At 62.4% G+C, this 57,125-nt stretch carries 52 protein-coding genes, 1 tRNA gene and 1 pseudogene (1 of these 54 running past the window's edge); 28 read left to right on the top strand and 26 right to left on the bottom strand.

What is annotated here, in order from left to right; genetic code table 11:
• From F758_RS50170 to rpmB, 5 genes are all read right to left on the bottom strand, one after another.
• Positions 1-693: the 5' portion of a hypothetical protein gene (locus F758_RS50170; RefSeq protein ID WP_157450306.1), read on the bottom strand. The gene continues 180 nt to the left of window position 1, outside the view; 693 of the gene's 873 nt are visible here — the first part of the coding sequence; the start codon lies at positions 691-693; its stop codon lies off the left edge, out of view.
• 60 nt (positions 694-753) lie between these two features.
• Positions 754-1,992 (bottom strand): class I SAM-dependent methyltransferase, encoded by a 1,239-nt coding sequence (locus F758_RS50165; RefSeq protein WP_157450305.1) that lies wholly within the window; start codon positions 1,990-1,992, stop codon positions 754-756.
• 75 nt (positions 1,993-2,067) lie between these two features.
• Positions 2,068-2,544: a hypothetical protein gene (locus F758_RS0135000; protein WP_024512228.1), complete on the bottom strand. Its 477-nt coding sequence runs from the start codon at positions 2,542-2,544 to the stop codon at positions 2,068-2,070.
• Complete coding sequence (locus tag F758_RS0134995; protein ID WP_024512227.1) at positions 2,534-4,177, bottom strand: Z1 domain-containing protein; 1,644 nt, start codon at positions 4,175-4,177, stop codon at positions 2,534-2,536. The genes F758_RS0135000 and F758_RS0134995 overlap by 11 nt, the downstream gene beginning before the upstream one ends.
• A 68-nt stretch (positions 4,178-4,245) precedes the next feature.
• Positions 4,246-4,554 (bottom strand): 50S ribosomal protein L28, encoded by a 309-nt coding sequence (rpmB, locus tag F758_RS0134990; RefSeq protein WP_024512226.1) that lies wholly within the window; start codon positions 4,552-4,554, stop codon positions 4,246-4,248.
• 412 nt (positions 4,555-4,966) lie between these two features.
• On the opposite strand from rpmB, the gene F758_RS0134985 reads away from it, so the two are divergent.
• From F758_RS0134985 to F758_RS50160, 8 genes are all read left to right on the top strand, one after another.
• Positions 4,967-5,785 (top strand): DUF3108 domain-containing protein, encoded by an 819-nt coding sequence (locus F758_RS0134985; RefSeq protein ID WP_051387132.1) that lies wholly within the window; start codon positions 4,967-4,969, stop codon positions 5,783-5,785.
• A 727-nt stretch (positions 5,786-6,512) separates the two neighbouring features.
• A complete protein-coding gene (locus F758_RS0134980; RefSeq protein WP_024512224.1) occupies positions 6,513-10,004 on the top strand; it encodes a helicase-related protein in 3,492 nt (1,163 codons plus the stop codon).
• 55 nt (positions 10,005-10,059) lie between these two features.
• Complete coding sequence (locus tag F758_RS0134975) at positions 10,060-10,338, top strand: RNA-binding S4 domain-containing protein (RefSeq protein WP_051387129.1); 279 nt, start codon at positions 10,060-10,062, stop codon at positions 10,336-10,338.
• A gap of 153 nt (positions 10,339-10,491) precedes the next feature.
• Positions 10,492-10,830, top strand: a complete 339-nt coding sequence (gene fdxA, locus F758_RS0134970) for a ferredoxin FdxA (protein WP_024512222.1) — start codon at positions 10,492-10,494, stop codon at positions 10,828-10,830.
• Positions 10,831-11,193: 363 nt separating this feature from the next.
• Complete coding sequence (locus tag F758_RS48530; RefSeq protein ID WP_198026638.1) at positions 11,194-11,982, top strand: CarD family transcriptional regulator; 789 nt, start codon at positions 11,194-11,196, stop codon at positions 11,980-11,982.
• A gap of 201 nt (positions 11,983-12,183) precedes the next feature.
• Positions 12,184-12,645 carry a GNAT family N-acetyltransferase gene (locus F758_RS0134960; protein WP_024512220.1) on the top strand — a complete coding sequence of 154 codons (462 nt, stop codon included), beginning with the start codon at positions 12,184-12,186 and terminating at the stop codon, positions 12,643-12,645.
• 157 nt (positions 12,646-12,802) lie between these two features.
• Entirely contained in the window at positions 12,803-13,069 is a 267-nt protein-coding gene (locus tag F758_RS48525) for a DUF3551 domain-containing protein (RefSeq protein WP_084305893.1), read from the top strand.
• Between the two features lie 93 nt (positions 13,070-13,162).
• A complete protein-coding gene (locus tag F758_RS50160; protein WP_157450304.1) occupies positions 13,163-13,333 on the top strand; it encodes a hypothetical protein in 171 nt (56 codons plus the stop codon).
• Positions 13,334-14,302: 969 nt separating this feature from the next.
• Here F758_RS50160 and F758_RS0134935 read toward each other — a convergent pair.
• The 6 genes from F758_RS0134935 to F758_RS0134910 all read right to left on the bottom strand — a co-directional run bounded on the left by F758_RS0134935 (position 14,303) and on the right by F758_RS0134910 (position 20,267).
• Positions 14,303-14,731 carry a hypothetical protein gene (locus tag F758_RS0134935; RefSeq protein WP_024512217.1) on the bottom strand — a complete coding sequence of 143 codons (429 nt, stop codon included), beginning with the start codon at positions 14,729-14,731 and terminating at the stop codon, positions 14,303-14,305.
• A 706-nt stretch (positions 14,732-15,437) separates the two neighbouring features.
• Positions 15,438-16,595, bottom strand: coding sequence for a YXWGXW repeat-containing protein (locus F758_RS45225; RefSeq protein WP_024512216.1), 1,158 nt, complete (start codon positions 16,593-16,595; stop codon positions 15,438-15,440).
• Between the two features lie 232 nt (positions 16,596-16,827).
• Positions 16,828-16,950: a hypothetical protein gene (locus F758_RS52875; RefSeq protein ID WP_283805894.1), complete on the bottom strand. Its 123-nt coding sequence runs from the start codon at positions 16,948-16,950 to the stop codon at positions 16,828-16,830.
• A gap of 218 nt (positions 16,951-17,168) precedes the next feature.
• The gene (locus tag F758_RS0134920; RefSeq protein WP_245286672.1) at positions 17,169-17,561 is read right to left on the bottom strand and encodes a hypothetical protein; all 393 of its coding nucleotides are present in this window, start codon (positions 17,559-17,561) and stop codon (positions 17,169-17,171) included.
• A 357-nt stretch (positions 17,562-17,918) separates the two neighbouring features.
• Positions 17,919-19,379 (bottom strand): M48 family metalloprotease, encoded by a 1,461-nt coding sequence (locus tag F758_RS0134915; protein ID WP_035724152.1) that lies wholly within the window; start codon positions 19,377-19,379, stop codon positions 17,919-17,921.
• 99 nt (positions 19,380-19,478) lie between these two features.
• Complete coding sequence (locus F758_RS0134910) at positions 19,479-20,267, bottom strand: thermonuclease family protein (RefSeq protein ID WP_051387131.1); 789 nt, start codon at positions 20,265-20,267, stop codon at positions 19,479-19,481.
• 158 nt (positions 20,268-20,425) lie between these two features.
• Between F758_RS0134910 and F758_RS0134905 the strand changes: the two genes are divergently transcribed.
• The 5 genes from F758_RS0134905 (at position 20,426) to F758_RS0134885 (ending at position 26,829) form a co-directional block, all read left to right on the top strand.
• Positions 20,426-21,631 (top strand): ABC transporter substrate-binding protein, encoded by a 1,206-nt coding sequence (locus tag F758_RS0134905; RefSeq protein ID WP_024512212.1) that lies wholly within the window; start codon positions 20,426-20,428, stop codon positions 21,629-21,631.
• Positions 21,632-21,791: 160 nt separating this feature from the next.
• The gene (locus tag F758_RS0134900; RefSeq protein ID WP_024512211.1) at positions 21,792-22,586 is read left to right on the top strand and encodes an enoyl-CoA hydratase; all 795 of its coding nucleotides are present in this window, start codon (positions 21,792-21,794) and stop codon (positions 22,584-22,586) included.
• Position 22,587: 1 nt separating this feature from the next.
• Positions 22,588-23,352, top strand: a complete 765-nt coding sequence (locus F758_RS0134895; protein ID WP_024512210.1) for a VOC family protein — start codon at positions 22,588-22,590, stop codon at positions 23,350-23,352.
• 219 nt (positions 23,353-23,571) lie between these two features.
• A complete protein-coding gene (locus F758_RS0134890; protein ID WP_024512209.1) occupies positions 23,572-25,689 on the top strand; it encodes an acetate--CoA ligase family protein in 2,118 nt (705 codons plus the stop codon).
• 201 nt (positions 25,690-25,890) lie between these two features.
• Positions 25,891-26,829, top strand: coding sequence for a class I SAM-dependent methyltransferase (locus tag F758_RS0134885; RefSeq protein WP_024512208.1), 939 nt, complete (start codon positions 25,891-25,893; stop codon positions 26,827-26,829).
• Positions 26,830-27,100: 271 nt separating this feature from the next.
• On the opposite strand, the gene F758_RS0134880 is transcribed toward F758_RS0134885, so the two are convergent.
• From F758_RS0134880 to F758_RS0134870, 3 genes are all read right to left on the bottom strand, one after another.
• Positions 27,101-27,901, bottom strand: coding sequence for an enoyl-CoA hydratase/isomerase family protein (locus F758_RS0134880; protein ID WP_024512207.1), 801 nt, complete (start codon positions 27,899-27,901; stop codon positions 27,101-27,103).
• Positions 27,902-28,003: 102 nt separating this feature from the next.
• Entirely contained in the window at positions 28,004-29,164 is a 1,161-nt protein-coding gene (locus F758_RS0134875; RefSeq protein ID WP_024512206.1) for an acyl-CoA dehydrogenase family protein, read from the bottom strand.
• Between the two features lie 15 nt (positions 29,165-29,179).
• The gene (locus tag F758_RS0134870; protein ID WP_024512205.1) at positions 29,180-30,247 is read right to left on the bottom strand and encodes an acyl-CoA dehydrogenase family protein; all 1,068 of its coding nucleotides are present in this window, start codon (positions 30,245-30,247) and stop codon (positions 29,180-29,182) included.
• A gap of 290 nt (positions 30,248-30,537) precedes the next feature.
• Between F758_RS0134870 and F758_RS0134865 the strand changes: the two genes are divergently transcribed.
• Positions 30,538-31,323: an SDR family NAD(P)-dependent oxidoreductase gene (locus tag F758_RS0134865; protein WP_024512204.1), complete on the top strand. Its 786-nt coding sequence runs from the start codon at positions 30,538-30,540 to the stop codon at positions 31,321-31,323.
• A 96-nt stretch (positions 31,324-31,419) separates the two neighbouring features.
• On the opposite strand, the gene F758_RS0134860 is transcribed toward F758_RS0134865, so the two are convergent.
• Together F758_RS0134860 and F758_RS0134855 are read right to left on the bottom strand one after the other, a co-directional pair.
• Entirely contained in the window at positions 31,420-31,695 is a 276-nt protein-coding gene (locus F758_RS0134860) for a GlsB/YeaQ/YmgE family stress response membrane protein (protein ID WP_024512203.1), read from the bottom strand.
• Positions 31,696-31,741: 46 nt separating this feature from the next.
• Positions 31,742-32,311, bottom strand: coding sequence for a YidB family protein (locus F758_RS0134855; RefSeq protein ID WP_024512202.1), 570 nt, complete (start codon positions 32,309-32,311; stop codon positions 31,742-31,744).
• 164 nt (positions 32,312-32,475) lie between these two features.
• On the opposite strand from F758_RS0134855, the gene F758_RS0134850 reads away from it, so the two are divergent.
• Positions 32,476-32,691 (top strand): hypothetical protein, encoded by a 216-nt coding sequence (locus tag F758_RS0134850; protein WP_051387128.1) that lies wholly within the window; start codon positions 32,476-32,478, stop codon positions 32,689-32,691.
• Between the two features lie 212 nt (positions 32,692-32,903).
• Here the strand turns inward: F758_RS0134850 and F758_RS0134845 are convergent, their stop codons facing one another.
• Entirely contained in the window at positions 32,904-33,473 is a 570-nt protein-coding gene (locus tag F758_RS0134845) for a hypothetical protein (protein ID WP_245286671.1), read from the bottom strand.
• Between the two features lie 411 nt (positions 33,474-33,884).
• Between F758_RS0134845 and F758_RS46800 the strand changes: the two genes are divergently transcribed.
• Positions 33,885-35,540 carry a tetratricopeptide repeat protein gene (locus F758_RS46800; RefSeq protein WP_024512199.1) on the top strand — a complete coding sequence of 552 codons (1,656 nt, stop codon included), beginning with the start codon at positions 33,885-33,887 and terminating at the stop codon, positions 35,538-35,540.
• Positions 35,541-35,734: 194 nt separating this feature from the next.
• On the opposite strand, the gene F758_RS0134835 is transcribed toward F758_RS46800, so the two are convergent.
• The 4 genes from F758_RS0134835 to F758_RS0134820 all read right to left on the bottom strand — a co-directional run bounded on the left by F758_RS0134835 (position 35,735) and on the right by F758_RS0134820 (position 39,453).
• Positions 35,735-36,802 (bottom strand): MBL fold metallo-hydrolase, encoded by a 1,068-nt coding sequence (locus tag F758_RS0134835; RefSeq protein ID WP_051387126.1) that lies wholly within the window; start codon positions 36,800-36,802, stop codon positions 35,735-35,737.
• 137 nt (positions 36,803-36,939) lie between these two features.
• A complete protein-coding gene (locus tag F758_RS0134830; protein WP_024512197.1) occupies positions 36,940-37,905 on the bottom strand; it encodes a M28 family peptidase in 966 nt (321 codons plus the stop codon).
• A gap of 13 nt (positions 37,906-37,918) precedes the next feature.
• The gene (locus F758_RS0134825; RefSeq protein ID WP_035724145.1) at positions 37,919-38,533 is read right to left on the bottom strand and encodes a fused MFS/spermidine synthase; all 615 of its coding nucleotides are present in this window, start codon (positions 38,531-38,533) and stop codon (positions 37,919-37,921) included.
• Positions 38,530-39,453 (bottom strand): spermidine synthase, encoded by a 924-nt coding sequence (locus F758_RS0134820; RefSeq protein ID WP_024512195.1) that lies wholly within the window; start codon positions 39,451-39,453, stop codon positions 38,530-38,532. Before F758_RS0134820 ends, F758_RS0134825 begins: the two co-directional genes overlap by 4 nt.
• An 806-nt stretch (positions 39,454-40,259) precedes the next feature.
• Here F758_RS0134820 and F758_RS52870 point away from each other — a divergent pair.
• The 5 genes from F758_RS52870 (at position 40,260) to F758_RS0134795 (ending at position 44,632) form a co-directional block, all read left to right on the top strand.
• Positions 40,260-40,385 (top strand): hypothetical protein, encoded by a 126-nt coding sequence (locus F758_RS52870; RefSeq protein WP_283805893.1) that lies wholly within the window; start codon positions 40,260-40,262, stop codon positions 40,383-40,385.
• Positions 40,386-40,618: 233 nt separating this feature from the next.
• The gene (locus F758_RS45215; RefSeq protein ID WP_157450303.1) at positions 40,619-41,221 is read left to right on the top strand and encodes a thioesterase domain-containing protein; all 603 of its coding nucleotides are present in this window, start codon (positions 40,619-40,621) and stop codon (positions 41,219-41,221) included.
• A gap of 372 nt (positions 41,222-41,593) precedes the next feature.
• A complete protein-coding gene (locus tag F758_RS0134805) occupies positions 41,594-41,782 on the top strand; it encodes a hypothetical protein (RefSeq protein WP_024512193.1) in 189 nt (62 codons plus the stop codon).
• A gap of 198 nt (positions 41,783-41,980) precedes the next feature.
• A tRNA-Arg gene (locus F758_RS0134800) sits at positions 41,981-42,057 on the top strand.
• Positions 42,058-42,298: 241 nt separating this feature from the next.
• Positions 42,299-44,632 (top strand): Tex family protein, encoded by a 2,334-nt coding sequence (locus F758_RS0134795; protein ID WP_024512192.1) that lies wholly within the window; start codon positions 42,299-42,301, stop codon positions 44,630-44,632.
• Between the two features lie 188 nt (positions 44,633-44,820).
• Here F758_RS0134795 and F758_RS0134790 read toward each other — a convergent pair whose 3' ends face one another.
• Positions 44,821-45,660: a universal stress protein gene (locus F758_RS0134790; RefSeq protein ID WP_024512191.1), complete on the bottom strand. Its 840-nt coding sequence runs from the start codon at positions 45,658-45,660 to the stop codon at positions 44,821-44,823.
• A 220-nt stretch (positions 45,661-45,880) separates the two neighbouring features.
• Here F758_RS0134790 and F758_RS45210 point away from each other — a divergent pair, with 220 nt between their 5' ends.
• Positions 45,881-46,645 carry a trypsin-like peptidase domain-containing protein gene (locus tag F758_RS45210; protein ID WP_198026637.1) on the top strand — a complete coding sequence of 255 codons (765 nt, stop codon included), beginning with the start codon at positions 45,881-45,883 and terminating at the stop codon, positions 46,643-46,645.
• 370 nt (positions 46,646-47,015) lie between these two features.
• Complete coding sequence (locus F758_RS0134780; protein WP_157450302.1) at positions 47,016-47,747, top strand: class I SAM-dependent methyltransferase; 732 nt, start codon at positions 47,016-47,018, stop codon at positions 47,745-47,747.
• Between the two features lie 129 nt (positions 47,748-47,876).
• Here F758_RS0134780 and glk read toward each other — a convergent pair whose 3' ends face one another.
• The 4 genes and pseudogenes from glk to F758_RS0134765 form a co-directional block, all read right to left on the bottom strand.
• Positions 47,877-48,857, bottom strand: coding sequence for a glucokinase (gene glk, locus F758_RS0134775; RefSeq protein ID WP_024512189.1), 981 nt, complete (start codon positions 48,855-48,857; stop codon positions 47,877-47,879).
• Positions 48,854-49,003 (bottom strand): annotated as a pseudogene (locus tag F758_RS50155) (beta-glucosidase); the annotation flags it as partial. The pseudogene F758_RS50155 and the gene glk, both read right to left, overlap by 4 nt.
• A 95-nt stretch (positions 49,004-49,098) precedes the next feature.
• Positions 49,099-50,178, bottom strand: coding sequence for an HD-GYP domain-containing protein (locus F758_RS0134770; RefSeq protein ID WP_024512188.1), 1,080 nt, complete (start codon positions 50,176-50,178; stop codon positions 49,099-49,101).
• A gap of 196 nt (positions 50,179-50,374) precedes the next feature.
• Entirely contained in the window at positions 50,375-52,060 is a 1,686-nt protein-coding gene (locus F758_RS0134765; RefSeq protein ID WP_035724156.1) for a methyl-accepting chemotaxis protein, read from the bottom strand.
• A gap of 580 nt (positions 52,061-52,640) precedes the next feature.
• On the opposite strand from F758_RS0134765, the gene F758_RS0134760 reads away from it, so the two are divergent.
• The 5 genes from F758_RS0134760 to F758_RS0134740 all read left to right on the top strand — a co-directional run.
• Complete coding sequence (locus F758_RS0134760; protein WP_024512186.1) at positions 52,641-52,964, top strand: STAS domain-containing protein; 324 nt, start codon at positions 52,641-52,643, stop codon at positions 52,962-52,964.
• Entirely contained in the window at positions 52,964-53,329 is a 366-nt protein-coding gene (locus tag F758_RS0134755; RefSeq protein ID WP_024512185.1) for a response regulator, read from the top strand. Before F758_RS0134760 ends, F758_RS0134755 begins: the two co-directional genes overlap by 1 nt.
• On the top strand, positions 53,326-55,449 hold the full coding sequence (locus tag F758_RS0134750; RefSeq protein ID WP_024512184.1) for a chemotaxis protein CheA: 2,124 nt from the start codon (positions 53,326-53,328) through the stop codon (positions 55,447-55,449). The genes F758_RS0134755 and F758_RS0134750 overlap by 4 nt, the downstream gene beginning before the upstream one ends.
• Positions 55,450-55,920, top strand: a complete 471-nt coding sequence (locus tag F758_RS0134745; protein ID WP_024512183.1) for a chemotaxis protein CheW — start codon at positions 55,450-55,452, stop codon at positions 55,918-55,920.
• 35 nt (positions 55,921-55,955) lie between these two features.
• Positions 55,956-57,125, top strand: a 1,170-nt coding sequence (locus F758_RS0134740) for a methyl-accepting chemotaxis protein (RefSeq protein WP_024512182.1), incomplete at its 3' end; no start/stop codon positions are given.

Below are 57,125 nucleotides of genomic sequence, written 5' to 3'. Positions count from 1 at the left end.
TTCTTCGCCCGAGTCGGCGATGCCAGTGCGTCGTCTTATTGCTGATCTATCTTCAAGCCCAATGTAAATCCTATGTACGGTTTGCCCCAGATTCCTTTGGCCGCTCTCCATTCGCGAGGCGATGTCACGAGCTATCGTTTCAGGTTGTGCATCTCGGAGTGGGGCCGGTTCTGAGCAGATATGAACACTACTTCGATCGTAGACGATTCGATGCGGCCCGTCCGGCGAGCCTTTCGAGACCAGCGCTCCTCGAATTTCACCTGGGGGGACCATCACGGAGCGTTGCAATACCTCGCCATTCTCGAAAAAACTAACGTACTTCGGCCAATCAGAAAAGCGTGGCGCAACGTAATATGCCTCGGCGCCGTCTACTTGGGCTTTCAATAGCGTCTCATATTGTCCGTCGGGCTCACCTGTATCTATGCTGAACCGAAAAAATGGTTTTTCAAGTGCTGGGGCGGGATAACGCTTATCGACACGGACAAATCGGTGCAACGACTGTCCAAGTTTGAATTGGAGAAGAAGTGGCACGCCTCTACTACCGAAGCCGACATCGAAGCCGATCTGCTTCTCTTGGAGAAGACTTGGCATGAACGGTACAGTGCGAACGCCAACATCGGCGAGGAGCTGCTCCGTCTCTCGAGTTACGCCGTAGCAAGAAAATTCTGAAAGGCGCTCGTGCAGATCGATCATTGTTTCAATCGTTTCTTCAGCGTCTGAAGACTGCGTCTCTCCTAGGAGGAGCGACTTCGCTCATGGAGATTTGCAAAACGATAGGATTACCTCGCGCCGCATTCGGCCGTTAAGTGCGACCCGTGCACTTCGGGTCGACGGCGGTGGTAGGTATCTGCGGTTGGCGGGAAGCGTGCGCGCTCGTCGATTTTCAGTAGAGAGACCTGATTGCTCGGCAACAGCAACTACGATCTTCGCGTTCGGAATGAACGTGCCGCGAATCGTGTTCTCACCGACTACGTATACCGCCTTTCCCCCAGGAGAGAGGACGCGTGCGGCTTCTCGCACTGCGCTCCGCATGTCTTTGATGTAGTGGGCAAGAATCGCTTCATGTCGCCCAGAAAGCTTGGGACTTAGTTTCAGATCTGAGATAATTTGTTGGATATCCTTGTCGTCCTGAGCGGATTCATCACTAGTCTCGGAGCCGACACTTTCTGTGCGAATATCTCCTAGTGCTCCAACTGTGTGTCCCATCCAAACAAGTGAGAATTTGCTACATCGCATGTAGTCAATCGCATTTAGATAGGGCGGCGAGGTCAAGACCAGATCAATCGTCCCGGTCGCGATCGGTAAGCTGCGGGCATCTCCCAGAGAGACTCGCGTCGCAGGACCTCGCTTCAGCTGATCAATCCGAATGGTATTCTTGAGTACATGGTCAACCGCGGCAACAAACTTGTTAAACGGCTTGATAGGGGCCCGTTGAAACGCTTTATGCGGCCGACTGTGAGATAAATCCAACGCCAAGGATGCTCCGGCCTGCTTTGTTATGATGAGTCGCGAGAAGGCACACCACAGCGCGTCGCGAATGTGACTATCTCTGACACGATGTATTGCGTCCGCGAGCGCCGCTAGTTGACGGCGCGCATAATCGTCAAACCAATATCGAACAAAACTCCGCGTGTCTGCGTCTGCATGGGAAGGATAAGCGTCGCTGGCGCGGCGAACGCTAAAATCGCCCTTTGCTCGCTCAAGTACCGCGGCTGCTTGAGCCTTAACTTTGGCTGGGTCCACCGCGGTAGTCCAAACGCGCGCAAGAAGAACTGCAAGAGGGTCAATATCGATGCCAAAAGCCATATGACCCCGCGCACGCGCGACGGCTAACACGGTTCCCGAACCCATCATCGGGTCAAGTACTCGGATGGGTTCGGGCTCGGCAGCAAGTACGTCGAGCGCAATTCCAGGAGCCATTCGGGCTGGAAATGGATGGACGGGATCGCGGCCTAGCGTTTCATGGATAGTCTTCTTATAGGCCTTACTCATCGTAATCCTCTCGACCCGAGGATCGGCGCGTTTGAGCGAGAAGAGCGTCCATCGCCGCCCCCTGAGGCGATGGCATTAAACCGCTGCATATCGTTCCCTCGCACGGACCTTCAGAGTCTCAGGAATTGTGCCTATTCCTCTGGAGATCTTATATTTCAGCTCTCCTCTGTTCCCGGCCAGCTCGTATTGGGTGCGCGGCGGCCGCGATATACTTACCCAAGCGTTCTCACTCTCCTGAAAGCTGACGATCGAGTGCAAGTCTGCAAATGACAACGTTACGAGCCCATCCGTCCCACAGACAAAGACAACGAATGAGTCGGAGAATTTGTGCTCAAGATCGAGTAGGTCGGCAGCCTGCTCGATCGTGAACGTGAACCGCCACGGCGACATCCTCTTGGAGGAATGTTTGATGTAGACCCCGAGCCTGCCGTTCACCACAAAGGCATTGATGCGTCCCTCACGGACAAATGGCCGAAATGAGACGGAATAGTCGGCCTCGAGGGCCAAGTGCCGGAGAACCACCCCCTGATAGAACTCGTAGTCATCGAGCATTTTTTTGGTTCTTCAAGAAGCTGATATTGCCGTTGAATTTGTAGATTAGTCGCGCCTTGTCTTTCGAGTTGTAAAAAATCTTGAAGTGGTGCACTGCGTCAGGAAAGTCACGTTGAACCTGACCGAACAACCCCTTAGTTCGCTCGATTTTGTCCTTATCAGCGTCTTTCATGTTCTCGATCGTGCTAGATGGATGAAGTGCTATAGAGCTCAGTCCATTAGGAAGGATTCGCTGAACATACCGTATCAGATAGTCTGGAAGAGCGTCGTTTCCGATCTTGGCTTGCAGTAGCTTGAGCTTGCTCAATGAATCGCTGTTTCCGCGAGCGATTCGCTCGACTTCAGGCGAATAGTCGAAGATGGGGAAGGACATCTCGCCTTTGTCCAGAAGTACATTTGCTTTGTCGATGCTGCTTGATGCCACGGCGGCAATGCGCTGATCCGCGAGCCAGACAGGAGATCCTTTCTTCGTCTTAATTGCTTCAAGTGCAAGTTTGTGAAAGACGAAGCACCGGTGCCAATCAAGATAGAGCTGCTGGGGTATAGTCAGTTCGAAGTGAGGAAGATGCTTCTTCCTTGATCCAAACATACGAGCGCGCTGGATGTACGTGTCCTGCTGTATCTTGTGCTTCGAGTCTCGAGTGAAAAACATCGACAGTAGATTGTCGAAGGTGACACCCCGCGACACGATGTTGCCGCCAATCACGAATGTAAACATAGCTGCAGGGGAGGTTGCCGACTTGAAGTCGACGTTCTTATCCCTCTCGCTGTTCATTATGATTGTAGTGGTCTGATCACAATATTTGACAATGTAGGCAAGGATTCGGGCCGCTTGCTCCGCGCCGTAAAGTTTGGTCGCAATTCTATCGATCTCGTTTGTGTACGCTTCAAATTTTTTCGAATGAAAGTCAGCCAATGCATTCATAACGTCGTCAATAGGCTTCTTATCCGACTTGTGGTCGAGCTTCTTGCCGCTCGTGTGTATAAGCATCGAGAAATTTTCGTCGACGCCGGTGGATAGGTTAAGTGCAGCCACCCGGACCAGAAATCGGAAAATCGCCTCTCGCAAATACTTCGGGCTATCGTCGGTGTCGGGTAACGTGTGCAGTGAGAAGCTGACCTCTGCGTCGAGAGGGAAAAATACGTCCTGGCCAGTGTAAGCGTCGTGAGGTGGAAAATTGACCCACTTCTCGTTGTCGTTATCGAAAGTGTTGTTTAGGTCCAATCGCGCCGGCGTTGCGGTTACGCCGACATAGATCCCGTCATCGTTGATGAGTTGCTTGATCAACGCGTTGATTCGCGTCACGTCACCTTTATTGATCAGTGCATTCGGCGTAGCGAAATCGGCCTCATCATCGATTATTACCTTGTCTCGGATTCTTTCCAGCTTCTGATTTAGCTTTGTCAGGTCACTTGCATTCTTCTTGCAAAAGATCACGTGAAAGCCAGAGGAGAGTGAGTATTCTGGATCGATTACGTCGGAGAAGTTTCGGGCTGCGGGCGACAGTTTTGACCGTTGAAAGCGGTCTAAGTTTTGTTGAAGCCGGGTGTTTGTTCCACCGCAAGAGATGTCCTTTAGGACCTTGGTATTCCCTAAACGCAAAACGGCCGGGTCTTTCGACCCGGCCGCCACTTAGAACTCAACGCTTAAGCCTACGCGACTAGACGCTACTTGCCCCTAGCCCCAGCTCGTAAAACTCTTCAGCTCGCCTGCTGCTGCGGCTGCGCTCCGCCGACCTTCTTCTCGATCTGGCGCTTGATCTCGAGCGCGCGCGGGGAGAGGGTGTCGGCCTTGGCTTTGAGGAGATACGCGTCAAGCCCGCCATTGTGGTCGACGCTCTTGATCGCGCTGGTGGAGACGCGCAGGCGCACGTTGCGGCCGAGTGCATCGGAGATGAAGGTCACGTTGCACAGGTTCGGCAGGAAGCGCCGCTTGGTCTTGATGTTGGAGTGGCTGACCTTGTGGCCCACCTGGGGACCCTTGGCCGTCAGTTCGCAGCGCCGTGACATCGCAAAATCCTCTTCCATCCCAGCCAGCTCACAGCCCGTGATCGGGCGGCCGCAGGGGTCAAAATTCATCGGTCCTACCGGGAGTGCGCGGACGTATAGGGCGCAATGGCCGATCCGTCAAGTTTTCGAGCCCGCAAGGGTTGCGAAATGGCCATATCTCGCAGGCATTTCCGATGCTTAACGGATCATATAAAGGGCGCATTCGGGACCGATCTTCGCTTCCGAAATGTTCCCGGCGCTGGACCCCTGTTGGACCGATTTTGGCATAAGGCCGCCGGCCGCCTTGGTTTTTTGCTCCGTTTCCTGTGTTGATGACAGTTCAAACCAAACGATCGCGCCGGCAGCAGGATTGCCTTCCGTGACCCCGGAACGTCCGATCTCGGCCCGGCCGGCCCGCCGCTGGTCGGCGTTCCTGCTGCTCGCGAGCGTCTGCGCAAGCCTGGCCTTCTCCGGCGCGCTGCCGGGCGCCGCGCATGCCCAGGCGCGGGTGGATGCGCAATATGAGGCGACGCTGGCCGGAATTCCCATCGGCCGCGGCTCCTGGACCATCGACATCGGCGACGACCAATATTCGGCCTCCGCCTTCGGCGGCACGGCCGGGCTGTTGAAAGCGATCGCCAACTCCTCCGGCACCGGTGCCGCGCAAGGGCGCGTCGTCAACGGCGCCCTGGTTGCGACCAATTACACCGCCTCGACCACGACCTCGAAGAAGACCGAGGCGATCCACATCGTGCTCAACAACGGCACCGTGAAGGAATACGGCATCGATCCGACCCCGCCGGTCGATCCCGACCGCGTTCCGGTCACCGATGCGCATCGCAAGGGCGTGTTCGATCCGATGACGGCCTCGCTGCTGCGCGTATCAGGCACCGGCGATCCGCTGTCGCCCGATGCCTGCCGCACCAGCGCCGCGGTGTTCGACGGCCGCATGCGCTACGAGCTCTCGCTCGACTACAAGCGCATGAGCATGGTGAAGGCGGAAAAGGGCTATTACGGTCCCGCGGTGGTCTGCGCCATCTACTTCAAGCCGATCGCGGGCTACATCCCGGACCGCCCGGTGATCAAATATCTCTCCACCGCACGCAACATCGAGGTCACGTTCGTGCCGATCCCGGGCACGCGGTTCCTGGTGCCGTTCCGCATGGTGGTGCCGACGCCCTTCGGCACGGGTGTGCTGGAGGCGACGCAGTTCATCACCCAGGCCAATCCGAAGAATCCGAAGACGCAGTAGCGTTGCTGCGCTTGGCGCCGCCTTGGCGCGGCCAAACCTCCGCACCGTCATTCCGGGGCGCTCGCGGCGGCGAGCGAACCCGGAATCCGGAGGTTGTGGCGCGAGATGCACACCGAACCCGGAATCTCGAGGTTCCGGGTTCGATGCTTGCGCATCGCCCCGGAACGACGGTGCCTGCGGTAGAGTCGGAATCCTGTTGACTCTTTGCCGCTTCTGATTCGACTCCGGCGCATCAAGAATTTAAGAAATTCGCAGCCAAAATCCGCAGCTGTGGGCGGCGGCAAAACCTCATCTAGTGCGGGGTTTCGGTTCCCTCCCGAGATGTTGCGGTGAACGAAGCCGGAAATGGGATGGAGTCAGCGATTCGGCCGCGATTCGTTCTAGACTCGTTCCAGAGCTTAAGCGGGGACCCTATATCCGTAGCAAAGTGAGACAGTTGCGGGCCCGGAGCCCGCATCGTATTCGCAATTTCCGGATTTGCTCCCCATCTTGTTTCTTGATGAAGTGCCAGGGCACGAGCGTGTTAGATCGAAAAGGATTTCCAACTATCCCCGTCACCCTGATGAGGCCGCAACGCGGCCGTCTCGAAGGGCGACGGCCCGGCTCTCGCAGCGGGGCCGTTCATCCTTCGAGGCTCGCTCGCACCTCCAGCGACAAACGGCTGGCCGTTTGCGCGGGGATGACGGATTTGGCGTAACGCCAGCACCAGCGGAATACCTCACACATTATGGCCCTTTCTCCTTCGTCCTCGTTCACACCGGAGCGCGCTGCAGGCTCCGGCGTGACAGCCGTGCTCGGCCCGACCAACACCGGCAAGACGCATCTTGCGATCGAGCGCATGCTTGCGCATTCCTCCGGCATGATCGGGCTGCCGCTGCGGCTTCTGGCGCGCGAGGTCTATAACAAGATCGCCGATCGCGCCGGCCCCGAGGCCGTGGCGCTGGTCACGGGCGAAGAGAAGATCAAGCCGCGCAATCCGCGCTTCTGGGTCTCGACCGTCGAGGCGATGCCGCGGGATCTCGATGTGTCGTTCCTTGCGGTCGACGAAATCCAGATCGCCGCCGATCTCGAACGCGGCCACGTCTTCACCGACCGCATTCTCAACCGGCGCGGGCGCGACGAGACGCTGCTGCTGGGCGCCGCCACCATGCGCCCGATCATCGAGCGGCTATTGCCCGGCGCGTCCATCGTGACGCGCCCGCGGCTGTCGCAGCTCTCCTTTGCCGGCGATCGCAAGATCACCCGTCAGCCGCGCCGCACCGCGATCGTCGCGTTCTCGGCGGACGAGGTCTACGCGATCGCCGAATTGATCCGGCGCCAGCATGGCGGAGCGGCGGTGGTGCTGGGCTCGCTGTCGCCGCGCACCAGAAACGCGCAAGTGGCGATGTTCCAGAACGGCGACGTCGATTATCTCGTCGCGACCGACGCGATCGGGATGGGGCTCAATCTCGACGTCGATCACGTCGCGTTCGCCTCCGACCGCAAATATGACGGCTATCAGTTCCGCAGGCTCAATCCGGCGGAGTTCGCGCAGATCGCAGGAAGAGCGGGACGCGCCACCCGCGACGGCACGTTCGGTACCACGGGGCGCTGCGCGCCGTTCGAGCCCGAGCTGGTGAATGCTCTGCAGAACCACACATTCGAGGCGGTCAAGGTTCTGCAATGGCGCAATTCGAAGCTTGATTTTTCATCCCTCGGTGCGCTGCAGGTGTCGCTCGCACTGCCGCCCGGTCACGAGGCGTTGACGCGGGCGCCGATCGCCGAGGATCTGCGCGTGCTCGACCACGCCGCGCGCGACGTCGACGTGCGCGACATGGCGCATGGCAAGGCCGCGGTCGAGCGGCTCTGGGACGCCTGCCAGATACCGGATTACCGGAAGCTGTCGCCGGCGGCACATGCCGAATTGGTGACGACTTTGTATGCCTTCCTGATGAAAGGGGGGCGGATCCCGGACGGCTGGTTCGCCGCCCAGGTCGACCAGGCCGATCGTGTCGATGGCGATATCGACACGCTTTCGGGCCGGATCGCGCAGATTCGCACCTGGACCTTTGTCGCCAACCGGCCGGATTGGCTGGCCGATCCGGAGCATTGGCAGGGAATCACGCGCGAAGTTGAAAATAAATTGTCGGACGCGTTGCACGAACGGCTCACGGAGCGTTTCGTTGATCGCCGTACCAGTGTATTGATGCGCCGCCTGCGGGAGAACGTCGTTTTGAATACGGAAATCGGCAAGACCGGCGAAGTCATTGTTGAGGGCCATGCGATCGGCCGGCTCGACGGATTCACTTTTGCACCAGACGCGGCGGAGGCGGGGTCCGACGCCAAGGCGCTGCAGGCCGCGGCGCAACAGGTGCTGGCGCGCGAGATCGACGCACGCGCCGAAAAGCTTGGTAATGCGGCCGACGACCAGTTCGTGCTCACCTCCGACGGTACCATTCGCTGGACCGGGGACGCCGTGGCAAAGCTGGTCGCGGCCGACGACGCCCTGCATCCGCGCATTCGCATCATCGCCGACGAACGATTGACCGGGGCATCGCGCGAAAAAGTGCAGGCGCGGCTCGATCTGTGGCTGAAGACGCATATCGAAAAGCTGCTGGGACCTTTGTTCGAGCTCTCCAAGGCCGAGGACATCACCGGCATCGGGCGCGGTATTGCCTTCCAGCTCGTCGAAGCACTGGGCGTGCTGGAGCGAGCCAGAATCGCATCCGAGATGAAGGATCTCGACCAGCCCTCGCGGGCGGCCTTGCGCAAATATGGCGTGCGGTTCGGCGCCTATCACATCTATTTCCCGGCGCTCTTGAAGCCGGCGGCGCGCGCGCTGGCCTCGCTGCTCTGGGCCTTGAAGCACGACAATGTCGATCTGCAGGCGGTCTCCGGCGCGCAGCACATGGCCTCATCGGGGCGCACCTCTTTCCCGGTCGACAAGACCTTGCCGCGCGATGCCTATCGCGTGCTGGGCTATCGGCAATGTGGCGAGCGCGCCGTGCGCGTCGACATTCTGGAGCGGCTTGCCGATCTCATTCGCCCGGCGCTGGCCTGGCGCGAGAGTTCTCCCGGCGAGAAGCCGGCCGGCGCGTTCGACGGCCGCGGCTTCGTGGTGACGCAGGCGATGACCTCGCTCACGGGCTCGGCGGGCGAGGACTTTGCCTCGATCCTGCGCGCGCTCGGCTATCGCATGGAGCGCCGCCCGCCGCTGCCGCCGAAGCCTGCCGTGGTGACCGAGACGGTCGCCCCCGAGGCGCCGCCGGCTGAAGGCGCCGCCGCGGCACCCGCCGACACGCCGGCGGAGCAGCCTGAGGCGGCCACGGAGCCATCAACAACGGATGCGCTGGTCGAGCCAGTGCTGGAGACGGCGGAACAGCCCGGTAATCTCGCGCCCTCGGCCGCGCTGCTGCCGGAAGTCTCGCCGGTCCCGGTCGGCGAGGAGCCGGAACCGGCGGTCGCGGCAGAGGAAGAGGCTGCGTCGCCCGCATCTGCGGAGGCCGCCACGGCTGCTGACGCAGTTGCGGTTGCCTCCCAAGAGCAGGCACAAGCCGCCGATTCGACCGACGAGGTGGCCGCGATCAGCGAGGCTATGCCTGCGGAAACCGCCGCGGCTGTCGAGGCCGCGACGGCCGAAGCGCCTGTGGCGGAAACCGCGCCCACGGCGGAAGCCGCGCCTGCGGCGGCGGCCGAGCCGCAATTGGTCGAGGTCTGGCGACCCGGCGGCCGCATGGACGAGCGGCGCCCGCGTCACCGCCACCATCGCCATCAGGATCGCAAGCCTGGCGAGCAGGTCGACGCGGCAGCAGCAGGCGAAGCCGGCGAGGGCGAGAAGCGCCAGCATCATCGCCATCACGGGCGGCGGGATTTCCGCAAGAAGGACGGCGCGGAGGCGGCCAGTGGCGCCGAGGGCGCTCAGGCGCGCCAGGGGCGCGAGCGCCGCGACGAGCGTGAGCATCGCGGGGACGGGGAGCGGCCGCGCGAGCGTTTCGGCAAGGATCAGAACCGCGACAAGAAGGGCAAGTTCGGCGGCGAGCGCGACCATGGCGGCCGCGAGCGGGGCCCGCGCGATCATGGCCGCGACAAAGGCGGCCGCGACAAGCGCGACGTCGGTCCGTCGCATCGGCCCTATGCCTCGAGCGCGCCGCGCGAGCGAGAACGCGCCGTCGATCCCAATTCGCCTTTCGCCAAGCTCGCGGCGCTGAAGGAACAGCTCACGGCCAATCGGAAGGACTAGCGTTTTTAAGCGTCGCGGAAACCGGTTCGCGTGAAGACAACGCGTCAAACAGAGGATCAAGTCCACGGACCGCCAGCGCATTGATAAATGGCTATGGCACGCGCGGGTCGTGAAGGCCCGCACCAGCGCCGCCGCGCTGGTCGAGGCGGGTCATGTCCGGATCAACGGCGTGCGCGAAACGGCGCCCGGTCACAGCGTGAAGCTCGGCGACGTCCTTACCATCGGGCTCGACCGCAGCGTGCGCATTCTCAAGGTGATCGGCTTTGCCGAGCGGCGCGGCGACGCGCAGGCTGCGCGCGTCTTGTTCGAGGATTTGCAAGGCGGCCCAAAATGATTATCTGAGCGGAGCAATAACTTGCTAACTTGCTCGGATTAGGCCGTTCGCGAGGCTTGGCTTCCCTTGCAGCACGCATGTTCCTGCGCTACGCAAGCCAAAACTCGCCAAGAAAATTCCAGCCAAGAAAATCGAACCGTCTCGGAGCCTTGGATGACTTACGTCGTCACTGAAGCCTGCATCAAGTGCAAGTACACCGATTGCGTTGAGGTCTGCCCGGTAGATTGCTTCTACGAGGGCGAGAACATGCTGGTCATCCACCCCGACGAATGCATCGATTGCGGTGTGTGCGAGCCCGAATGCCCGGCGGATGCCATCAAGCCCGACACCGAGCCGGGGTTGGAGAAATGGCTGTCGCTCAACAATGAGTACGCCAAGAGCTGGCCTAACATCACCCAGAAGAAGGACCCCCCGGCGGACGCCAAGGATTTCGATGGGATGGACGGCAAGTTCGAGAAATATTTTTCCCCGAATCCGGGGGCCGGTGACTAAGCAAATACCGGCCAAACTTAACCCTAATAGCGGCGAATCAGCCAAAAACCGCCCCCGAAAAGCTCTAAATCATTGATTTTTGCGGGAAATGTGTTATATTGGGCACATTTCAAGCTTGAACCCCGTCAGCCCGCTTTGGCCCCTCAGGGTTCCCGTGAAAAACATTCAACAGGGGCGTGGCAGTTCCGCGCGCAGGCTGTGTCACAGAAAACGCGTAAAACGAGTGCTTCGAAGACCACCAAGAAAGCTGCCGCGGCCAGCAGCCGCAGCGCAACCAAAAGCCGTGCCCGGGCATCCCTAAGGGACACCCGGACCGCCCACAAGGCGGTCTCGGCCGCAAAGTCCTCTAAGAAAAGAAGCGAAATGCAACATAAGTCTGCTGCCAAGACTGCCGCGAAAGCGACGGTCGCCAAGACCACTGCCCCGAAAGTTGCTCCCAAGGCTCCGGCGAAGGCCGCCGCCAAGCCGGCCGCGACCAAGCCGGCCGTGGCCGCGAAGCCCGCACCTGCGCCCAAGGCGGAAGAAAAGAAGGTCGTGACCCAGCGTCAGGGGTTCAAGGCCAACGAGTTCGTGGTGTACCCGGCTCACGGTGTTGGCCAGATCCTGGCCATCGAGGAGCAGGAGATCGCGGGCGCCAAGCTGGAACTGTTCGTCATCAACTTCATCAAGGACAAGATGACGCTGCGGGTTCCGACCGCCAAGGTCGCCAATGTCGGCATGCGCAAGCTGTCCGACCCCGCGCTGGTCAAGAAGGCACTGGAGACGCTCAAGGGCCGCGCGCGCGTGAAGCGCACCATGTGGTCGCGTCGTGCCCAGGAGTACGAAGCCAAGATCAATTCGGGCGATATCGTCGCGATCGCGGAAGTGGTGCGCGACCTCTATCGCTCGGAGTCGCAGCCCGAGCAGTCCTATAGCGAACGCCAGCTCTATGAAGCGGCGCTGGACCGGCTGTCGCGCGAGATCGCGGTGGTGCAGCACTCGACCGAGACCGAAGCGGTCAAAGAGATCGAGAGCCAGCTCGCCAAGAGCCCGCGCCGCGGCGCCGCCAAGGCCGAGACCGGAGCCGAGGGCGAGGCTGACGCCGAGGGCGATGTCGAGGACATTGATGACAGCGACGGTGATGACACCGCGGTCGCGGACGAAGCCGCGTAAGCGCGCTGGAGTTTTTCGGAAAGACAAAGGCCCGGTCCGAACGACCGGGCTTTTTGTTTGATGGGCATCGCTCGCAGCGGCGCCGACCTGCTAGCGAAGCCGTCGGCGCCATCTCCCCTCGTGGGAGTGTGCAGGTCGGGACAGTGAAGCTAGAGCATCACGAAGCAGGTAAGCAAGATTGCCCGCTGCCAGGAGATCTCGATGACCGGCGTTCAGACGTTCATCATTGAGCCCGGGACACCGGAGCTGGCCATTTGCGCGCGCTGGCGCGTCGATGCCTTTTCGGTTCTCAAGACCTCCTTCGAGAACGAATTGCGGGCGCTCGAGCTCTTTGCTTCCGATCAAAGCCATGGTGTCGCTCTGGTTGCCAAGGCCGATGGCGAGCCGATCGGGACGTGTCTTCTGGTGGAGTCGGAGATTGAGCCGAACCACGATGTGTCGCCATGGCTGGCGGGCTTGTTCGTTGTGCCGGAGCATCGGCGAAAGGGAGCGGGCGCCGTCTTGGTTCGAGCCATCGAGGATCAAGCGCGGCAACGGGGATTTTCTCGGATCCACCTCTACACCACGGATGCTGCCGGCTATTATGAGAGGCTCGGTTGGGTGGTTCATGATCGCACCAACTGGAGAGGCCTGGAGACGGCTTTCATGGTCCGCGATCTCTAGATGTCGCGAAGGAACAAAGTCAGGAGCTTGCAGCTCCCCTTATCGGATGATGGGCTCAGGATGGTGATGCGCGGCGCGGACAACACGATCGGCAGCGGGCGCGAGGAGGAAGAGGATGAGATGGACCGGAATTGGACGTTCGGGTGTGAGAAGTCTGATGCGTATTTTTGTGTTGGTCGTTCTGGCGGCAGGGACGGTTCTTAGCGCCGCGCCGTCACAGGCTCAGACCTACGATCCGAACTACCCGGTCTGCCTCCAGGTCTACGACGATATGGTGCACTACTACTTCGAGTGCAGCTATACATCGATAGCCCAGTGTCAGGCCTCCGCGTCGGGCCGGGCGGCCCAGTGCGTCGTCAATCCATATTTCGCCAAGCCTTATCCCAAATCCGGGGCTCGCCATAAGCGGCGGCACAACCATTGAAGATCATTGCAATCCGACGAACTGGCCCGTCCGCCCGTCGGTACATGTCCGGCAGGAATGCACCCGGGATGTTGCGGGTCGCAGCCCCAGAGCATGATCTGGAAAAGTGGAGACCGGCTTTCCGAAAAGCTCGTGCTCAAACAAAGAGAATTAGATCATCATCTGATTGCGTCCAATCGGATCATGATGTGCGGCGTGGTGAGTTTGTCCATCCGGCAGCGTGAGCCAATGCTGCGCGCCAAGTTCTGCAACGTCAGCAAGTGATCCTTGCTCGCCTGGGAAATCTCGAACATCCCTGGAGATTGCATTCGGACGCCGCGAATATCTCGCGAGGCGGACAATAGCGACGACGCTGACGCTTCGCGCAAACAACAAAGATCAGACCGGAGCATAGACTTTGGTGGAAGCGAGCGGCTGTAAAAATGCCAAACTCTGAGCACAGGGTCCCTGCTCTGGCCGCGCAGGACAGAATTGCGCCGTTCAAGACAACCCCGCTCAGGGGACCGTAATGCGTACCTCCGCAACAGACGTTCGACTGAAACGAGTTGAGCAGTATGAGACCTCGGCGTCCGAATGCGAGACGCTCGCGCAGATGGCTGGTGATAGCGCGACGCAGACAAAGTACAAGCGCCTTGCTGCACACTATCGGCATCTTGCTGCCGGCTTTCGCAAGGCGCTCGCAATCCATAGTGCTGCATTGGTCAGCTTAACGTTGCACTAGTCCTACTGCGTCATAAGCAGCTCTATCCCCTCATCTTGAGGAGCTTGCGGAGCAAGCGTCTCGAAGAACGAGGCTGTCAGCGATGCACAGCAGATTTGCCGCGGCTTTCCGCAGGCACCATGCGCGGAATAGCGATCCGATCAGGCCGGCAACTCTACCTCTACCCGGGCATTTTGGATTTCAGCGCGAATCGCACTCCATCTTGATCAGTTCACCGCATTCGCAGATGAACAAGCGCACGGTTCCGCCCTGTTTCGGGTCGAGCATTCTGCCAATAAAGCGAGGCTTGTTTCCGCACCTTTCACAGGTGGGAGCCTCCTCCTGCAGCTTCATCGTGAAAAAAGCTCATGGTGGCCTCGCATCCCAACGAGGGAGTAAAATAGGTCGGTGCCGGCTCGCGCGAGCGTGCTTGCCGTTTGCGACCCACCGCCCTGGATCGCGTACGAATCCGTTCCGCAAACGGACCTGCGGAACGGGCCGCCGTTGGTGGTCTTGCGTTGGGCGGGATGGCCTCAGTTGGCGTTCGGGCCGTCCATCATCCTGCGTTTGACCTGTTCGCAGGTCTTTCTGACGTCTTCGGTGAACAGCGCACAATCTTCAATGCGCTTGAAGATCTTTTTGGCTTCCTCACGATATGCCGCTGCCGTATCGCGCATATAGGCAATCGCGTTATGGACCTCGGCGGTCATCGCCTCGCATTTTTTTGCCGCATCGATCAGTTCCGCTCCCATGGCCTCGATCTCTTTCGCAGCGGCCTCGTAATCGCGGACCACTGCCTCGGCACTGAGGGCGCCGACGCGCGGGACCCCGTCCTGGTGCTCGACGTAATCAGGCAATGCAATCGAGGCTAATGAACTGCTTGGACGCCCCATCGAGATGTCCGCTTCGAGTTGAGCCAAACTGACTTCAGGAGTCTTTCGAAGTTGTTCGATATTCCCCATATATCTGTCCTCCGAATACGACGGTAAGCACCCCCAGACGGCAAAGGCATATCAGAGCTATACTGTGGATAATCTCAGCTATGTTTTTGACAGCCCCTAAATTGCCATAATTTCAGATCGCCCAGCAAACAGCCTGCGCCTGGACGATGCGCGCGATCGCGGCGGCTGCAGCGAAGTTGACGGAATTGGCGAATTGACCTCGTCGAATTGACGGGGCGGGCAATGCCCTAGACCATGATCTGGGAACTGTGCCGAGGCTTTCCGAAAAGATCATGCGCAGAGAAAAACCTTGAGCGCGATGCTCCACATCACGAAAGGCTCACGGAAGCTCGTTCATGTTGCGTAGCCTTCCGGCGCTCATTTGCGTGAGGGCTCCGGCGACGAGGTTCGGGAACCCAGCCCTCCCGAACCTCGTCTTTATTTCTACTCCGCATCACGAGCGGGATCACGCGTTGGCGCGCGATGAGATCAGGTTGAATCCTCATCGCGCGTCTCGAGTTTTTTGTTTGAGCGTGATCTTTTCGGAAAGCCGCTGCACACTTTTCCGGATCACGCTCTAATCTTACTGCGTCATATGCGGCTCTATCCCCTCATCCAGAGAAGCTTGCGCAGAAAGTCTCGAAGGATGAGGCCGGGATCGGGGCCTCATGGTTCGAGACGGCGCATTCGCGCCTCCTCGCCATGAGGATTTACTGACGCAGTAAGACTAATGCGCTTCATTGTGCGGCGCGGTTTTGGGTTTCGCCGCGGGCGGATGGGGCGCGGGATGCGGCGCCGCGGCGACTTGTCGGGGTGGCGCCGCACCTGGATGCTGGGGCGGCTTGGGAGCAGTCGCCGTGGCCGCAGGCTTTGCTTCGACATTGGCCGGCCTCGCTGCAGCATTCAGCGGCTTGCCGTCCGGTCTGACCGCCGCGCCTGCCGGCTTGGGCAACGCGCCGTTGGTTGTCGCAGTGTGCTCCGGGCCGGCCGATCCCTTGTTGTCAACGGGCCGGCTTTCGACTGTGCTGTTCGCAGCCGAAGGATTGTTTGCGAGAGGCTTGTTCGCTGGCGGGTTGGCTGTCAGCGGCTTGTTCTCGAGCGACCTGTTGGTGAGAGTATTGTTGGCAGGCCCTTTGGGAGCCGCCGCCGCGACCGGCTGCGGCAACGGCGCTGGCCCCGGTTTGGCTTCCCGAGCAGCGACAACGCCTTTGCCGCTGAATTCGCCCGGCTTGGCTGTCGCGGCGATAGCCGGGCGGCCATGGTTCTCGGAGGCAAGCAGTGCTCTGTTGGTGCTCGCCAGATGTTGCTGCTGGAGTTGCGCGGGCGCGGGAGCGATGTGGCGGTCTTGCGCAGCAGCCTGCTCTTGCGGCGTCGGCTGGACCGTGAGCCCGCCATTGCCGCCGTTGAAGCTGACCCGCGTGATGTTGTTGTTGATGACAGTCTTCTCGTAGACGTTCGTGACGTTGACGCTGCCGAAATTGTTTACGGTGCGGTTATAGGCGAACACGCCGTTGTCCCAGTGGCCACCCTCATAACCGACGCCGCCATAGCCGAAGCCATAGTTGACGCCACCGTAGAAGCCGACACGCGGTCCCCAATAGCCGGCATTCCACGTGTAAACGCCGTCACGCCAGCCCCAATAACCGGGCGTCCACAATAAGCCGGCGACCGGCGGCTCAACCCAAGTGCCCGGCACCCAGTAATATCCGTCCGGGCCGTAAGCCCAGTAACCGGGCGTCCAAATATAGCCGGGCGCGGGAAGCGGCGGTTGCTCGTAGACCGGAAGCTCGGGCGGAGCGATCGTAATGCTGAGGATTTGAGCTTGGGCGATGGGCGAAATGAGCAGCGTGGCAAGTAGCCCGAGGACGTACCGAAAGCGTCGCATGTTTGTTCCTTCCGCAGGAGCAAGTTCCCCGGCCGGAGCGATATCGAGCCAATGACGCGATATGATGGCTTCATTGTGCGTTCATTGCGAATCGACTGATCACGATACCAAGCCAACAGATTTGCTGATCCCGGTATCGACCAGCGCTTCGGCGAAGCTGCGCCGCTGAAGATCGACTTGTCTGCAGGAGCAAGCGATGCGGGTGGCACGTCAAGCCACGTGCACGGCAGGTTCAGGAGCAAAGCCAGATGATCAGGAGCGCGATCGGAACTCCGGTGCCGAATGCGCCGGCGATCATCAAGGCGAATGCCAGAAGCAAATGCGTTGCGGCGATCGGCATCTCACGAACTGACATGCGATGGCTCTCCGGTGAACGCGAGCATTGATTCGCGGTCAGGCCCAAGGTTGCAGGAACCAACGGGTTCCCGCCTTAACCTGGATTATCCCGGAGAACGCCCTGGCGATAGTTGATGGTGGCCGGCCACCCGCACTCGGATGAGAGCGCAACGTGGCGGCCGCCATCACGCCAGCATCGCAGATCAAATCATTTGGCCGTGAAAGATGACAAGGCCGTCAATGTTTGATTTCGCGGAAGACGATCGTCGTGCCTGTCAGCTCAGGTGCATGCGGCGTCAAACTGGTAAGGGTCGAGTCGGTCCAATCCGCAAGACTGACCACCTCGCCGGATTGAATCTCCATCTCCGGTGCCTCGGCCGGCTCCAGGACCTTGAGACCACTCTCGTCGAGAAAGAACGTGTGGTCCCCAAAGACATCGGTCAATTGCGTGACCGCTGGATGGTCGTCGGGAAGAACGTGGGCATTCATTTGGTTCAATGTCTGCTCCACCTGGGTCGAGTTCAACTTCATCGGCTGCTCCCACTTCTTCGAAGCATCAAGTGGAACGAACGGATCCAACCGGGGAAGCGTTCCCGAATTGTGATGATCCCGAGTAGATTTGTCGCGCAAGCGGTTCCGCCTGTGGATATCAGCGCGCTTCGTTCCGGACGTCGCGCGTTGCGGGGAACCGTGGTCTCGGTTTCATTCCTCTTGTGAAGCGAGGAGTTCTCTTGCACGTCATCATTGCGGAACGCCCGAACCATGCCGCGGAGTCTATCAGCGGCACACGCGTGTCAAAGCCGACGTAAACCAACAACCGCGTGTAGTTATAAACCAACAAACCGCATGTGGTTATGGGTGGTTCCGGGTCGCGCTTCCGCCTTCGCTCTTCGAGCTACGGCGGATCTCTTGCACGGGACGACGAGTCTTAATCCAGGCCGACATTTTCGGATTCGGCCGCGCATCCCCGACGTGACGTGACGCGCGTCAGTCCACCACGATCTTTACGCGATCGCGGACCTTCACCTCCGCATGCGAGCTGAGGCCGTTGAGCATGCGGAAGCGCTCCATGGGATGATCGACGCCGGCCATGCGGTGGGAGAGCGACTCCACGGTATCTCCGGGTTGCACCGTGATCACCTTGAGGCGTAAAGGGCGTGCGGCCTGGATTTCATCCAGCGTCAGGCGGCGGAAGGAGTTGACGGTCTCGCGGGCGTTGCGCTCGCTCTCCGTGGTCTTCTGCTTGGTCGCGAAGATGAAGCGATAGACGTCGCTGCCGAAGCGCAGCGCGTAGATCTTGAAATGCCATTGATCGCCATCCGCGGTGGCGGACGCGGCCGGAAAGCCGTTGATGCTGAGATCCTCGGTCGAGGCCTTGTTGACGTTCTCCATCCAGCCCGAGTTGAGATAGTCGCCGAGCGATTGTTCCGCCGGCACCCGCACAACGTCGAAGCGCATCGCCTGCGTGCCGCCTTCGCGCACGCCGATCACCGCCTGCGCGGTGTTGTCGAGGGTGAAATTATCCGGTGCCTGGAAGGTGAAGCCGAGCTTGGGATGCAGAAAACGCCGTCCGCGCACAAAGCCTTCGCTCGGGTCCTCGCCGTAGACGATGTTGTCGATCGCCGAGAGATAGGCCTCGCGATCGCGTTCGCTGTTATCAGGCGAAGTATATTGCCGGGCGATGCTCTGCGCGTTCTCGACGCGCTCGGGCGTTGCCGGATGCGAGGAGAGGAAATCCTGGGCGCGCGGATCGAACGAAGCCTTGGCGGCCTTCAGTTCGGCATTGCGCTCCATCGAGGTCAAAAAACGCGCCGCGCCGTAGGGGTCGAAATGCGCGCGCGCGGCAATCGCAACGCCCATGGCGTCCGCCTCGAACTCCTGGTTGCGCGAGAAGGTGGCAAGCGTCAGCTTGGTCTTGGCGAGCGCGAGCGCGGTGAGATCGGGATCGGTGCTCATGTCCGTGACGACGCGGGTGACGATCGCGGCCTGGCGCGCCTGATCCTCGCGGATCGCGGCGTGCCTGGCGATCACATGCGCCATCTCGTGGCTCAGCACGGATGAGAGTTCGGAGGTGTCGTTGGCGAGCGCGATCAGCCCCCGCGTCACATAGAGCTGGCCGCCCGGCAGCGCGAAGGCGTTCACCGCGCCGGAGTTGAGGATGGTCACCTTGTAGCCTTGGTCGGGGCGCTCCGAAGCGGCGACCAGGCGGTCGACCGTCTTGCCGATCAGCGCTTCCAACTGCGGGTCGTCATAGGCGCCGCCATAGGTGGCGAGGATCCGCTCATGCTCCCGCTCGGTGGCCGGCGTGTTCGTGACCACAGGCTTGGGCTTCACCGGCGCGGGCGCAGGCGCAGGCGTGGCCAACTGCAGCCGCCCCATGTCGCCGCAGGCGCCAAGCGACAGCGCAAGGCCAAGCGCCGCCAGCGCAGCCCAAAGGCGGCGGCTCATTGCCGTGTCGCGCGGTCCCGCAAACCCATCCACTCGCGGCTACTCTTGAATTGTCACGTCTTAAATTGCCCTTGGGATTGCCCTTGAACTACCCTTGGGTCAGTTCCCACCCAGCACCTCGATCTGCCCCACCCGAATCACCTCGATGCGCGGTCCCGGGCGCGCCTCGACCCAGCCCCGGATCCGAATCCGCCGATTCTCCAAGGACTTAAGGGTGATCCCGGCCGCTGCAAAGGCCGGCAATACGCGCCTTGGAATAGTCGCAGCGAAGTCCTGTGTCCAGTGACGTCCGAAGTTCAGGTAAGTGGTAGCCCCCGACTGCCGTACGGACAGAACCTTGCCTTCGACGACCGTAAAGTGCCCCACGCCCGCCAAAATATCGTCCGCACTTTCCGCGTTTTTTATGACATCGTTAACGCTCCAGGTTCCCCGTTTGGCCGCTCGCGCCTCCGCTTCGGCCGCCATCAGGGCCGCCACGCAATCCCTATTCTCGATATCGGGCAGGACCAGCGCCTGGCCTTGTGACACGAGCTGTGCCTGAACAGGCACCTCCGAAGCCGCGAGAAACACGAAGGCCGTCTGCCTCCCGTAGCGGTCGGGCGCATCGTCATCGCCGCGCAGGCTCACGTCACGACCAGCCACAAGCGCCGATAGCGCGTTGACGCGCTCCGCCTTGGTGATGCCGGCCGGTTCGATGCCCGCGAGCCTGATCTCGCGCCCGTCGGTGAGGCGAAAACTGCGGCCATCGATGATCTCGGCGACGCGGCCCTCGCCCTGTGGCGGCGGCGCGCAAGCCGCGGCGAAGGCCGATTGCGCGGCAGCAGCGAGCAACAGGCAGAGGCATACGGCCGGGCAGCGCGCACGTTGACGTCGAGATATCACAGGCATCCAAAGCATCGCGAACATGCTCGCACATTTCATCCATTCCGCTTAGCGGAAAACCGCAAGGCGCGCCCCTTCGCTTGCCGCTGTCCGATGCATGCGGCATGATCGCGCGCAACTGAATAAGGCCGCCATGCAAATCGCGGCCGAGAGGGAGGATTTTGATGAAGACGTTTCTTTCGGCAATTTTTGCTGCCGCGCTGGCGCTGACGGCGAGCGCCGCGCCGGCGCAGGATAAGCCTCCGCTCAAGATCGGCGGCATTTTGGACATGTCGAGCCTCTATGCCGACATCACCGGCCCCGGCAGCCTGGAGGCCGCCAAGATGGCCGCGGAAGATTTCGGCGGCGAGGTGCTGGGCCGCAAGATCGAGGTCATCGCTGCCGACCACCTCAACAAGGCCGATCTCGCCGCCAACATCGCCCGCGACATGATCGACAACCAGGGCGTTGAGATGATCTACGACGTCGCGGCCTCCGCCACTGCGCTTGCGGCCGGCGAGATCGCCAAGGAGCGTAACAAGATCATCATTTTCAATGGTCCCGGCTCGATCCGGCTCTCTAACGAGGCCTGCGGCCCCTACACCGTGCATTACGTATTCGACACTTACGCGCAGGCCAATGTGACTGGCCTTGCCGCGGTCAGGCAAGGGCTCGACACCTGGTTCTTCCTGACCGCCGATTACGCTTTCGGCCACGATCTGGAAAAGGACACCACCAACGTCGTGACCAAGGCAGGCGGCAAGGTGCTGGGCAGCGTCCGCCATCCGCTCAATACCTCGGATTTCTCGTCCTTTCTCTTGCAGGCGCAGGCCTCGAAGGCAAAGGTGATCGGGCTCGCCAATGCCGGCGGCGACACCGTGAACGCGATCAAGCAGGCCGCCGAGTTCGGCATCATGAAGGGCGGCCAGAAGCTGTCGCCGCTGCTTGCCTTCGTCACCGACATCGATTCGATCGGGCTCGACACCGCGCAGGGGCTGCTGCTCGCGGAGGCCTTCTATTGGGACCTCAACGACGACACGCGTGCGTTTTCAAAGCGCTTCATTGCGCGCGTGAAGCGGCCGCCGACCTCGGCGCAGGCCGGCGTCTATTCCTCCGTGATGCATTATCTGCAAGCGGTGAAGGCGGCCGGCACCACCGATTCGGCGGCGGTGATGAAGGTAATGAAGGCAACGCCGATCAACGATTTCTTCGCCAGGAACGGCCACATCCGCGCGGACGGCCGCATGGTGCATGACATGTACCTGTTCGAGGTGAAGAAGCCGTCGGAATCAAACGGGCGCTGGGATGACTACAAGCTGCTCGCCACCGTCCCCGGCGACGAGGCGTTTCAATCGCTGGAGCAATCACGCTGTCCGCTGGTGAAGAAATGACGCAGCGCGCGTCATCACGAGCGGTGCGTTAAGTTTTCCGTCATTCCGGGGCGGTGCGCAGCACCGAACCCGGAATCTCGAGGTTCCGGGTTCGCTCGCTTCGCGACCGCCCCGGAACGACGGTGCAAGGTTCAACAAACAACAACAAAGGCAAAATCCTATGAGCTCAACTGACATGGTCCTGCAGCATCTCGAGTCCGGTCTGCTCACCATCACCATGAACCGCCCGGACCGGCGCAATGCGCTCAACCCGGACATGACGCGCGGGCTCGTCGAAGCCGCGCGGCGCGCCGCCGAGGATCACGATGTGCGCGCCGTGCTGATCAAGGGCGCCGGCGGCACCTTTTGCGTCGGCGGCGACGTCAAGGCGATGGCGGACGGGCGGGCGCCGCTCCCCTTCGAAGCCAGGCTCGCGAACCTGCGCCGCGGCATGGAAGTCTCGCGCATCCTGCACCAGATGCCGAAGCCCGTGGTGGCGCAGCTCGACGGCGCCGCGGCCGGCGCCGGCCTTTCCATCGCGCTCTCCTGCGATCTTCGTGTCGCCAGCGAATCCTGCAAGATCACCACCGCCTTCGCCAAGGTCGGCTTCTCCGGCGATTATGGCGGCACCTACTTCCTCACCCAGCTCCTCGGCAGCGCCAAGGCGCGCGAACTCTATCTGCTGTCGCCGGTGCTGAGCGCCAGCGAAGCGCTCGCGCTCGGCATGGTGAACCGGGTGGTGGCAGATAGTGAAATCGATGCGGCAGCGCGTGAGCTCGCAATGGAGCTCGCACAGGGCCCGTCGGTCGCGCTCGGCTATATCAAGCGCAACATCAACAATGCCGAGCATCTCTCGCTCGAAGATTGTTTTGATGCCGAGGCCATCCATCACACCCGCGCCGGCGAGACCGCCGACCATAAGGAAGCGGCCAAGGCCTTTGTCGAGAAGCGCAGGGCGGTGTTCAGGGGCGCCTAGGGTGACCGGTGCCATTCGATTGCGGCAGGTCTGCCTGGTCGCGCCGGAGCTCGAGCGGGTGATTGCCGATATCGCGGCGATCATGGGTCTTTCTGTCTGCTACCGCGACGGCAACGTCGCCAAATATGGCCTCGTCAACGCGCTGTTACCGGTCGACACCATCCTGCTGGAAGTGGTCGCGCCGTTCCGCGACGGCACGGCGGCCGGCCGCTTCCTTCAGAAGAGCGGTGGCCGCGGCGGCTACATGGCGATCTTCGCCTGCGACGATCCCGATGAGCGCGCTGCCCGCGCCAATGCGCTCGGCGTGCGCACCGCCAATGTCATCAGGCATGCGCCCTATCATGGCGTGCAGCTCCACCCGCGCGATTGCCGCGCCGCCTTCATCGAATTCAATCACACCGATGGCAGCGACGACATCTTGGGCGCCTATCCGCCGGCGGGACCGGATTGGCAGAAGTTCATTCGCAACGACGTGACGCGGACATTGACGGGCGTTGAGATGCAAAGTCCGGATGCGCTCGGCTTGGCCGAGCATTGGGGCAGAATCATCGAGGTGCCGGCTACGCGCGGGCAGGACGGGACGCCCGAACTGAGACTACCCAATGTCGGCTTCCGCTTCGTGCAAGGCGAGGCGGAGATCATGCGCGGACTCGATTTTCGCGTCGCCAATGTCGCTGCGGTTTGCGAGGCAGCGCAGGCCAAGGGCTATGCTGTGACAGGTAGCGCATTTCTGATCGGGGGCGTGACGTTCAAGCTAAGGCAGTGATTCGCGCATCTTGGTCCCGTCACCTTGGTCTGGTCACTCTGAGGCGGTCGCGCGCGCGAAGCGCGGCGCGATGACAGGCTCCGCGAGCCTCGAAGGGCGGCGGCCCGGCTCTCGCAGCGGCGCCGTTCATCCTTCGAGGCCTCCGCTGCGCTCCGGCGCCTCAAGATGACGGGGATACAGCGCCCATGTGCCAATGAAGAAAACAAGGGGAAATAACGAATGCTCCATCCGCTCGACTCCTTCTTCGCCCCCGAAAGCATCGCGCTGATCGGGGCCTCGCGCGATCATGAGAAAATCCCGGGGCGCCTCTTGGCAATGCTGCGCAAGAACGAGTTTCCGGGAAAGATCTATCCGGTCAATCCGAACTACGACGAGATCGACGGGCTGACATGCTTTAAACAGGTCGCCGAGATTGGTGCGCCGATCGATCTCGCCGTCATCATCATTCCGGCACGCGGGGTGCTGGCCGCGCTCGAACAATGCGCCGCCGTCGGTGTGAAGAATGCCGTGATCATCTCCTCCGGCTTTGCCGAAGAGGGCGGCGACAGCGCGGCCATGCAGGAGGCGATCGCGGCGCTGGCCAAGCGAACAGGCATGCGCATTTCCGGACCCAATGCGGAAGGTTTTTACAGCGCGGTGCCGCGGGTTGCCGCGACCTTCAGCCCGGCGGTCGACGTCAAGCCGGGCGTGCCGCCGCTGGTCGCGACCAGGAAGCGGATCGGCATCGTCGCGCAAAGCGGCGGCATCGGCTTTGCCTATTATCATCGTGCGAAGGCACTCGGCATCGCCGTGAGCTATGTCGTCAGCGCGGGCAATGAGAGCGATCTCGGGGCCGGCGAGTTCTTCGATTATATGGTGCAGGATGGATCCACAGACGTGATCCTGCTGTTCATCGAGGGTATCCGCGACGTCGAGAAGTTCTTGCACGCAGCCCGGCGCGCCGCGGAACTGCGCAAGCCCGTGATCGTGACCAAGGTCGGCCGCTCCGGCGCCGGCGAGCGCGCGGCGGCCTCACACACTGCGAGCATGGCCGGCTGGTCGGCGGCGTATGACGCGGTGTTCGCGAAATACGGCTTCATCGTCTCCAATGACCTCGACGAGGCCATCACCATCGCAGCGGTGCTCTGCACCAGCCCGCTGCCGAGGGGTGATCGCGTCGCCGTGCTCACGGTCTCCGGTGGCGCCGGCATCTGGGGCGCGGACGCGGTGTCGCAGCAGGGGCTGCAGGTGCCGGAACTATCGGCGCCGATCCAGACCGAGATCAAGAGGCTGCTGCCGTCCTACGGCACGGCGCGCAATCCGATCGACGTCACGGCTCAAGGCGTGAACAGCGGCGGTCTGCAGAGGAGCATCGACCTGCTCAGCACGTCCGATGAGGTCGATGCCATCCTGGTGATGCTCTCAATGTCGAGCGAGGTGCGGATGCCGTTCAGACAACCTGAGCTGAAGCCGGTGCTGGAGGCGCAACACAAACCGGTCGTGTTCTATTCCTATACGCTGCCGTCGGATTTCGCGCGCCGCGAACTGGCGGCATCGGGTGTAGTGGTGTTGTCGGGGCTGACCCAGGCCGCCACGGCGCTGCGGCGGCTGGTCGATCATGCGAAGTTCAGGCTACCGCCGGCTGCTGTCAGCGCAAGCCTGCCCGACCGTGATCTCTCCGACTATCTGAAATCGCCACGTCTGTCGGAAGCCGATAGCAAGGCGCTGTTACGCGCCGCCCGCATCGCGCTGCCTGAGGAAGTGCTGGTGACGGACAAAAGCGGTTTGGATGCCGCGATCGCGCGGGTCGGTCTGCCGCTGGTGATGAAAGTGCAGTCGCCTGACATTGCGCACAAGAGCGAGGTCGGCGGCGTGCGCTTGAATATCGCCACCAAGGGCGAGGTGTTTCTCGCCTTCGATGCATTGCTCAACAATGCGCGCAAAGCGCGACCCGACGCCGCGATCCAGGGCGTGCTGGTCGGCCCGATGGCGAAAAAGGGTGTCGAGATCATCATCGGGACCCTGCAGGACAACACTTTCGGGCCGATGGTCATGGTCGGCTTGGGTGGCATTATCACGGAACTGTTCCGCGACGTGGTGTATCGGCCGGCGCCGGTTGGCACGGAGGAGGCGGCGGCGATGCTGGATGAGCTGAAAGCCGCGCCCCTTCTGAAGGGATTTCGCGGAGCTGCGAAGGCGGACGTCGCGGCGCTCGCGCGATTGATCTCCGAGCTCTCGCAACTCGCCGTGCGGTTGCGCGACGAGGTCGTCGAGATCGAAGTCAATCCGGTGTTGGTGCACGCGCAAGGGCAGGGCGTGACGATCGTGGATGCGCTGGTGGTGAAGCGCCGAACTTAACCTATGCTGTCGTTTTAAGCAGTCGTTCCGTTGCGGCTGACGTCAAGCGTCGCGTTCGCGGTTCTGCCCCGTCGCAAGCACGGGACTCGCCAACAATTTGCCAAGAGAACGCCGAGCTTTCCGCACAGAAAAATTTCTTCATAGACGGACAGCAATGCGTTTCGGCCAAGAAATGAAGTGTGCTGAAGGGAGACTTCGCAAATGGACTCTCAGGTCACACGGTTCCCGATCATCTCGCAATGTCCGTTCTGCTCGTCTGAGGATATCCACGATACGAATCTGCGCGCGCTGGAGGATGCGAGCGGCCGGCTTTATCTGGTCTACGAGTGCGGATCGTGCACCGGACGTTTCGTGGCCGATCGGCCGACGCGAATTGAAAAGGTCGAGGAAGAGGCAGCGGAGACCTTTGCCACGCCGGAACGCGTCGCCCAGCAACGCGCGCACTTCGCCTGGAAGCGCATTTTCGACGAGAACGACTATCCCTATTCGCTCATCCCCTTGATCGAACGCTGGGCGCCCGGGCGGAGCGTCCTCGATCTCGGCTGCGGCGCCTCGCAGCTCTTGCCGATGTTGAAGCAGCGCGGCTTCGACGTGGTCGGCTTCGAGGGGGATCCTGCGCGCGCGGAAGTGGCGCGCGAGAACGGCGTGACCATCGTATCAGGCGACTGGCGCAAGATCGGCGAGGTGCTCGGCGGCAAGCGCTTCGATTGCATCGTCTCGGACCAGGTCTTCGAGCATATGCTCGATCCAGTCGGCACCTTGCGCTCGCTCAAGTCGCTGCTCGCCGAGGACGGCGTGCTGATCTTCCGCTTTCCCAACGAAGGAAGCTGGCGCCGCAAGACGGAACTCGCCTGGGCGTGGCTGCGCGGCAACAACCGGCCGTTATCCTACTTCGTCGATCACTGGAACTATTTCAACGAGCGCGCGGCGCGCACCTGCTTCTCCTCCGCGGAATATGAGGTGCTGCGGATCAAGAAGGATTTGAGCCTGCATGGGTTCCTGGTCCGCAAAGTGTTTCCGAACCTCGCCGCCGTGCCAGGCCTGCCGCAGTTCATTGCGCGGACCATCGCATCGATCGACAGCAATGCGCTGTCGAATGGTCTGACCGTGGTGTCGCGGCCGCTGCAGCGGGTGGCGTGATGATGTTGAGGCTGGCGCACTCGCCGAGCTGAGCGAATCGAGGAGATGCGCGCCCAACCTCCGGCGTCATTGCGAGCGCAAGCGAAGCAATCCAGACTTTCTCCGCGGATGCAGTCTGGATTGCTTGATCGCTTTCGCTCCTCGCAATGACGGGTATGCTTGAAGACGCTCGTCGGGGTCTGCAACTTGATCGCCGGACGCTCTCGCGGGGCAGCGACACCCCGCCCCTTGTGGCGTCTGAGTTTGCGGCGGGCAGGTTAAGCGGCTGGTGCTATCTTCCCTTGAAGTTCGCCACGCGACGCTCGGCTGTGGCCTTGACGCCTTCCTTGAAATCTTCCGTTGCGCGCAGTCTTGTTTGTTCGACCAACTCGTGGTTGGTCGCGGCCAGCACGCGGTCGGCGAGACCGGCGCGCATGGTGGCGCGGGTCGAGACGAGGCCGAGCGGCGAGCATTCGGCGATCTCGCCGGCGAGCTTCATGGCGGCGGCGCGCACCCGATCCTGCGGCACCAGCTCGTTGGCGAGACCCCAGCGATAGGCTTCCTCACCGGTGACGCGGCGACTGGTATAGAACATCAGCTCCGCATTGTTCTTGCCGATCAACTCCGGCAGCGTGACCGTCAGCCCAAAACCGGGATGGAAGCCGAGCTTGGTGAAGTTGGCGGAGAACCGCGCCTCGGGGCAGGTGACGCGGAAATCCGCCGAGACCGCAAGGCCGAGGCCGCCGCCGATGGCCGCGCCATGGATCGCGGCGACGATCGGCTTCTTGTTGCGGAAGATGCGTACTGCCTGAACATAGAGATGATTGATCGGCAGGTTCGCGGCCGGATCGGACGCCGCGCGCTCTTCCTGTTCGTGCCGCGCCGGATCGTTGAAATTGGCACCGGCGCAGAACGCCTTGCCTTGCGCGGCGAGCACGGAGGCGCGGATCTCAATGTCGCGATCGAACTCTTCGAGCGCATCGGCGATCTGGTTGATCAGCGAGACGTCGAAGAAGTTCAGTGGCGGCTTTCGGATCTCGATCAGGCCGACATGGCCGTGCTTCTCGACGCCGACATCTGTGTATTTGCTCATCCGTTATCTCCAGTAATCAAGGTATCTCGGCGACGGCACGGTTCGCCTCTCCCCACCGGGGAGAGGCGGAGCGAGAGTGCGGCGCGACCCTTCTCGTTCACATCAACGCAGGCCTAGTCCGCGCGCGATGATGCCGCGCAGCACTTCGGTGGTGCCGCCCTGAATGGTCAGTTTCGGCGCGGTCTTGATCGCGAACGACAGTTGTTTCTCCAGCGTCTCGCGATTGCCGACGTCCTCCTCGACGAAAGCGGCGAGGTCGCGCACGCGGTGCGGCAATTGCTGCTCCCAGACCGTGCCGATATCCTTGACGATGGCCGCCTCCACCACCGGCTCCTTGCCGGCCTGCAACATGCCCGCCACCGAGACCGACATTCGCCGCATCGTATGGAGCTGGGCGACGAGGCGCCCGATGCCCTCGGCGCTGCGCGTATCCGGCTTCTCGCCGACGGCGCGCACCAGTTCAGTGAGCACGTAATAGGTTTCCAGGAAACGCTCGGGGCCGGAGCGCTCATAGGCAAGCTCGCTCGTCGCTTGCTTCCAGGCGCCGTCGATCTCGCCGAGCACATAGTCATCGGGAATGAAATGGTCGGTAAACACCACCTCGTTGAACTCGAATTGGCCGGTGATCTGGCCGATCGGATTCACCTTGATGCCCGGCTGCTTCATCTTGACCAGGAACTGCGTCAGCCCGTGCCGGCGGTTCTCCTTGGTCGGCGGCGAGGTGCGGAACAGCGCGATCATGTAGTCGGCGATCTGCGCTGAGGAAGTCCAGATCTTGGTGCCGTTGATGAGCCAGCCGCCGTCGGTCTTGGTCGCCTTGGTCTTCGCCGCGAATAGGTCGGAGCCGGAATTCGGCTCGCTCATGCCGATGGCAAAGCAGAGCTCGCCGCGGCAGATGCGCGGCAGGATGTCCATCTTGACGTGCTCCGGGGCGTATTTCAGCAGGATCGGTCCGCTCTGGCGATCGGCCACGAAAAAGCGCCGTGTCGGCGCGTTGGCCACCCGCATCTCTTCCGTCACCACATAGCGCTCCAGGAACGAGCGCTCGTGGCCGCCATACTTCTTCGGCCAGGTCATGCCGATCCAGCCGCGTTCGCCGACCTTGCGGGAGAAGGCCGGCACGTCGGTGTCCTCGCGGTTGGGCTTGAACGGGTTGAAAGTGCCGGCCGCGATTTCCTCGGCAAGGAAGGCGCGCACTTCCTTACGCAGCTCCTCACATTTGGGCGGCAGGCGGATCGGATCGAAACGCAGCGCTGCTGTCATATCGAAAACCTTCGTTTAGCGCGAGGCCACCAGGGGCCACAATTCGTCGGCGCCGCGCGCGGCGATCCGTTTTCCCAACTCGACGGCCCAGTAGCTCTCGGAGCCGAAATCGTCGCGCCAGGACAGTGCGCGCAAGGAGTAACGGTGCAGGATGTGTTCGATGGTGAAGCCGATCGCGCCGTGCACCTGATGCGCGATAGCGCCGCCCTTTTCGGCGGCCTCGGCGCAGCGGATCTTTGCCGCGACGGCTTCGAGGAAAACCGCGTCCTCAGTGAAGGACGGGTTGGTGGCGATCGTATCGGCCGCCGAAGTCGCGGCCGCCAGCGCCGCGGCCGACTCGCCGGCAAGCCGCGCGAGATTGTGCTGCACCGCCTGGAACTTCGAGATCTTCTTCTCGAACGCCACGCGCTCATTCGAATAGCGCACGCTGATGTCGAGCATGGATTCCAGGCTGCCCGCGATCTGCAGGCTGCGCACCACGCCGCCCATCAGCATCAGCGCGTTCTGGTCGAAGCCTTTCGGCGCGGGTTTTGCGGTGATCGGCTGGACTTTGTCGAAGGTCACGACGTCGCTGTTGTCGTTCGCAAGATTGAGGCCTGGTTCGATGCGCAGCTTGGCGGCGTCGACGAGTGCAATCGAAACGCCATCCGCGCCGTGTGCCAGCACGGCAATATGCTTGGCGGCCTTGGCGAACGGCACGCCGCGGGCGCGGCCGGTGAGCGTGCCGTCGGCGTTGAGCGTGATGCGGTCCTTCGGGCTTGTCGGTGCCAGCGTCATCTCGCCCGCGGGCGAGGCGATCCTGGCCTGCGCCAGCAGCCAGCCCGCAAGCATGGTCTCCGCGAGCGGCACCGCGATCGCAAACCGCCCGGCCGCGCCGAGCACGCCAAATCCGTCGACAAGCGAGGCGCCTGAACCACCGAGGTCTTCATCAACCCAGGACAGCGGCAGGCCGGCCTCGCTGAGCGCCTGCCACAGCGGCGCTCTCCAACCTCCAGTCTTGTCGCTGTTGATGGTTTGCGCGTCGGCGAGATCGGTGAAAATCTTTTCCGCGGTCTCGACGACGATGTTCTCACTCTCCGCCACAGCGTTCCTCGCTTTAGGGATATTGGCGCGTCCGCGCCCGGATAGAAGGGGGCCAGACTGCGAGCTTTTCTTGCACCGGATGATGGGGAAAAGCCATGGCCCTGACAAGCGCTGGTCGCAGGGGCGCTTGCGGTGCGGGCATGATTGCAGCCGGCAGCCGCCATCGCGGTGCGGCTTCGGAACATGAAATTCCGCGCAATGGAGTATTGGAGATTTGCGGCGATTTTGCCGCGCGATATGGTAAGCGCGGCTTGGCCGCCGATGGCCTGAAAACTAATCAAGGGGAAGCGATGTCGAAGGATGGTTTGTGCGCGATCGTGACGGGTTCGGCGTCGGGGCTTGGCGCCGCGACCGCGGGCTTGTTTGCCAAGGCCGGCGGGCGCATCGTGGTCAATTATTCCAATAGCCAGAACGAGGCCGAGGCGACTGCGGAAGCCTGCCGCAAGGCGGGCGCCGCCGAGGTTCTGGTGGTGCAGGGCGACGTGTCGCGCGACGAGGATTGCAAGAAAATCGTTGCCGCGGCGACGCCCTGGGGCAAGCTCGACGCGCTGATCAACAATGCCGGCACAACCAAGCATGTGCCGCATGACAATCTCGACGGCCTGTCAGCCGAGGATTTTCAGCGCATCTACGCGGTCAACACCATCGGGCCGTATCAGATGATCCGCGCCGCGCGATCGCTACTGGAAGCGAGCGCGAAGGCGTCGGGGCGCGCGGCCACGGTGGTCAACGTCTCCTCGGTTGCCGGCATCAGCGGCGGCGGCTCGTCGGTGGCCTATGTCGCCAGCAAGGGCGCGCTCAACGCCATGACCTTGTCGCTGGCGCGTGCGCTCGCGCCCGCCATCCGCGTCAACACGGTTTGCCCGGGCTATATCGACACGCCCTGGTTCACCAAGGGGCGCGGCGAAGCCGGTGCCAAGCAAGTGCGCGATGCGGTGGTGGCGAAGGTGCCGCTGAAGGTCGCCTCGACCGCCGAGGACATCGCGCAGCTCGTCTATTTTCTAGCGACCCCCGCCTCGAGCAACATGACCGGCGAATGCGTCCGCATGGATGCCGGCATGCATCTGATTTTTTGAAACTGATGCACGTCATTGCGGGGCGCGCTGGCGCGAACCCGGAGTCTCGAGATTCCGGGTTCGATGCTTTGCAGCGCCCCGGAATGACGGATCGTGCTAGCGATTGTAATCGCGGATCACGCCGCTGGCGACCAGGCGATTCCAGATGAACAGCACCACCAGGGCGCCGATGGTGGCGGTGATGAAGCCGGCGCCCTGCTCCGGGCTGTAATGGCCGATCGCCTGGCCGACCCAGGTTGCCAGAAATGCGCCGGCGATGCCGAGCACGGTGGTCAGGATGAAGCCTGACGGATTGTTCGGTCCCGGCGACAGGAAACGCGCGATGATGCCGGCCACGAAGCCGACGACGATGATGTAGATTATGCCGCCCATAATTGCTGTCCCTTTCCCAACAACAAAAATGCAGTGGCCGCGGCGATCAGATGCGTTCCGACATCTCATCCTCGGTCGGGAGCCGTCCCTCCGGCGTCAGATGATCGACCACGCGCGGCAGATATTGACTGAGGCCATTGAGCAAATCGTCGCGCGACAAGCCGCTCTGTGCCGAAAGCTGATCGATCTGGTCGGCGCCAAGGGCATTGGCGAGATCGCCCGGCGCGATCTGCTTGTTCGGCCCCGGGCTGACCCAGGAATTGGCCGTCTCGCCATGACCGGCCTGCTGCAACTGCCTGAGCAGGTCGGACAGTCCACCCGAAAGCACGCTGCCTGCGGCACCCCCAGCGAGCGCGCCGCCCAAGGGGCCCCTCAAGATGTCGCCGAGGCCACCCCCGCCGGGTGTGCTTGAGGGAGGTGGCGCAGGTGCAGGCGTCGGCGCCGTGCTTGGCGCGCTCTGTTGATTGCCGGTGAAATGCTTGAGGGCCTTCCAGGCCAGCAAGCCCAAGATAGCCATGGTAAGCGGCGACATTCCGCCGCTGCTCTGCTGCTCGCTCGGCCCTGAAGGGCCGCGGGGACCGTGCTGCATGCCGTTGAGGACGTCGAGTAAACCCATCGTTCGCTCCTACCGCCAGGCTGCCCCACTGTGAGCGGAACCATAGCGGTGCCTGATGACGGTTACAAGGCAAGGACTTGCGGCGTTGAAACGGCTGCGCTTGGATGTCGAAGGAGTGGCGGCGTGACCGCCGAGATCAAGGGGGGAAGACGATGCGCCGATCCATGGCTGCAGCCATCCTGGCTCTCACGACCGCAAGCTTCACCGTCGCCGCGCATGCTGCGCCGCCCACGGTGACGCCGTCGCCCGGTTACGACGCGCGGTTGCAGGAGCAGAGAAGGGCGACATCGACGACCTTTACGGCCGGCCCGTCATCGGTCCCGGCCAATCCGCCGGCCCCGCTGCAACGCCATCATGTGAAGCGGACGCACGGGCATTAAGGGAGATTGCTCAAGTCAAAGGACTCCCAACCATCGCCGTCATCCTTTGAGGCCGCCGCGGAGCCTTTCATCGGGCCGAGCTTTGCGCGGACCCGTTGGCGACGGCACCTCAGGATCGCGGCGATGGTTGGGAGCCCGCCTCAGTACAGAGCGATGCTTTCGGTTCACGTGTCCCTCTCGGTCCGCAAGCGCGGACCGGCGCCCAGACGCCGTCAGCTCTTCTTGCCCTTGGTCGGCGTCGTTGCGCCGAACAGCCTTTTCTTCAGGTCGTTGATCGTTTCCGACAGGCGCGGCCATTCGCAGGACAACGACGGTTTCACGCAATCGCGCGTGCGCGAATTATTTGCGGCCTGATTGGCGATCAGCTTGCTCGGCCGCGCCTGCGGAAGCGGCACGCGTTCCGTTGGCGTTCGCAGCGACACCGGCTGCGGCTCTTGCTCCTGTTCCTGCTGCTTGGCGGCGAAAGCGGCCACGATGTTGCTGCGCCGCTGCCGCTCGAGATAGAGCGCATATTGCTGGTCGATATATCTCTGCTCTTCCGGCGTCGGATTGGGACCGGCGATATCGAAGCTGCGGTCCTGCAGGAAATCATAATAAGTATAGCCGCCGCCGGGCTTGCGTCGGCCGGCGAACTTGGCATTGCAATCGGCGAGCGCGGACGTCCGCTCTTGCTGGGTTGCGGCCTTGCCGGCGAGCTCGGCGCATTCCTCGAAATCGGCCGGCGCGCGGTTCCACCAGCCCGCAACCGCGCGCGACGGCTGCAGCACAAACACGACGGCCATCGCTGCTGCCATCAGTGCAGCTTGACGCGATCCGAACACTGGCGCTGGTCCCCAAACTTTACAGGTAACAATTGGTTTTCCGATTGTCGCCATTTTGTGGCAGTCGGTCATGAAATTGGCGCGACAGTGTCCGACTCGTGCTGTCTGCGGCTAACTCGATCTACGGCTTGACTTTTTCCCGGCGTGGGCCGGAGGGCGAAAGAGTTCCTTAACGATTTTCATGGGGCCTCGCAGGCCCCGATCGCGTCCCGTTCGCGCCGATTCGCGCGTTTCCTGGTCGCGTTGCCACAATCGAGGGCGCCCGCGAAGGCGCGACGGCAGCGGCTGTGGCGCGGCCGGCGATCTCCGGCGGAACGGTTTGTTTACCAAACCGTGGGCATGGTTAACCATTTCCTGCCGAGAGCCTTCCCTGTGAATCTTAGTGCGCTACCCGTCGCCCCTTCCTCTGTCGAAGAGGTTGCGTCACACATCAACCGCCAGATCCTGATCGGACAACAGCATTACGCTACGGGCCAGATCGGCCAGGCGATCGCTGCTTATAGAAGCGGGCTCGATCACGCCGAAACAATCGGCCTCGATCAGATCGCCGTTGACATCCTGGCCGAGCTCTACGCCAGGCTCGGCAACGCCTATATGGTCGGCCGGCAGTTCTTGTCCGCAACCGAGCAGTACAAGAGTGCGCTGCGGCTGAAGCCGACGCTCACCGCTTGCTGGTGCAATCTCGGCAATGCGCAGTTCGAGACCGGCAACGCGCAGGCTGCGATCGCGCTCTATATCGAAGCACTGAAGCTGAACCCTGGGCATTGGCCCTCGCGCACCAATCTCGTCCAGGCCTTGATGGCGACCGGGCAACATCTCGTGGCCAAGGCCCTGTTGTCCGAACTTGCGGCGGAGCGGCCGCAGGACGCGCAGCTTCGCCACCAGCTCGGCAAAGCCTGCTTCGCGCTGAACGAGACGAAGGAAGCGTTGTCGCATTTCCAGGCGGCGGTCGACGTCAATCCGCGTGATGCCGAAAGCCTCTATTGGATCGGCGGGATCAGGCAGGACATGGGCGAGGCCGACGCCGCCCGGCTCGCCTACGCGCAAGCCGCGCAGATCCAGCCGCTGATCCGGCGCCGCGCGGCGAAATCGCCTGCGGATTTTCGCCTGCTCGCCCTCTACGCGCCCTTCGGCGGCAATACGCCATCCAACTATCTGTTTTCGGACGCGGCCTATGATGCGGATACGCTGGCGGTGTTCGAGGAGGGCACGGTGGATGTCGCTTCGCTCGGCGATGTCCAGCTTGTGGTCAACCTGATTTCGGACCCGGACCAGGCCGGCGCGACCTTGTCCTTGGCCGCAGCATTGGTCGCAAAGCTCGACAAGCCCGTCATCAATGATCCCGCAAGAATACAGCGCACCACGCGGGATGCCGTCGCGGAGCTGCTGCCCGGTATTGCCGGCTGCCGAATTCCGCAGATCCTGCGCCTCGATGCCGGCGCCGATGTCTCGCCGGAGGCGCTGGCGCAAGCACTGCCGTTCGCATGTCCCGTGCTGGCGCGGCCGGCCGGCACGCATGGCGGCGATGACTTCGAAAAGGCCGCGAGCCTCGATGAGCTCGCGGCCTTTCTGACGCAACATCGCGATGGCGACCGCTACCTGATCGAATATATCGATTACGCCTCGGGCGACGGATATTTCCGGAAATACCGCTTTCTGTTCGCTGGCAACGAGATCCTGCCCTATCATCTCGCGATCGGAAGCGATTGGAAGCTGCATCACGATAATACCGATATGGGCGATCGCCCCTGGATGCAGCAGGAGGAGGCGGCGTTTCTCGCCGAGCCCGGCACCGTCTTCACGGAAGCAAATTTCCAGGCGCTGCGTACGATCCGCGAGCGGATCGGGCTGGATTATTTCGGCATCGATTGCGGCCTCGACCGCGACGGCAACCTTGTCGTGTTCGAGGTCAATGCCTCGATGCTGGTGCACAACGACAATCCGGACTTCCCCTACAAGGACCCAGCCGTCCGCGCCATCAAGCACGCCTTCGATGCGATGCTGCGGGAGCGGGCGGGGCTCGCTTAGAGTGCCGTCGCTTGGCTGAAGCAAACGACCGTCCTGCCCCGTCATTGTTCGAGTCTCGCGACAGCGATGAACGGCCTCGCTGCGAGCGCCGGACCGTCGCCCTTTGAGACAGGCGCTAACGCGCCTCCTCAAGGGGGAACACTGACATTTGCCTCAGTGCAGGACCATCCTGCGTTAGCCTTCGCCTGGCTCTGCTAGATCACCATCAGGTCTCTCGCCACGATAATCTCGCCCTTGAAATTCTTGGCCGCGCCGTCGCGCCAATCCTCTTCCTTGATGCTGTCGAGGCCCGGCGTCAGATGCGAGAGCACCAGCGTCTTGACGCCGGCTTCCTGGGCGATGCGGCCGACATCCTCGACGGGTGCATGATCGGCCTTCATATGCGCCATGAACGCGTCGTATTTGACCGGAAAGCCCTTGGCGATGCGATCGCGCAAATAGGCGTCGAGCGCCGGCAAATAGAGCGCCTCGTGCACCAGGACATCGGCGCCCTTCGCGATCTGCGCCATGGCCTCGACCGCCGTGGTATCGCCGGAGAAGGCGATCGAGCGATCCCTGAAATCGAATCGATAGCCGAGCGCCGGCGTCACCGGCGGATGGTTGACGATGGTGGCGGAGACCTTGACGTTGTCGTCCTGCATCACCGGGCCGACGCTCGAGATCTCCTGCACCTCGAGCGAGGTGAGCGGCGCAAGGTGGAAGTCTTCCGACCAGAACTCGACCGTCTGCTTGTAGGCGCGCAGGAAATCCTCGGTCATCTGTTTCAGCGGCGGCGGCCCGAAGACGCGGACGGTGAGCGGCATGCCCTGCACCCAGCCGACGATCAGCAGCGGGCCGTATTCGACATTGTGGTCGGGATGATGATGGGTGAGAAAAATCGATTTGAGCGCGCTGAAGGGAATCCCGGTGCGAGCATACTGATTGGTCACACCCAGCCCGCAGTCGAGCACATAGGCCGCGCCGTTGCTGAGCATGACATGCGAGGTCATGTGGCGGGTGCGGCCCGGCAGCATCGGCGCCGGTCCCCCGGTGGTGCCGAGGATCACGAGCTTGGTGCCGCTTGCGTTCTTCAGCGCGGTCTGCGCCGCTTGCACGGCATCGGCCGGACCCGCTTCGGCGGCGACGGCCGGCTGCATCTCCGCCGCGGCGACGGGAGCCGCCGCCAGCGCTGCGAGCAGGGTTCGTCGCGACAGCCCGGCATCACTGCTTGCGTTGATCCCGCCGGCGTTACACGGCGTCGGCGTCGTAAATGTCTTGCTCATCCTCTCCTCCCAGCAAATTGCTTTGCGTGCGGCGCGGCAAACGCCTCCGCCTTGCATGTCCCTTTTTGCGTAACCGCCGGAGAGATCAAGGTCCCCCGCTGGGTTCTCCATCGTCCCGGGCGCGGGAGAGGGCGCAGTTACGGCAAATACAGATACTGCAGCAACGTCCGCCCGACTGCCTCGAGACTGCCGGCCGAGCATTTGTCGATCGTATCCTGCGTGGTGTTGAAATAGGGCTCGTACTCGAAATCGATCACGAGAAAGCTCGGAATGCCGGCGGCCGCGAGTGCGGTGTGATCGTCGCTGATCGGATAGCTCGTTGTCTTCGTCGAAAACGCCTTGGGCGCGATCGCAAGTCCTGCGCTCCAGAACTTCTTCACCTCTGGCATGGCGGAGGCCAGCGAGGAAGGTTCGGGCTTCAGCTCGAGATCCCGGTCGCAGACCATGTCGAATACCACGGCCTTTTCCGGCTTGGCGGTCGGATAGTAGTCGTGCAGATGCGCGGTAAAATAAGGCGAGCCGATCGGGTGCCAGTCGGGATCGCCGGCCCCGAGCGCCTTCGGCCCTTCCTCGCCGTCGAAGAAGATCATGTCGATCCCGACGGCGGGCTTTGGCAGGAGCGACAGCACGCGCGCGGTCTCGAGCAGCACGGCGACGCCGGAAGCCGAGTTGTTGGCGCCGGGCATCCGCGCCTTGGGATTTTGGGCGTCGCGATAGGCGTGCACGATGCTGTCATAATGGGTCGCAACGATCATGCGGCGCGGATTGGCCGGTTGAAAGCGGGCGATGATGTTGGTCATCGCATGCGATTTGCCGGCCTCATCCTTGTAGTCCCAGCGCTGGGTGGTGACCGCATCCGCGCTGGTTTTGGCCATCTCGGTCTTGATGTAGTCGATCGCCTGCTGATGGCCCGGTGTATCGATCGCGCGCGGGGTGAAGCGCAACAGATCGGCAATATGCGCGAGCGCGCGCTGGCCGTCCCACAATTCGATTTTTGCGTCGCCTTTGTCCTGTGCGCCCGCGGCCGCCGAGAGCACGAGCGTGGCGGCGGTCGCAAGCGCCGCGATCACTCTTTGCGACCGAGATGAGCTTGTCTGCCGCATATTATGCCAAACCTCACACGGACCGCTTGACGGGATTGAGAAGCAGGGCACCGGCACAGACCGCGAGCACCACGGCAAAGTAATAGGTGATAGCGCGCGAGCCGACGGTCGGGATCAGCAGGAATGTCGTGAGCAGCGTGCCGACGACATTGCCGATGGTGGAGACGCCGTAGACCAGTCCCGCCACACGTCCGGCCTCATCGGCCGAGCGCGTCAGGAGGCTGACTGCGATCGGCGAAAAGGTGCCGAGCAACGTCAACGGCACCAGGAGCAGGGCGGTCGACGCCAACAGCGTCGCCGAGGCGCCGTCCCCAAGCGAGTTCAAAATCGTCTCCATCACCGGATCGGCGGTGGCCGGCACGCAGGCGAGATAGGCGGCCGCGATCAGGATCGCGAGCGCAATCGAGCGCTGCGTCGGATGGCGCGCCACGATCGCGCTGCCGGCGAAATAGCCGATCGCGAGCGCGCACAACACCGTCGAGATCAGGCTCGCCCACGTGCCGATGCCGCCGCCGAAATAGGGAAACAGATAGCGGCTGCCCAGCATCTCAAATCCCATCAAGACGCCGCCGACCAGAAAGGAGCAGGCGTAGATGGAAAACGACAGCGTTGCAGACAATGGCTTCAAGGCAGCTTCCTGTTGTGGCGCTCGATGCTCTTCAAGGCTTCGACCGGCGCGAAATCGTCCGTGAGGACCTTGGCATTGGCGTCGATGACCTTGCCGCTTGCGATATCGATACGCCGCCGCTCGTTGAGCATGTCCGCAAGGCTGTAGCGCAGGCCGTAAGCCTTGTCGCGGTCGTGGGCGAACGCCGCGAGATCCTCACCCCTCCGCTCGGCGCCGTCATAGGCAACCGTGACGATGTTGCCGTCGGCCCGGTAGAAATCAAGCTGCGGGAACACCGCATTGATCGTCTTCACCGCGGAATCGAATAGCATGGTCGAAGGCTCGACGTTTTGCGCGACCACGCCGCCCTCGGCGAGATGGTCCTTGACGATCTGATAAAACTCCTTGGTCAGGAGGTGAAACGGCACGAACGGACCGCGATAGGCGTCGATCAGGATGACGTCGTATTTGTCCTTGGATTCCTGCAGGAACAGCCGGCCGTCGCGGTTGACGACCTGGAAGTTCGGCTCGTCCTTGATGCCGAAATATTTCTTCGCGAGCTGCACCACCGTCGGATCGAGCTCGACCGAGGTGATCGGGACATTGGGCAGGAAGCGGTGCAGATACCAGGCGGTGCGGCCGCCGCCGAAGCCGATTTCCAGGATCGAATGCACGTCCTTGGCGTACATCAGGCTCGCGGTCATGTAGCGCGTGTAGTCGACCGGCAGGTCCTTGTCGTCGTGGGTGTTGTAGACGCTTTCGGTGTAGATGCGCCGGTTGTGGCCGAACGTCATGCTGACGTAAGGCGGCTGTTCGTACACATAAATATTGTTGTAGAGCGATTCCTTGGACTCCAGCAGGTTGCGATTGTCCTGCGCGTGCGCGGCCGCAACCGCCACCGCGCTGGCGAGCATGCCGAAAACGAGCGACCTGATGATCATCTATGTCCCTTGATCTATTCCCTGGGGATGGAAGATAACGAGAACGCGCTTGCTTGCGCGGCCGGTCAGACGAGGGGATTAAACGCCGCTTGCTGACCTTGCGATGACATTGCGCCGCCCGCCGGTCAAGAGAGCCGGCGCGGCCCGCGGCGCCAAGCGTCAACAACTTATCGCGGCCGGCTCGGCCGAACCGGTTCGAATTAAAAAGCGTTCATCTCCGAAACGGGGCTTGATTGTGGCGGGAAGCGCCGCGATCGTCCGGGCCGGACGCCGGAACCGGTTCTGACGCCGGCACAAGCCACTTCGGACGCTGTACCATGAAGCCGTTGAGGGTCGTCGCGCTGGCGCTGACGCTGGGGCGAGCCGAGCAGCACCCAATCGGCGGCCGATGAAGGTGATTGCGGATGCACCCATCTATACGGTGGCGATGGCGGCGCGCGGCGGCGGCACACCAAGTCGCCATCGGACGTCGCGGATGTTGGCCATGACGGCGACAGGATGCTGACGTTCGGCTTGCGGGCTCGCCCCGGTGTTCGACCTGACCGGCCGCGCCGTTCAGTGGTGATCACGCCGCCGCGATTTGCGGGTGATTGTTTGTCCACACGAAATAGTCTTTTCGCCCGTCACTCATTTATTTCGCGCGGGCAGCGCCTATTTAGTCCGTAGCTCACAGGCGGACAGCAGCCGCCTCTTGAATCCTACCTGCGCTGTAACGTCAGGCGGCCGGATTGCGTATATCCGGTCGAGTACGTCCATCTCCCGCCGGTCTCGTCCGGCGGCAATCAAAAACAAGAAGGAGTTCAGCCATGTCGGCTTTGCTCAACCTTATCTACCGGGAATATTGTCGGGCGCGGCTTGCCGAAATGCGGCAACCGCAGCTTTTGATGCTGCCGGCCCAGCTTACGCCATCCGCGCCATCGTCGCAGGATTGATAGCGGCTCGATCCGACGCAGCGCGCTGGCTCACATTTTTGGCGTCGCTGTGCTCTATAATCTCTATCAGCGCCCATCTCCGTAAGGGCGCCGTCGAATACGACGTGAAGCTCGCGGTCATCTGACGGCAACGCACATTGCGATTCGTCAGGGCGCTGTTGCCAAGCGATCACTTCCGGCCTCCGTTCGATTGCAATAAGATCGCAGCAGGAACGGAATCTGGGATGTCTGCGATGGCGCGTGTTGCTGCTTTCCTCTTTGTCGCACTGTTGGCCTGCCTGTCGGCGCGCGCCGGCCTGTCGCAATCGCAGCCTCACTCGGCCGGCCCGCCACGTGAAAAGGTCTTCCTGCTGCGCGGCTTCACCAACGTGCTGTCGCCCGGGATCGACCAGCTCGCGCAAGAGCTCAAGGAAAGGAATATCGAGACCGAGGTCGCCAATCACATCTTTGCGCTGTCGCTTGCCAACGAGGCCATCGAGGACTGCAGAAGCGGCCGGGTCGGCACGATCGTGCTGGTCGGCCATTCCTTCGGCGCGACCGGCGCGTTGATGATGGCCGATCGTCTCAACAAGGCCGGCATGCATGTCGCACTGATCGTGACGCTCGATCCCGTGATCAAGGGCGCCGTCCCCGCCAATGTGCATAGCCTCGAGAACTTCTATGTTTCCGACGGGGTCGGCACGACTGTGCAGCCGGGCGATCATTTTCACGGCTCGCTCAAGAATGTGGACATGAAAAGCAACCCGGAGCTTGGACATATTTCGGTGACCACCTTCCCGTCGATGCAGAAGCAGGTGCTCCACGACATTCTGTCGGCAAATACGCGCTGCGGCTAAGTGATGAGCGCGCGGACGGCGCGAATCGCAGACGCCAGGAATTGAGCAATCGATTGAGGGCGGCACGGTGCCGGCCCGTATCGGAATGCCGTGCCGAAAGAGTATCGGCACGGCATTCCGTCCTCTTAGGATTGCGCCAGATACCCTGCCGCTTCCTATGGCAGGATGGTTGTCAGATTAACCTATGTGAACTGGCGCATCCCGCGATAGCGCTGATTTCCGCGGCAAATTGATTGCGCCAAGTGTTCGCTGCATAGCCGCTCTAATTTCCCCTTGGAACGGTCCAAATTTCGACGCCGACTCAGCCCACGTTCCCGACCATCCGTAACAGACCTGACTCGGCGGAGTTCAGTTGGCCAGGGGATGTCAGTCATGGGAAACGTTTATTCGCCGTCGACCAAGGATCGGGTTCTGCCGTCGCGGCTGCAATGCGATGAGGACAAGTCGGATAGTGATTTGGATAATGATGTGATTGCCCTGCTCGAGGAAAATGCCCGGCTGCGGGCGCTTGTGACGCAGCTATCCGATCTCGTCCTGAGGCACGTTGTCGATCAGAAGTAACTAGCGGCCGCTTGCGCTTTCGGTGCAGCGTCTGGGACGCGCCTGACCGGGACGCGCGGCTGGCGTATGCTCGCCTGCCGGTTGGGTCGCGCGTTCCCGGTATCCCACCGCAGGAAAACAACGGCAAGGACCTACCTCCGGGAGGCTTCCGATCCGCCTCGCGCTCTGCTATGGACATTGCAGCGCGGCGGCGCGCGCGGTCCCGTAGCTCAGCTGGATAGAGCGGCGGTTTCCTAAACCGCAGGTCGCATGTTCGAGTCATGCCGGGATCGCCACTCGCCGTGCTCCCCGACTAAGCACGCGATTTCAGCTACTTATCATCTGGCCATCACTATGGCGCTGCGTTTCTCCCTTTGCAGCGGAAGCGGGCCCACCGGCCGGCCAACAATATCCCCAACGCTTTCGAGTGTGCCTTTTGCGTCGCGCGCACCCGCTTGAGGAATCAATCGGAGTTGGTCCATAAGCGGCGTCCTCGCAGCCGGCAGGGCTGGCTGCTTCGCGCCGGAGGGAGTTTGCGTGGCAAAGATCAATCAGAAGATTGCGCAAGAGCTTGGTGTTCGGGAGCAGCAGGTCGAGGCGGCGGTGACGCTGCTCGATGGCGGCGCCACGGTCCCCTTCATTGCCCGCTATCGCAAGGAACTGACCGGCGCGCTGGACGACACGCAATTGCGCACACTGGAGGAGCGGCTCACTTACTTGCGCGAGCTGGAAGAGCGTCGCAAGGCGATCCTCGAGTCGATCCGCGAGCAGGGCAAGCTCGATGCCGCGCTCGAGGCCACGATCATGGCGGCCGACAGCAAGGCGCGATTGGAAGATATCTATCTCCCCTATAAGCCGAAGCGCCGCACCAAAGCCGAGATCGCCAAGGAGGCGGGTCTCGAGCCCTTATCGGAACTGCTGCTGAAGGAGCCGCAAAACGATCCCAGGCAGGTGGCAAAGGATTTTGTCGATGCGGAGAAAGGCGTCGCCGATGTCGCCGCCGCGCTCGACGGTGCGCGTGCCATCCTGGTCGAGCGCTTTGATGAAGATGCCGATCTGATCGGCGCGCTCCGTGAGGAGATGTGGGCGCAAGGGCGGATGGTCTCGACCGTGCGCAAGGGCAAAAAGACCGAAGGCGAGAAGTTCAAGGACTATTTCGATTGGAGCGAGCCGCTGCAGAAGCTTCCCTCGCACCGGATTCTCGCGATGTTCCGCGGCGAGAAAGAGGAAATTCTCGACCTGCAGATCGATCCCGAACCGCAAGCGCCGGCGGCCGGCGTGCCCGGCACCTATGAGCTGAAAATCATGCAGCGCTTCGGCATCTCGGATCAGGGTCGGCCGGGCGACCGCTGGCTCCTGGAGACCGTGCGCTGGGCCTGGCGCACCAAGATCCAGCTCCATCTCAACATCGATCTGCGCATGCGGCTGTGGAATGCGGCCGAAACAGAGGCGGTACGCGTGTTCGCCTCCAACTTGCGCGACCTGCTGCTCGCCGCGCCTGCGGGAGCGCGCGTCACCATGGGGCTCGATCCGGGTTACCGCACCGGCGTCAAGGTCGCCGTCGTGGATGCGACTGGCAAGGTGCTGGCGACCACCGCTGTCTATCCGCATGAGCCGCAGCGGCAATGGGACGAGGCGCTGGCCATCCTCGGCAAGCTCGCGATCGCGCACCGCGTCGACCTCATCGCCATCGGCAACGGCACCGCCTCGCGGGAAACCGACAAACTAGCCACCGAACTGGTGAAGCGGCTGCCCGATCTGAAGATGACCAAGATCGTCGTCTCGGAAGCCGGCGCCTCCGTCTACTCGGCCTCGGCCTTTGCCTCGGGAGAATTGCCTGATCTCGACGTGACCATGCGCGGCGCGGTCTCGATCGCGCGGCGGTTGCAGGATCCGCTGGCCGAGCTCGTGAAGATCGACCCCAAGGCGATCGGCGTCGGGCAATATCAACATGACCTCGGTGAGGCTAAGTTAGCGCGCTCGCTGGATGCGGTGGTCGAGGACTGCGTGAACGCGGTCGGCGTCGACGTTAACACCGCCTCCGTCCCGCTGCTGTCGCGGGTGTCGGGCATCGGCCCATCGCTGGCGCAAAGCATCGTGCAGCATCGCGACGAGAACGGCCCGTTCAAGTCACGCAAGGCGCTGAAGGAGGTGCCGCGGCTCGGACCGAAGGCCTTCGAGCAATGCGCGGGCTTCCTGCGCATCAATGACGGCGAGGATCCGCTCGACGCCTCCGGCGTGCATCCCGAAGCCTATCCCGTGGTGCGGCGGATCCTGGCCGCTACCAAGAGCGACATCAAGGCGCTGATCGGCAATGGCGAGATCGTACGTCAGCTCAAGCCGCAGGCCTTCGTCGACGAGACGTTCGGCCTGCCGACGGTCACCGACATCCTGCGCGAACTGGAAAAGCCCGGCCGCGACCCGCGCCCGGCCTTCAAGGCCGCCGTGTTCAAGGAGGGTGTCGAGGAGATCAAGGATCTCAAGCGCGGCATGATCCTGGAGGGCACCGTGACGAACGTCGCCGCCTTCGGCGCCTTCGTCGACATCGGTGTGCATCAGGACGGGCTGGTCCACGTCTCGGCGATGTCCAGGAATTTCATCAAGGACCCGCGCGAGGTGGTGAAGCCCGGCGACATCGTCAAGGTGAAGGTGCTGGACGTCGAGGTTGCCCGCAAGCGCATCTCGCTGACACTGCGGCTCGATGACGAGGTCGGTCCGAAGAAGGACGGCAAGGGGACGCGCGACAGCGCCGGTTCCTCGATGCGGTCCACGGCGAGCCGCAAACCGCAGGAGCAGTCCGGCGGCGGCGCGCTTGCCGACGCCTTGCGCCGTGCCGCCGAAAAAAGCGGCCGCGCAAAGCCGCAGATTTAGACGCCTGTTAGCTGGACACGGCTCTCAAGCTGCCCCGTCCTCCTTCGAGGCCCGCGGAGCCTGTCATCGGGCCGCGCTTCGCGCGGACCCGGTGGCGAGCGCCTCCAGCGACAAACGGCGAAGCCGTTTACGTGGGGATGACGGAGATCGAGCCTGTCTTAGTCCAAAGCGATCGCGGTTCAACGGGCTCAATGCGACATCAGCGTCGGCACGGTCATGGCCCGCAGCATCGCCCGCGTGACGCCGCCCAGGACGCCTTCCCGCACGCGCGAATGGCCGTAGCCTCCCATCACCAGCATGTCGAGATCTTCGTCCGCCGCCAACGATAGGATGGTGGGTTGAATATCGGCGCGCGCCGCCGCAAGTTCGATGATCCTGATCGGCAGTCCGGCGCGCGCGAGGTGCTTGGCGAGGTTTGCGGCCGATGCTTCCGTCGGTGCGCTCTCCTCATTGATCGCAATCGCCACCAGCGCATCCGCTTTCTCGAGGAGGGGCTTTGCATCCCTCAGCGCACGGGCCGCCTGCCGGCTTCCGTCCCAGCAAATGCCGATACGCTTGGCCGTGAAGGGCCCGCGAAAGATGTGGGGCACGAACAGCACGGGCCCGCCGGCCTGAATCAGCACTTCGGTTGGAATGGTGTTGTCGAAGCTGTCAACTCCCGTCTCGGGCTGCGGCACGACGGTCAAGTCATAAACTCGTGCGGATGCGGCGATCGAGCTCGCCGCATCCGCCGGTGCCTCCTCAATCGCATGTCGTTCGTAGGAGATCTTGGCGCTTCGGGCCTCGGCCTCGAACACGTCGAGCGCCGCGGCGGCATGCTGGGCGGCTCTCTCCTTCTCCATTTCGAACACGGCGGCAACGGCGGCGCCCGCACTTCCATCCATCACATAGGCGGTGCTCGCCGATACATAACCGGCCGCCAGCGCATCGAGATGGGCGCCGAAGGCCACGGCCAGCGAGACCGATGCATCGACGACGGGCCGCGCCGCCCGCTCCGTCGGGATTTGTACCAGGATATCCTTGATCATGCTGTTCCTCCGCCGGAAGCGGGCCGATCATCCCAGCCGTCCGGCACTTGGCGTTGATATGAATCAAGCGCCGCCGCGAGGAATGGTTGGATCGGAACCTCCTTAACCGGATTGTTGCGCATGGATTGCGCGCTGGGCAAGGTTGACATGCCTCAACGCGCACTTGCCGCCTTCGCATAGCCTCTCCAGATCTGCGCGAGCGTAATGCGAGATGGCTTTGATGATCTTTCATTCGGGCAGGCGTATCGGCGCCTGCACGGCTCTGCTTTTGGTCCTGATGGCAGCGCCGACCTATAGCGAGCATAGGCAGCCAAGCCATGCCGAGTTTCCGCAGTCCTCGCTTGCGCCGCTGGTCAACAGCATCTTGCCGTCGGTCGTTGCGGTCACGAGCACCAAGCGCCCGCCCAATGATCATCTGTCGGTCGATCCCGCCGCAGGATTTCCAGACGCGCCGCTGCCACAGGATGTTAACGTGATCGGCTCGGGCGTCATCGTGGACGCCGACCTCGGCCTGATCGTGACCAGCCAGCACGTGGTCGAAGATGCCGAAGCCGTGACGGTCGCCGTTTCCGACGGCCGCCGCCTCGGCGCGGCCGTTATTGCTGCCTCTCAAGGCGACGACCTCGCCATTCTCAAGATTGCGCCGGGGAGACTCAACGCGCTTGCGCTTGGACACGCGGACGGTTTGCAGATCGGCGACGTTGTGTTTGCCGTCGGCCATCCGCTGGGGCGTGGGCAAAGCACGACTTTCGGCATTATCAGCGCGCTGCATCGCTCATGTCCGGGCATCGAAAACGCCGACCTGATCGTGACCGATGCCTTGATCGAGCGTGGCAATTCGGGCGGCCCCTTGATCAATGGGCGCGGCGAGCTTGTCGGGATCAATGTCGCGCGAAGCCGCCGCCCGGACGCGCCGGGCTTCGGGTTCGCGGTGCCGGTCGCGGCCGTTCGCGCCGTGCTGGCGCGGGCGCGGCTGAGCGGCTAGGGAAACCGGGCCAACAAAAGATCCCGCCCATATGGAACATCCGCTGGGGCAAGATTGTCACCGGTTCTGGTGGCGCTAGAACCGTCAAAAGCGTGATCGGCCGAGCAGTTCCGTCAGCAGGCCGGCATTGATCCCCGTCGACGCACATTGCAATCGCCGAGGAATAGCTCACGATTTTGCGAGCACGCACAGACTTGATTCTCGACGATTGGTGCGGTTGGATAGTGCAATCTGCGCGTGTAACGTCCGGCCGTTATATCCTGGCCTGCCTTGGCGCTACGAAGGCTTCTCTGAGGAAGACAACCCAAAAGGTCCCTGCTCGTCTTCCGGCCTGAGCAAATAAGTGAACATAGAATTTCGGGAGTGAAACGTGATCAGGAAAATTGCGCATGCAATTGCGGCGAAAGGGTACCGTCAACTCATGTTGAGGGGCTATTTTCGTAAGCTTTGGTATCCCCGCTATCAATTTCAGTATTTCCCGCGACAATTGTGCTTCCTCGCGCACTGCCTGGACCGCACCGCCGACGTAGACGGTTCAATTGTCGAGATCGGGTGTGCACATGGCCTGACCACCACGTTTCTTTATGAATACCTTGCGGATTCCGGCATTCACAAAGAATACGTTTGTATCGATACGTTTTGCGGCTTCACACCCCAAGACATTCACGTCGAGAAGGAGCAGCGCGGCAAAGTCCAGGACTACGAATGGGAATTCAAGAACAACAGTGCCGCATGGTTCAAGGAGTCGCTTGCTAGACGGCACATTACGGACATCAAGGTCCTGGAGGCCGACATCTCGACGGTGGAGGATTCTCTCCTGCCAGACCGTATTTCGTTCTGTCTGCTCGATGTGGACCTCTACCAACCGGTCAGGGTTGGCCTGGAAAGGATCTATCCGCGGCTTAGCCCGGACGGGATCATCGTTGTCGACGATTGCTGGTCAAAGCCCAGACATATGTGGGTGGATGGCGTCGGAGAAGCGTACGACGGAGCCATGCAAGCCTACAAGGAGTTTACCGGGGAACGTGGACTGCCGGCAAAATTCGCCGAAACGAAACTGGCCCTCATCGAGAAGCCGCTTTCTGGCGCGAGGGCGGGTTGATGAGCCGCGCCACGTCGATGTCGCTCGCGTCGTTGTGAGATGGCCCGCAGCTTGGCAACCGGGACAATCTGCTCAACCAATCTTGAAAAGGTCGACCACTGGATTTGCGGGTGATCCCGACGAGGGCCGTTATCGGCTTTGCACGGCAGATACGCTTGCCGCCGCGCTCTGTTCGAAGAAGATCTTGAGCCCGATGAAGCTGGTGTCGGGGGTGATGATGACGTTGGTCGGGATGGCGCGCAGATAGGCGTCGTAGCGTCCCTTGTTCTCGAACTGCTCGCGAAATTTCGTTTCCGCCATACGATCCGCGAAGCGAGGCACGATGCCGCCGGCGATATAGACGCCGCCGCGCGCGCAAAAAGTCAGGGCGAGATTGCCGGCGACACCGCCGAGAAAGGCGCAAAACATATCGAGCGCCGCGGCGCTGATGGCGCAACTGCCGTCAAGCGCGGCCTGGGTGATCTCGGCGGCATCGCGCTCTGCCGCTGCGATGCCCTCGATCGTTGCCAGCGCGTGATAGAGGTTTTCAAGGCCGGAACCCGACAGCACCCGTTCGATCGACACATGTCCGAACTGCCTGCGCAATTGCGCGATGACCTGCTCTTCGCGCTCGGACGTTGCGGGCAAGGTCGCATGCCCGGCTTCGGTGACGACCACCAGGGGCTGCGCGCCCTGCATCAGGAATCCGGCGGCACCAAAGCCGGTGCCGGGCCCGAGCACCAGCATCGGCGCGCCCGGCATCGGAGGCTGCGTCCCGAGCGGAAAGAGATCGGCCGGCTGCAATCCCGGCAGCGACCAGCCCAGCGCTTCGAAATCGTTGAGCAGATGGACGCTCTCAAAACCGAACAGCTTTGTGAGTTCGGCGCCGTCGAGCAGCCATCCGCTGTTGGTGATGAGGCAGCGATTGTTCTCCACCGGGCCCGCGACGCCCAGCACGGCGGCCGTGGGCGGTTCCGCGGCGTGACGCGCCACAAAGGCCGCGATCGCGTCGTTCGCGCGCGGGAAATCGGCGACCCGCATGTGTTGGATCGGCCCAATTTTGCCGCGGTCCATCAGCGCAAAGCGCGCATTGGTGCCGCCAATGTCAGCGAGAAGAACCCTGTCGATCATCCCTCTGCCGTCATCGCGCCTGTCGGGTTGCCGCTTCTTGCGGGAACCGAAGCTCTCCGTCCCGCCGCAATGAGGCCGGCATACCATCGCGCGGAAGCTTTGGGAATGCGCCTCTGTGTGGCGAGTTCAACGTAGAGAAGGCCGAAACGTTGCGTATGGCGGGAAGGCTATTTCGAATTGGCCGGAGGGCGATCGCACACAAAATAGCCGCACGGCCGCGAATTCCCGCTACTCCCTTCGTTCATTGCGGGGCGAGGGCGCCCGCGTCCTTAAGTGTCGGAAGCGGCGCGGTGTGGGCCCGCGCGATGGCCAGCACGTCGTCCCAGCGCGACAAGAACGCGTCGACGCAGGCCGGGTCGAATTCCTGCCCGCTTCGCTTCAGAAGATAGTCGCGCGCGTCCGTCAGCGGCATCGCCTCCTTGTAGGGCCGCTTGGTGGTCAGCGCATCGAACACGTCGGCCACCGCGACCACGCGGGCTGCGATCGGAATCTCCGGCCCCTTCAGGCCGCGGGGATAGCCGGTCCCGTCCCATCTTTCGTGATGACCGACGGCGATCGCCGCACCGAGCTGAATCAATTCGCAGTGGCTGTCCGCCAGGATGCGTCCGCCGATCGCGGCATGCGTTCGGATGATCGCCATCTCTTCCTCGTTCAGCCGGCCAGGCTTGAGCAGGATGTTGTCGGGGATCGCGACCTTGCCGATATCATGCAGAGGCGCGGCGAGATAGATGTCGCGGCACAGCCGCTCCGAAAGGCCGAGCTCCTCGGCGATGAGGCGGCTGTATTTGGCGACCCGCAGCGTATGTTCGCCGGTGTCGTTGTCCCGATATTCGACCGCGAGCGCCAGGCGCAGGATGATTTCCTCCTCGCGCTCCTGAAGCTTCTGCGTGGCCGCCGCCACCTCGCTGGCAAGGTGGACCGTGCGATCATTGAGCTTTCTGACTGCAAGGCCGAGCCGGACCAGGTTGCGAAGGCGCACCCTCATCTCCAGGCTTTGCGGGCGCTTGGGCAGGAAATCGGTGGCGCCGGCCTGCAGCGCCTGCATCCGCACCTCATCGTCCTCGATCGAGGTGATCATCACGACGGGAATCTCGGCACATCTCGGCAGGCTGCGAAGCGCGCGGATGAAGGCGATGCCGTCCATCTTCGGCATCTCGTAGTCGACCAGAACGATGTCGAAATCGCGCGAGCGGGCTGCGGCAATCGCCTGCAAGGGATCGAGGAAAGCAGTTGCCTGTACCATGCCGTCCGCTTCGATGTGCCGTTTCAAAAAGTCGAGCACGGAGCGGCTGTCATCAACAAGGAGCGCCTGGGTCAGCATCGGCCGGTTTCTTGGGTCGCGCGGGTCAATTGCATTTTAGCAATTTGGAATGGTATCCCGGAGAAACTTAACGCAAAACTAAATGCGGCCTATCCGAATGCCGCATGCGAACGCCCGATCCCGGGCGGCAGCCTCCGCCGTCCATCAATCGATGCGTGCAGCTTATAATGTTTTGCAATCGGCGTGCCGCCTCGGCTCAGGCCGCACGAACCTGCGCGAGAAAGCCGGCGACTTCGCGTCGCAGGCGCTCGGCTTCACCGGAGAACCTGTCGGCTGCGCCCAGCACATCATTTGCGATGTTGCCGGTCTGCCTCGCCGCGCCCTGTGCTGCGGAGACGCTTTCCGAGACCTGTCGCGCGCCGGCGGCGGCTTGCTGGATATTGGCTGCGATATCGCTCGTCGCGGCGCCCTGCTCCTCGACGGCGGCGGCAATCGCCGACGTGATCTCATTGATCTGCGCCACGACGCCGCCGATGCCCTGGATGACTTCGACTGCGCTTCCGGTCATGGACTGAATCTCGGCGACCGTGGCCTGGATTTCCTCTGTCGCCTTCGCGGTCTGGGTCGCGAGCGATTTCACCTCCGAGGCGACGACGGCAAAGCCCTTGCCGGCCTCGCCGGCGCGCGCGGCTTCGATCGTCGCGTTCAGCGCCAGGAGATTGGTCTGCTCGGCAATGCCGCTGATCAGCGCCACGATATCGCCGACGCGCTGGGCGGAATTTTCGAGGCGCGCCATGGTCGCCTTGGCACGATCGGCCTCCGAAACTGCGCTCGAGGCGATTTGCGAGGAATGGGTGATCTGGCGGGAAATCTCCTGGATTGAGGACGATAGCTCTTCCGTTGCCGTAGCCACGGTGCCGACATTGGTGCTGGTCTGACCGGCAGCGGAAGCCGCCGCGGTCGTCTCGCCGCTGGCGGTCGTCGCCGCGCGGGTCATCGCGTTGGCGGACGCCTTCATCTCGCTCGCTGAATCTGCGATGGTTTCGACCACGCCTTTCACGGACGCCTCGAACCCGTCGGCGAGCTTGTGCATCGCCGCTTGCTGCTCCAGCGCGGCTTCGGCCTTCAGCCGAGCCTGGTCGGCGGCCAGACGCGTCGCCTCGGCCGATCGTTCCTTCAGAATTGCAATGGCCTGTGCCATCGTTCCAATCTCGTCCCGCCTCTCCACTTCGGGCACGGCGGTAGCCGCATCACCTTCGGCCAGGCGATGAGTGGCCTCGGTCAGGCGGAGGATCGGTCCGGTGATGCGGCGGCCGAGCAAGTAAGCCACGGCGAAAGTCAGCAGAGCCACGGCGCCGATCATCCATGCCGCGTTGATCGCGCTGGCCCAGGTGGCCGCTTCGACGTCGTCCAGATAGACGCCTGTCCCCACCACCCACTTCCAGCGGCCGCTGAGCTTTGCATAGCTGGCCTTGCGCACGGGCGGCGTGTTCGGCATTTTCGGCCAGAGATAATAGGTGAAGCCGCCGCCGGCCTCGGCCGCCTTGATCATGTCGCGCGCAAAATAAGAGCCGTTGGCATCCTTGGATTCGAGCGATGGGGCGCCTTCCCTGTCCTTGAACAGTCCGTTGACTTCGATGACGCCATCGAGGCGGCGCGCCATCACATATTCATTGCCGTCGTAGCGAATGGCGCGGAGCACGTCCTTGGCGGCCGCCTTGGCAGCGTCGTCCGGCATCTCGCCGCGCGCCGCTTTGGCTTCGAAGGCTTCAACGATCTTCGTTGCCGCATCCGTCACCGCACGAGCCCGCGCCTGATGTTCCTCCAGCGTGACATTGGAGATGGCGCGGATCGAGACCAGGCCTGTCACGATCAATGCCAGCAGCGCGAGGATGGGTATGAGCAGAATCCGGCTGCTGATGCTGCGGAAGAATTTCTGCACGGCGTTTTCCCCCTTCGAGCGATGCGAATCCGCATCGCTCCCCTGCGTCACACTAGCGTGATAGGTGTGAAGGTTTGGCTAACTCTCCGTTTGTCGAGCTGAGAACTGCCGTTGCTGTCGCGGCTTCGGTCGGGATCGGCCGCGCGGCGGTCGCGGCTATCAGAAGTTGCGACAAGTTCATGACGGCTGGCTTTGCCAATTTGTCCGTCGTGGCAGCAACCTCAACGTGTTTTTATAAGTTATTAATCGCTGCTGGAGGCCGAATTTTCTTGCGCCGGCGAAGTGACGATCGAACTTAAATTCGGATTCCTCGACCGTCGAACTCGATACCGCGCATACAATCGCGGCCGTCTGGCAGGAAGATGCATCCGTTTTCGGCAAGCTCGCACGTGTTGCGCGCGAAGATTGATTTACTCGCGCGGATGAGAGCTCCCAGTGATGTGGGCTGTGCAACCTAAAGTTATTTTAACCCCGTATTTACACGGGCTCTATAGTTAGGAGTTTGCTCATCAGCCATTGTGAAAGTCCCGTGGGAATGAATTCGCGCCGGACGGATGGCGAATTCGGGACGGGGGACGCAATGACGCCTAATGCCACCGAGTCGAAGTGGTCACTCCGGCTTCCGGCAGACTGCAGCATCGCGGCAATCCGTAACGTCTACGACCTGATCCGCGAGGCCTTCAACCGGCAAGACCCGCTCGAGATCGATTGCTCCAACGTCGCCAAGGCCGATGTGACGTCGATCCAGCTATTGCTGTCCACGACCAAGACCGGCCAGGCGCAGGGGCGCCCGGTGGTGCTCACCTCGTTCTCGCAAAACTTCCGCAACACGCTTCGCCGCGCCGGTTTCTCCAGCGAGGCGATTGCGAACCATCCCTTCAACGAAAAGAAAGATGGCGTCTGATGGCTACCGTTCTGACGGTCGATGATTCCCCCAGTATCCGCCAGATGATCAAGGTCGTCCTCGAGCCTGCTGGTCACAGCGTGCTCGAAGCCGGTGACGGCGCCCAAGGCCTCGCCCAGTGCCAGGCGAAGCGACCGGACCTCGTCATCACTGATCTCAACATGCCGACGATGAACGGCCTGGAGCTCATCCGCGCGTTGCGGAAGCTGCCCGCGCTGACCGGGATGCCGATCGTCTTTCTGACCACGGAATCCAACGACGCGGTCAAGCAGGAAGCCAAGAGCGCCGGGGCGACCGGATGGATCACAAAGCCCTTCAAGCCTGAGCAGTTGCTCGCGGTCGTCGCCAAGCTGGTGCGGTCATGAGCGCGCTGGACCCGACAGAGGTCTTTCGTCAGGAAGCAAGCGAGCTTTTCGAGACCCTGGAAGGGGCCCTGCTGGATCTTTGCCAGCGACCGGACGATCGGGAGCTGGTCGATTCGGCTTTTCGCGCGCTGCACACCATCAAGGGATCCGGCGCGATGTTCGGTTTCGACAAGGTCGCCGCCTTCACCCATGAATTCGAAACGGCGTTCGAGCTGGTTCGCAAAGGCGAGATCAAGCCGACCCAGGAACTGATCGCGGTGGCGCTGGCCGCCAAGGACTATATCCGCGCACTGATCGAGGCGCCGGAGACGACGGACGCCATCATTGGCGAAGCCATTCTGGACGATCTGAAGCAGCTCGTCGCTCCGACCGCCCCGCGGTCCGAAGTGGCGACGCCCGCTACCGCGGAGGTGGCGGCCGCGGGCGAGAAGCGGTCTGCAGGCTGGCGTCTGCATCTGGAGTTCGACTCCCACATTCTTTGCAACGGTTCCAATCCGCTCGATCTGCTCGAGGACCTCTGCAAGCTCGGACCCTGTTTCGTCGTTCCCGTCACCGACGACGTACCGCTGCTCGACGAGCTCGAGCCCGAATACTGCTACCTGAAGTGGGACGTCACGCTGCACGCCGATTGCGAGAAGAGCGCGATCGATGACGTCTTCATGTTCGTCGCCGACGAGATGAAGCTCACGCTCACGCCGCTGACGCAGGCCGAGCTGCCGGCACAGCAGCCTGCGCCGGAGCCGGTACCGCAGACTGCGATGCAGCCGGCCTCGGCCGACGCGACGCCCGCGCCAACGGTCGCCGAGCCCATGCCAGAAGCCGAGCCGACCGTCGAGCCCGCGGCCGTACCGAAGGCCGAGCCGGTCGCCAAGGAAGCGGCGCCGCAGCCGGCCGCCCGGGCCGAGACCCGGCGTGACGAGGTCAAGCGCAGCGAAGAACGCGGCATCGCCACCGTGCGCGTGCAGGCCGAGCGGCTCGACGAATTGATGGACCGGGTCGGCGAGCTGGTTATTGCGCAGGCGCGCCTGAGCCAGTTGGCGGCGGCCGGCTCCGATCTCTCGATCAAGATGATCGCCGAAGAAATCGAGCGGCTCGCGGCCAGTCTGCGCGACACCACCATGGGTGCGCGCATGGTGCCGATCGGCTCGCTGTTCGGACGCTTCCGTCGTCTGGTCCATGATCTCTCGCGCGATCTCAAGAAGCCGGTGGAATTCGTCACTTCGGGCGAGGACACCGAGCTCGACAAGACGATGATCGAATGCCTGGCCGATCCGCTGGTCCACCTGATCCGCAACGCCATCGATCACGGCATCGAGGATACGGCTGCGCGCGCCGTCGCGGGCAAGACCGAGCAGGGCCGCATCGAACTGCACGCGGTTCACTCGGGCGCGCAGGTTCTGGTCACGGTGCGCGACAATGGCGGCGGTCTCAACACCGCGCGCATCCGCGCCAAGGCCGAAGAGCAGGGCCTGATCGCGCCGGGTGCGGCGCTGTCGGATCACGAGATCCACCAGTTCCTGTTCCATCCCGGCTTTTCAACGGCGCAAACCGTCTCGGCGCTGTCCGGCCGCGGCGTCGGCATGGACGTGGTCAAGCGTACCATCGAGAACATGCGCGGCTCGATCGATCTGTCGACCAAGCCCGGACAAGGCACCAGTGTGACGCTGCGGCTGCCGCTGACGCTCGCGATCATCGAAGGTCTTTTGATCCGCGTCGGCGAGGGCCGCTACATCATCCCGCTGTCGGCGGTCGAGGAATGCGTCGAGCTGATGGCCGAGGACCAGCGCTCGCGCGGGCGCAACTTCCTCAATGTGCGCGGCAATCTCGTGCCGTTCCTGCGCCTGCGCGAGATCCTCCCTGCGGAAGGCGAGCCCGAGCTGCATCAAAAGACCATCATCATCTCCACCGGCGAGACCCGCGTCGGCCTGGTCGCCGACCAGATCATCGGCAATCACCAGACGGTCATCAAGTCGCTGTCGAAACTGCATTCCGACGTCACGATCTTCTCGGGCGCGACCATCCTCGGCGACGGCACCGCGGCGCTGATCCTGGACGTGGCGCAGCTCGTCTCGCTCGCGCAGGCGCAGTCGGAAAAACAACAGATGAACGAGGCTGCCTAAATGTCCGCTCCTGAGGTGCAAGAGGCCGCGGTCAACCAGGACGGTTCGATCCAGGTCGTCATGATTGGCGTTGGCGACGAAAAATTCGCGCTTGATGCCGGGATGGTGCGCGAAATCATCGATCCGATCCCCGCCACCAGGGTCGCGGGGGCCAAGGCGTTCGTACCCTGCGTCATCAATGTGCGCGGCAACGTCATTCCTCTAGCCGACCTGCGCATCCGCTTCGGCATGCCGATGACCGAGGATACCGCCGAGACCCGCATCGTCGTCATTGAACTCGCTATCGACAACGAGCCTGTCCTGGTCGGGCTGACCGCCGACAAGGTGTACGAGGTGACGGAGATCTCGCGGACCAACGTGCAGCAGACGCCGCGCGTCGGCATGCATTGGAAACCCGAATTCATTCGCTTCATCACCAAATGGCGCGAAGAGTTCGTCATCGTTCCCAACATGGAACGCATTCTGAATTGAGGGACGTCTCGGGGCTGAGACGGGAGGGGGCTGAAATGAGATTCACAGTCAAGGCGAAGCTCGCCAGCGCGTTCGGCGTCATCATCGTGTTGTCCGCCGTGGCGAGCGGCCTCTCATACATGAGGCTGACCGATATGGCTGCCACGGCGGAAAGCATCGTGCTGCGCGCCGGGCGGATGGAAAAGGCAGGCCAGATCGAGGTGCAAGTGCTCCGGCAGGTCCGCGCCGAGAAAAACGCCCTTCTGACGTCCGGCGCCGAGGCCGATCAGTTCGTCGCCGATATTGGCCCGATCCGCGAAGCGGTGATGAAGACCAAGGACGGGGTCTATGCGATCGCAAGCGAAGGCGGCAGGAAGCTGCTCGACGCTTTCGCGGCCAACTATGTCAAGCTGAATGCATTCCAGGACGAAACCCTCAAGCTCGCGAAGACCGACAAGGCAGCGGCTGCCGAGCGATCGGCGCGTGAGGGCCGGAAGGTCGTCAACGACACGGTGGATGCCGCCGAAGCCTATATCACCTACACCAGCAAAGCCATGGCGGAGCAGGCTGCGACGGCCAGGGAAGAAGGTAGCCGCGCTCAGTTCCTGCTGATGACGCTCGCGCTCGTCTCGATCGCCATTGCTATCGCTGCCGCCGTCTGGATCTCGCTCAATATCAGCCGCGCCCTGAGCCGGGCCGTTGGCTTGGCCGGAGCGGTTGCGGGCGGCGATCTCAATCAGACCATCAACGTATCCAGCAACGACGAGATCGGCGATCTCGTCAAATCGCTGAATATGATGGTCGAGAAGCTCCGGCAGATCGTGGCCGAAGCCCTGACCGCGGCGCAGAACGTCTCGGCCGGCAGCCAGGAGCTCTCGGCCAGCGCCGAGCAGCTCTCGCAGGGCGCGACCGAGCAGGCCTCCTCGGCGGAAGAGGCCTCCTCCTCGATGGAGGAGATGGCCGCCAACGTGAAGCAGAANGCCGAGAACGCCAGCCAGACCGANAAGATCGCCGCGCANTCNGCCAAGGATGCCGAGGCGAGCGGCGCCGCNGTGGGCCGCGCGGTGCAGGCGATGCAGACGATCGCGGAGAAGATCACCATCGTGCAGGAGATCGCCCGCCAGACCGACCTGCTCGCGCTCAATGCCGCGGTCGAGGCCGCGCGCGCCGGCGAGCATGGCAAGGGCTTTGCGGTGGTGGCCTCCGAGGTGCGCAAGCTCGCCGAG

The organism is Bradyrhizobium sp. ARR65 (genome assembly GCF_000472385.1).
GTDB lineage: Bacteria > Pseudomonadota > Alphaproteobacteria > Rhizobiales > Xanthobacteraceae > Bradyrhizobium.
Note: the sequence above shows the minus strand (reverse complement) of the source record. Positions and strands in the feature narration are given on the sequence as shown.

Excerpts from the sequence above, each read along its gene's own strand:
- F758_RS50160 (WP_157450304.1), top strand. The coding sequence starts at position 13,163 with ATGATCTGGAAAAGTGGAGACCGGCTTTCCGAAAAGCTCGTGCTCAAA.
- F758_RS45225 (WP_024512216.1), bottom strand. The coding sequence starts at position 16,595 with ATGCGACGCTTTCGGTACGTCCTCGGGCTACTTGCCACGCTGCTCATT.
- F758_RS0134905 (WP_024512212.1), top strand. The coding sequence starts at position 20,426 with ATGAAGACGTTTCTTTCGGCAATTTTTGCTGCCGCGCTGGCGCTGACG.
- F758_RS0134915 (WP_035724152.1), bottom strand. The coding sequence starts at position 19,379 with ATGAGCCGCCGCCTTTGGGCTGCGCTGGCGGCGCTTGGCCTTGCGCTG.
- F758_RS0134770 (WP_024512188.1), bottom strand. The coding sequence starts at position 50,178 with ATGCTGACCCAGGCGCTCCTTGTTGATGACAGCCGCTCCGTGCTCGAC.
- F758_RS50165 (WP_157450305.1), bottom strand. The coding sequence starts at position 1,992 with ATGAGTAAGGCCTATAAGAAGACTATCCATGAAACGCTAGGCCGCGAT.
- F758_RS0134890 (WP_024512209.1), top strand. The coding sequence starts at position 23,572 with ATGCTCCATCCGCTCGACTCCTTCTTCGCCCCCGAAAGCATCGCGCTG.
- F758_RS0134755 (WP_024512185.1), top strand. The coding sequence starts at position 52,964 with ATGGCTACCGTTCTGACGGTCGATGATTCCCCCAGTATCCGCCAGATG.
- F758_RS0134910 (WP_051387131.1), bottom strand. The coding sequence starts at position 20,267 with ATGCCTGTGATATCTCGACGTCAACGTGCGCGCTGCCCGGCCGTATGC.
- F758_RS0134960 (WP_024512220.1), top strand. The coding sequence starts at position 12,184 with ATGACCGGCGTTCAGACGTTCATCATTGAGCCCGGGACACCGGAGCTG.
- F758_RS45210 (WP_198026637.1), top strand. The coding sequence starts at position 45,881 with ATGATCTTTCATTCGGGCAGGCGTATCGGCGCCTGCACGGCTCTGCTT.
- F758_RS48530 (WP_198026638.1), top strand. The coding sequence starts at position 11,194 with ATGCAACATAAGTCTGCTGCCAAGACTGCCGCGAAAGCGACGGTCGCC.
- F758_RS0134900 (WP_024512211.1), top strand. The coding sequence starts at position 21,792 with ATGAGCTCAACTGACATGGTCCTGCAGCATCTCGAGTCCGGTCTGCTC.
- F758_RS52870 (WP_283805893.1), top strand. The coding sequence starts at position 40,260 with ATGTCGGCTTTGCTCAACCTTATCTACCGGGAATATTGTCGGGCGCGG.
- F758_RS0134860 (WP_024512203.1), bottom strand. The coding sequence starts at position 31,695 with ATGGGCGGCATAATCTACATCATCGTCGTCGGCTTCGTGGCCGGCATC.
- F758_RS0134750 (WP_024512184.1), top strand. The coding sequence starts at position 53,326 with ATGAGCGCGCTGGACCCGACAGAGGTCTTTCGTCAGGAAGCAAGCGAG.
- F758_RS0134880 (WP_024512207.1), bottom strand. The coding sequence starts at position 27,901 with ATGAGCAAATACACAGATGTCGGCGTCGAGAAGCACGGCCATGTCGGC.
- F758_RS48525 (WP_084305893.1), top strand. The coding sequence starts at position 12,803 with ATGCGTATTTTTGTGTTGGTCGTTCTGGCGGCAGGGACGGTTCTTAGC.
- F758_RS0134875 (WP_024512206.1), bottom strand. The coding sequence starts at position 29,164 with ATGACAGCAGCGCTGCGTTTCGATCCGATCCGCCTGCCGCCCAAATGT.
- F758_RS0134820 (WP_024512195.1), bottom strand. The coding sequence starts at position 39,453 with ATGATCATCAGGTCGCTCGTTTTCGGCATGCTCGCCAGCGCGGTGGCG.
- F758_RS0134865 (WP_024512204.1), top strand. The coding sequence starts at position 30,538 with ATGTCGAAGGATGGTTTGTGCGCGATCGTGACGGGTTCGGCGTCGGGG.
- F758_RS0134830 (WP_024512197.1), bottom strand. The coding sequence starts at position 37,905 with ATGCGGCAGACAAGCTCATCTCGGTCGCAAAGAGTGATCGCGGCGCTT.
- F758_RS0134745 (WP_024512183.1), top strand. The coding sequence starts at position 55,450 with ATGTCCGCTCCTGAGGTGCAAGAGGCCGCGGTCAACCAGGACGGTTCG.
- glk (WP_024512189.1), bottom strand. The coding sequence starts at position 48,857 with ATGATCGACAGGGTTCTTCTCGCTGACATTGGCGGCACCAATGCGCGC.
- F758_RS45215 (WP_157450303.1), top strand. The coding sequence starts at position 40,619 with ATGGCGCGTGTTGCTGCTTTCCTCTTTGTCGCACTGTTGGCCTGCCTG.
- F758_RS0134935 (WP_024512217.1), bottom strand. The coding sequence starts at position 14,731 with ATGGGGAATATCGAACAACTTCGAAAGACTCCTGAAGTCAGTTTGGCT.
- F758_RS0134805 (WP_024512193.1), top strand. The coding sequence starts at position 41,594 with ATGGGAAACGTTTATTCGCCGTCGACCAAGGATCGGGTTCTGCCGTCG.
- F758_RS0134760 (WP_024512186.1), top strand. The coding sequence starts at position 52,641 with ATGACGCCTAATGCCACCGAGTCGAAGTGGTCACTCCGGCTTCCGGCA.
- fdxA (WP_024512222.1), top strand. The coding sequence starts at position 10,492 with ATGACTTACGTCGTCACTGAAGCCTGCATCAAGTGCAAGTACACCGAT.
- F758_RS0134790 (WP_024512191.1), bottom strand. The coding sequence starts at position 45,660 with ATGATCAAGGATATCCTGGTACAAATCCCGACGGAGCGGGCGGCGCGG.
- F758_RS0135000 (WP_024512228.1), bottom strand. The coding sequence starts at position 2,544 with ATGCTCGATGACTACGAGTTCTATCAGGGGGTGGTTCTCCGGCACTTG.
- rpmB (WP_024512226.1), bottom strand. The coding sequence starts at position 4,554 with ATGTCACGGCGCTGCGAACTGACGGCCAAGGGTCCCCAGGTGGGCCAC.
- F758_RS0134980 (WP_024512224.1), top strand. The coding sequence starts at position 6,513 with ATGGCCCTTTCTCCTTCGTCCTCGTTCACACCGGAGCGCGCTGCAGGC.
- F758_RS0134845 (WP_245286671.1), bottom strand. The coding sequence starts at position 33,473 with ATGGCCGTCGTGTTTGTGCTGCAGCCGTCGCGCGCGGTTGCGGGCTGG.
- F758_RS0134835 (WP_051387126.1), bottom strand. The coding sequence starts at position 36,802 with ATGAGCAAGACATTTACGACGCCGACGCCGTGTAACGCCGGCGGGATC.
- F758_RS0134885 (WP_024512208.1), top strand. The coding sequence starts at position 25,891 with ATGGACTCTCAGGTCACACGGTTCCCGATCATCTCGCAATGTCCGTTC.
- F758_RS0134850 (WP_051387128.1), top strand. The coding sequence starts at position 32,476 with ATGGCTGCAGCCATCCTGGCTCTCACGACCGCAAGCTTCACCGTCGCC.
- F758_RS0134855 (WP_024512202.1), bottom strand. The coding sequence starts at position 32,311 with ATGGGTTTACTCGACGTCCTCAACGGCATGCAGCACGGTCCCCGCGGC.
- F758_RS52875 (WP_283805894.1), bottom strand. The coding sequence starts at position 16,950 with ATGTCAGTTCGTGAGATGCCGATCGCCGCAACGCATTTGCTTCTGGCA.